This window comes from Nonomuraea sp. SBT364 (assembly GCF_001083785.1).
Taxonomy (GTDB): domain Bacteria; phylum Actinomycetota; class Actinomycetes; order Streptosporangiales; family Streptosporangiaceae; genus Nonomuraea.
This window is the reverse complement of record NZ_LAVL01000009.1, coordinates 1-56,524: the sequence shown is the minus strand read 5'-3', so window position 1 is coordinate 56,524 and position 56,524 is coordinate 1. Positions and strand designations below refer to the sequence as shown.

The window sequence follows — 56,524 nt, the reverse complement described above, 5'->3', positions numbered from 1 at the left end:
ACGTGGAACGAGGCGGTCTACGGCTACCGCTTCGGCTCGCCCGACACGCGCAACGACAAGGACTCCGCCCGCTACGTGCCGCGGTCGGTGGTGATCAACCCGTTCTTCGGCTGGGGCCACGACCGGCCGCCCGCCACGCCGTACCACGACACGGTGATCTACGAGGCGCACGTGCGGGGGCTGACGATCGGCCATCCCAAGATCCCCAAGCACCTGCGCGGCACCTACGCGGCGCTCGGGCATCCGGAGATCCTCGACCACCTGACCAAGCTCGGCGTGACGGCGCTGGAACTGATGCCGGTGCACCAGTTCGTCACCGACCACATCCTGGAGCAGCGCGGGCTGGCCAACTACTGGGGCTACAACTCGATCGGCTTCTTCGCCCCGCACAACCGCTACTCCAGCCAGGGACAGCGGGGCGGCCAGGTGCTGGAGTTCAAGGCCATGGTGCGGGCGCTGCACGAGGCGGGCATCGAGGTCATCCTGGACGTCGTCTACAACCACACGGCCGAGGGCAACCACCTGGGGCCGACGCTCAGCTTCAAGGGGATCGACAACCCCGACTACTACCGGCTGGTGCCGACGGACAAGCGCTACTACATGGACACCACCGGCACCGGCAACAGCCTGCTGATGCGCTCGCCGCACGTGCTGCAGATGATCATGGATTCGCTGCGCTACTGGGTGATCGAGATGCACGTCGACGGGTTCCGCTTCGACCTGGCCTCGACGCTGGCCCGTGAGCTGCACGAGGTCGACCGGCTGAGCGCGTTCTTCGACCTGGTCCAGCAGGACCCGGTGCTGTCGCAGGTCAAGCTCATCGCCGAGCCGTGGGACGTGGGGCCGGGCGGCTATCAGGTGGGCAACTTCCCGTCGCGCTGGACCGAGTGGAACGGCCGCTACCGCGACACGATCCGCGACCTGTGGCGCGGGCAGCCGGCCACGATGCCGGAGTTCGGCTACCGCTTCACCGGGTCGAGCGACCTCTACCAGGCCGACACCCGCCGCCCGGCCGCCTCGATCAACTTCGTCACCTGCCACGACGGCTTCACCCTCCAGGACCTCGTCTCGTACAACGGCAAGCACAACGAGGCCAACAAGGAGAGCAACCGCGACGGCACCGACGACAACCGGTCCTGGAACTGCGGCGAGGAAGGCCCGGCGGGCTGGGCCGTCGAGTCGCTGCGCGAGCAGCAGAAACGCAACTTCCTGACCACGCTGTTCCTGTCCCAGGGCGTGCCGATGCTCTCCCACGGCGACGAACTGGGCCGCACCCAGCAGGGCAACAACAACGGCTACTGCCAGGACAACGAGATCACCTGGGTCGACTGGTCGGACGTCAGGGAGAACTGGCTGCTGCTGGAGTTCACGCAGAGCCTGGCGGCGCTGCGCAAGAAGCATCCGGTCTTCCGGCGCAGGAGGTTCTTCTACGGCAAGCCGGTGCGCGGTCTGAGCGACATCGCCTGGCTCACCCCCTCCGGGGAGGAGATGGCCGACAGCGACTGGAATGTCGGCTACGCCAAGTCGCTGGCCGTCTTCCTCAACGGCGAGGCCATCACCGAGCCCGACCGGCGGGGCCGGCCCATCAGGGACGACTCGTTCCTGCTGCTGTTCAACGCGCACCACGACACGATCAGGTTCACGATCCCCAAGGACTACGGAGAGATGTGGCAGACCGAGATCGACACCGCCATGCCGATCAGGCTGGACGTCCGGATGAGCCGGGCGGGCGAGGGAGTGGCCGTGCCGGGACGCAGCGTGCGGGTGTTGCGCCGTGTCTAGGCCGGTCTCGACCTACCGGCTGCAGCTGACGCCCGACTTCGGCTTCGCGCAGGTCGCGGAGATCGCCGGCTACCTGCGCGACCTCGGCGTCAGCCACGTCTACCTGTCGCCGGTCCTCCAGGCGGTCCCCGGCTCCCGGCACGGCTACGACGTCACCGACCACTCCCGCATCCGGGAGGAGTTCGGCGGCACCAAGGGCTTCAGGGAGATGGCCCAGCGGCTGGCCGCGTACGACCTGGGCATCGTCCTCGACCTGGTGCCCAACCACATGAACACCGAGAACGAGCTGTTCCGGGCCGTGCTGCGCGACGGGCCGGCCTCGCCGTACGCCCGCTGGTTCGACATCGAGTGGGACGGCGGGAAGGTGGCGCTGCCGGTCCTGGGCGACGACACCGAGCCGGTCGTGGACGGCGACGTGCTGCGCTACCACGAGCACGAGTTCCCCCACCCGGGCCACTACCGGCTGGTCGACTGGCGTGAGGGCCCCGGCTACCGGCGCTTCTTCGACGTCTCGACGCTGATCGGGCTGCGGGCCGAGGACCCGGAAGTGCTCTTCGGCACGCACGAGGTGATCTTCTGGCTGCTCGACGAGGGGCTGGTCGACGGGCTGCGGATCGACCACCCCGACGGCCTGGCCGATCCGCGCGGCTACCTGGAGGCGCTGCGGGCCAGGTCCGGCGGCGTATGGACGGTGGTGGAGAAGATCCTCATCGGCGCCGAACGGCTGCCCCGCGACTGGGCGTGCGACGGCACCACCGGCTACGAGGCGCTCAACCGCGTCAACGGCCTGTTCGTCGACCCCGAGGGCAAGGCGCCGCTGGTCGAGCTGTTCACCCGGCTGACCGGCGAGCCCGAGGACTACCGGGCGGTCATGACGCGGGCCAAGCACGAGGTCATCGACCTGTTCTTCGGCCCGGAGGTGCGGCGGCTGGCCCGCGCGGTCTCCTGCACCCCTGCGGCCGCCGCGGAACTGCTGGCCGCCATGCCCGTCTATCGCGCCTACGTGGTGCCCGGCGAGCCGCCGCCGCGCGAGTCCGTGGAGATCGTCGAACAGGCCGCCGCGACCTGCTCGCCCGCCGTGCGGCCGCTCGTCCAGCAGGCCCTGTACGGCTCGCCCGAGGCGATCATTCGCTTCCAGCAGGCGTGCGGGCCGGTGATGGCCAAGGGGGTCGAGGACACCGCGCTCTACCGGTGGTTCCCGCTGTCGTGCCTGAACGAGGTCGGGGGCGAGCCCGACCTGTTCGGGCTGTCGGCGGAGGAGTTCCACGAGTTCTGCGCCGGCATGCCGCCGCACTCGATGACCACGCTGTCCACCCACGACACCAAACGCTCCGAGGACGTACGGGCCAGGCTGGCGGTGCTGTCGGAGATGCCCGAGGAGTGGGCCGAGGCGGTGTCGCGCTGGTCGGCGGAGGTCAGCTTCGACCGGCACCTCGACTACCTGGCCTGGCAGAACCTCATGGCCGCCTGGCCCATCTCCGCCGAGCGGTTCACCGGCTACCTGCTCAAGGCCGCACGCGAGGCCAAGACCGCGATCTCGTGGATGCGCCCCGACCCCGGCTACGAGCAGCGGCTGCGCGCCTTCGCCGAGGCCGCCGTGCGGCTGGACGTGGGCCGGTTCACCGAGCGGATCGACGCTCACGCGATGTCCAACTCGCTCGGGGCCAAACTCGTGCAGCTCATGATGCCCGGCGTCCCGGACGTCTACCAGGGCAACGAGACGACCGACTTCTCCCTGGTCGACCCGGACAACCGGCGGCCCGTCAGCTTCCCGCGCGAGCCCGCCACCGAGTGGGACTCGGCCAAGCTCCTCGTCACCTCCCAGGCGCTGCGGTTGCGCCGCCGGCTCGAACCCGCCGCGCCGTACACGCCCCTGCACGCCGAAGGCGACGCGGCCGAGCACGTGATCGCCTTCGCCCGCGGCGCCCGGCCGCACGCCGTCGCCGTGGCCACCCGGCTGCCGGTGCGCCTGGCCAGGCGCGGGTGGGGGGCCACCACGCTGGCGCTGCCGGCCGGGCACTGGCGCGACCTGCTCGCCGGCGGCCTGCACACCGGCCGCATCCCGCTGGCCCACCTGCTCGGTACGTATCCCGTCGCACTCCTGGAGAGACATGATCTTTGAGGTGTGGGCACCCAGAGCAACGGCCGTCGACGTGGACGTGGACGGCGGACGGCATCCCCTCAACCCCGCCGCCGGCGGCTGGTGGTCGGCCGAGGTGGCCGGGGCGGGGCACGGCAGCCGCTACGGGTTCGTGCTCGACGGCGACGGGCCGTACCCCGACCCGCGCTCACGCCGCCAGCCCGAAGGCGTCTTCGGGCCCAGCGCCGTCTACGACCACGCCCGCTTCACCTGGGCCGACCACGACTGGAAGGGCCGCGACCTGCGCGGCAGCGTCATCTACGAGCTGCACATCGGCACGTTCACCCCCGAGGGGACGTTCGAGGCGGCCGCGGACAAGCTTCAGCACCTGGTGGAGCTCTGCGTCGACCTGGTGGAGATCATGCCGGTCGCGCCGGTGCCCGGCACCCGCAACTGGGGCTACGACGGCGTCGACCTCTACGCCGTCAACGAGACCTACGGCGGCCCCGACGGCCTCAAGACCTTCGTCGACGCCTGCCACCGGGCCGGGCTCGGCGTCATCCTCGACGTCGTCTACAACCACCTGGGGCCCTCGGGCAACTTCCTGCACCCGTTCGGACCGTACTTCTCCGGCTTCGCCGGTAGCTACTGGGGCGAAGCGGTCAACCTCGACGGGCCCGGTTCCGACGTGGTGCGGCGCTACTTCATCGACAACGCGCTGCAGTGGCTGCGCGACTACCACGTCGACGGGCTCCGGCTGGACGCCGTGCACGCGCTGCACGACCGGCGCGCCACGCACCTGCTCGCCGAACTGGCCGACGAGGTCGACGTGCTGGCCTGCTCGCTCGGCCGGCCGCTGTCGCTCATCGCCGAGTCCGACCTCAACGACCCGCGCACGGTACGGTCCCGCGACGCCGGCGGGATGGGCATGACCGCCCAGTGGGACGACGACGTGCACCACGCCCTGCACACGGCGGTCAGCGGCGAGAGCCACGGCTACTACGGCGACTTCACCGGCCTGCCGGCCCTGGTCAAGGTGCTGACCTCGGGCGTCCTGCACGACGGCGGCTACTCCAGCTTCCGCGAACGCGCCCACGGCGCCTCCTTCGCCGGGGTGCCCGGCCACCGGCTGGTCGCCTGCCTGCAGAACCACGACCAGATCGGCAACCGCCCCGCCGGTGACCGGCTGCCGATGCCCGCGCTCAAGCTCGGCGCCGGGCTGCTGCTCACCTCGCCGTTCACGCCGATGCTGTTCATGGGGGAGGAGTGGGGGGCCGGGACGCCGTTCCTGTTCTTCTCCGACCACGTCGAACCACAGTTGCGGGAGAGCGAGGGCGGGCGCAGGCAGAAGGAGTTCGAGGGGTTCGGCTACGCGTGGGAGGCGCCCGACCCGTCGGACGAGGAGACGTTCCTGCGCTGCAAAATCGACTGGGACGAGCTCAAGGACGAAGGGCACTGGTCGCTGCTGTGCTGGTACCGCGACCTCATCGCGCTGCGCAAGGCCCTGCCGGAGCTGTCGGACCCGCGCCTGGACCGGGTGCGGGTCGAGGCGGACCCGGCGGGTCACTGGCTGGTGATGCGGCGCGGCACGCTGTCGGTGAGCGTCAACCTGAGCACAGAGACCCGCACGCTGCCGGGCAGCCTCGGCACGGTCCTGCTGGCCTCGGACGAGCCGATCGCGCCAGGTGACGAGGGCGTACGCCTTCCGGGGCAGTCGATGGTGATCCACCGTCCACAGGCTTGACGGGCGCCGACCCTCGTCGTCCACAGAACGCCGTTCTCCTCCGCGGGCCCGGGGCCCTCTGGCCGATCCTGGCTGCCTCGCCACGTCCCCGGAGGCTCCCATGCAGATCGCCCTCGCCCTGCCCGCCCTGCTGACCTCACTGTTCGTCGTCACGGCCGAGCGGCTGCCGTTCGACCTGCCGGCGCTGCCGTGGCGCGTCGGCGCCCCCTACCGGCGGGCGGCCATCGCCGGGGCGGGCAGTCCGTCCCTGCTCCTCACCCACCATCCATCCCCCTGGAGACCGGCCGGCGTCACCCTCACCGACGCCGAACGACGTCTCCTGCGCCGCTGCGGGGAGCACGTCGTCATCTCCGCCACCGTCCCGCCCGTCGCGCTCCCGGCCGGCGCCCAGCTCGCCCGCGCCGTCGCCCGCACCCTGGCCCACGAGTGCGGCGGCCTCCTCGCCGACCCCCTCACCGCCGCCACCCTCCGGGCCGCCGCCCTGCCGGGCGACCTTGTGGGGCAGCCTGTAGGTCGACCCGTGGGTCAACCCGTGGGGCAGCCCGCAGGCCGGCCTTCGGGGGAGCCCGGCGCCTTCCGCCTCGGCGACGGGTGGCTCGGCTGGGACGTCCGCGTCCACGACGACGCCACCTGCCCACCGTGGGACCCTGCCGACACCGGCGCCTGCCACGCCCTGAGCGTCACCTCGCGGGGGCTGAGCCGCTTCGCCCTGCCGGAGATCACCCTGGACGGCGCCGCCTGCGCCCACCGGCTGTGCGCCACCGGCCTCCTGCGTACGGTCGCGCACCGCCTCGTCGCCGACCAGCTCGCCTTCCTCGCCACCCGGCCGGACACCCGCCTCCGCCTCATCGACGACCACCTGCGCATCGAGCCCCCGTCCCCGGAGGCGCCGCTGAGCGTCCGCCTCACCCCCTGCGAGACCGGCCCCGCCGAGCCGGGCCGCACGGGCAGCATCAGACGCCTCAAGATCGCCCCCGCGACCGGCGGCGGCCGGGTCAGCTGCCTGCGCGTCGGCCCGCCCTCCGGCTTCACCGGCTCCGTCAACGACTGGCTCTGCGCACCCCGCCCGGCCTGTCCCACCCCGGCTCTGGCGGCCTGACATGCCCACGCCACCACCCTCCGGAACTTCACCTCGAAGCCCGTTCGTCCACCCTGACATGGACCCCTTCGAAGACCTTGACCGCCGCCTGCGGGAGTCGCGCGAAGCCGTTCGCAGGTTCGACCACCTCGCCGCCCGCCGCTCGACCGTCGCCACCCAGCTCAGGGAGGTCGCCGAGGCCGTCGCCCGGCTCGAAGCCGAACTCGCCGAGGAGCGGCGCGACGTGACCCGGCTGGAAGGCGGCTTCACGGGCTTCCTGGCGGGTCTCACCGGCGGCAGACAGGAGCGCCTCACCCGCGAGCGAGCCGAAGCCGAAGCCGCCGCCGAACGCCTCGACGGCCAACGCCGCCGCCTCGCCGACCTCACCGCCGACCTTCAACACACCGACCGGGAGCTGTCACAGCTGGCTGGCGCCGGCGAAACCCACGACCACGTGCTGGCCGAGAAGGAGCGCCTCCTCGTCCGCCTGGCCGACCCCCGGGCACAACGCCTCACCGAACTGACCACCGAGCTGGCCGACACCGAGGCCGGCCTCCGCGAGCACGAAGAAGCCGTGCGGGCGGGCGCCACGGCCGGCCGGGCGGTCACCGAGATGCTGACCCTCCTGGACCGGGCCCGCCAAGCCTCGACCTGGGACCTGCTCGGCGGCGGCGCCCACGCCGACGCGGTCGAACGCCACCACCTCAAAGCGGCCGACCAGGTCGCCTGGCACGCCCAGCGCGCGCTCGACGTCTACGCCCGCGAACTGGCCGACGTCGGCTGGACGGCCACCCCGCGACTCCCCACGGTGGACACCCGCTGGTTCGCCGACACCTTCTTCGACAACATCATCACCGACGCCCTCAAACACCAGCGCATCAACCGCACCCGCGACGCCGTCACCGCCATGTCCCAGTGGATCGACACCTCCCTGCACACCCTCTCCCAGCGCAAGGACGACCTCGCCCACCGCCGCACCCGACTCCACCACGAGCGCGAGCACCTCCTGACGCCCTAGCCCCGGCCAGCGACCCCGCCACGACCCGCCCGGAGGTGATCAGCCACCCCCGGCCGCCTCCCGGGCGGACAGCTCGTCACAGACGAGGTGAACCGCCCAGCCGGGCTTGCTGCAGTCACCACCGTCATCACGGGAGGTCCAAGGCCGTGCCGTACAGGCGGGACACCTTGATCTTGATGATCACGCGCCGTTCCCGGGCCTGCTGCTCCAGGAAGGCGGCGGCATCCGGCTGATCGCCCGCGAAGGCCAGGAGCTCTTCGGCAGCGTCGGATACCTCGGCGTCGCCTTCGGCGACGGCGAACGACCAGACGTCGGGGCCGTGCACGTGCAGGGCGACGCGCGGATTGTTGCCCACCTGGCGCGCCTTGAGCCGGTCGGCCGTCGTGGAAACCCTGATGATCCGCTCGGCCGGATCCCACCGGTACAGCACGTTGGACATGGCGGGATGGCCGCTGCGCTTGACGGTCGCCAGCACACCGAACTGCTGTCCGCCGAGCAACTTCAGCAGTTCATCCTCGTTCAGCGACCGAGGGGCCGGGCCCGACTGGTTCTCGTCCATGTTCTCTCCCACCAGATGTCGTACGACTCAGTAAGCAGAACCGTAGCAGATAGTTTCGTTGCAGACAATATTGCCCGAGGGTCGCCAGGACTTATTCCTTGACACGAATATTCTCCATGGTGAATAGTTGCCTCCATGGACGCACTCCTCGTCGCACTGGCGGACCCCGCGCGCTGGCGGCTCGTGAGCCTGCTGGCCGAGCGGCCCCGGCCGGTCGGGGTCCTCGCGCGGCTCGCCGAGGCACGGCAGCCGCAGACGACCAAGCACCTGCAGACCCTTGAGCGCGCCGGCGTCGTCACGTCCCAGCGCACCGGGCAGCGCCGCGTCTACGCCCTCCGGCCCGGCCCGCTGCGGGACCTGGCGGCTGCGCTCAGCGGGCTCGCCGACGCCGCGGACCGGGCCGGTGGCGCACGCGAGACCTATGACCGCTACGGGCTCAGCGTGAACGCGGAACGGCTCGCCGCGAAGGAGCCGGGGTGGGCCGACGGCCGCTCCTTCCGGTTCCTGCGGTCGCTGGCGGAGCGCCCGGAGGTGGTCTGGCAACACCTGACCGAGGCGTCCCTGCTCGCCCACTGGTGGACGCCCGACGACCTGCGCGTCTCCGAGCTCGTGTTCGAGGCGCGTCCGGGCGGCCGGATCATCCACGAGTACCGCGACGCCGAGGACGCCGACGGCTCCGACCCGGTCGCCGGGCGCGCGGAGGGAGTCGTCGACGACGTACGCCCCGGTGAGCGCCTCGCCTACCGGCTCACGCCATTGCTTCCCGGCGGCGGCGGCCCCGCCTTCACCGCCCACCTCGACCTCGACCTCCGGCCCACTGGCACCGGCACCGGCACGGACCTCGACGTCCAGTTCCGGATCACCGACAGCACGGTCGACTCCGCCGACTTCATCGCGGGCATCGAGATCGGCTTCGGCCAGAGCCTCGACAAGCTCGTGGCAACCCTCGCCGCCCCGATCACCGACCCCCACCGCAACACCGATGCAAGGAGTACGAAATGACCAGCTCCACCGGCCGCATGGTGACCGCGAACCTGAGCCTCACCCTCGACGGGCGTTACAACGGGCCCGGTGGGCCTGGCGACTTCTCGGCGTTTGCCCCGTATGTGACCAGTGAGGTCGCGCGGAACCACATGACCCGCATGTGGGAGAGCGCGACGACGGCGCTGCTCGGCCGGGCCAACGCCGAAGGGTTCATGGGCTACTGGTCGCCGGTCGCCGAGGACGACAACGCCGATCCGCGTGATCGCGGATACGCGAAGTGGCTGCTGAACGCGGAGAAGGTGGTCCTGTCCAGGACCTTGACCGAAGCGCCGTGGGCGCGCACCCGCGTGGTGAACGCCCCCGCCGCGGACGTCGTCGCCGAGCTCAAGGCCGGGGGTGAGGGCGACATCCTCGTCAACAGCAGTGCGAGCGTCATCAAGCCGCTCCTCGCGGCGGACCTGCTCGACCGGCTGTATCTCATGATCTTCCCGGAGATCGCCGGCGGCGGGCAGCGGTTGTTCGACGACGGCCTGCCCGCTTCGAAGTGGACGCTCACCCACCAGGAGGCCGGCGCCCTCGGCGAACTCGCCCTGACCTACGACCGCGCCCGCTAACCACCCACCCAGAGCACCCGCTCAGGGCCCCTCCCGCTCGGGGTGGGCGTGGGCGTGGGCGTGGAGAAGGTCCCAGGTGGAAGTGGGGACCCGTTCGGCTAGCGTCCCCGGTCGGTGGCTCGGGTGATGCCCTTGTGGACGCGGGCCGTACGGTCGACGAGTTCGCGCAGGGCGGTCTCGTCGACGTCGTCGAGGCGTTTCAGGTAGAGGCAGCCCTTGCCGGTCGTGTGCGGTCCGAGCCGGGCGAGCACGGACGCGTGCCGCTCCTCGAAGCCGCCCACCAGGTAGACCACCAGATACTGCTTACGCGGCGAGAAGCCCGCCAGGGGCCAGTCACCCGTGCGCCCGCTCGCGTAGGTGTAGTGGTAGCTGCCGAAGCCGACGATGCTCGGCCCCCACATCACGGCGGGCTCGCCGGTCACCTCGGACAGGATCGTGCGGAGGCGCTCCGCGTCGGCCCGCCGCCGCTCGCCGGGGACCGCGGCCAGGAAGTCGTCCACGCTCGCGCCGGTGGGGACGGTCACAGCCTGCTTCGAGGTCGCCATGAAGGCATGCTCCCACGCCGGTACGACAAACGGCCGGGCCCGGCCGGCTAGCCCACTGGAGCGCCAGGCCGGCCGGCCCGCTGGGCGACGAGGGCACGGAACGCGTCCAAGTCGCCGACGACCTCCTCGACCGGATCCCGCCGCTGGTGCATGCGGTAATAGCGAGCGCCGATGGCGTCGGGATCGGCCTCACCGCCGCCGGGGACGATACCGGAGGCGATCGTCACCGTACCCACATGGATGCCTTCCGGTGCGAGCTCGGCGTGCAGGGCGTGCGCCCAGTTGCGCAGGCCGGCCATGGCGGCTCCGACGTTGGCCAGGAACGGCGCGGGGATCGTCGAGGAGACGCCGGTGGTCAGCAGGACCGTGCCGCCACCCCGGGCGCGCATGTCCGGGAGCACCTGGCCGACCGCGCTGATCGCGCCCAGCACGTTCAGCTCGAACTGCGCGGTGGCGGATTCGACCGTCGTCCGGGCGGCGCCGGTGATCGGCCCAGTGGGACTGGGGCTGTATTCGAGGACGTCGACCGGCCCCAGGGTGCGCCTCGCCGCTGCCAGGGCGCCGGTGAGCGCGTCACGGTCGCGGATGTCGGCGGGGAACGCGGCGGCGTCGACACCGAGCCCGGCCAGTTCGCCGACCAGGGCGTCCAGCTTCTCCCTGGTGCGGGCGATCAGCCCGACGCGGAAGCCGTGGCGGCCGAACGCGCGGGCGACCCCCATCCCCAGCCCCGGCCCCGCACCGACGATCACAAGCGTACTTACTCTTTGTACGTAGCAGCATGACTTGTTCCTGCTAAGTCGATCAAGAAGGCACATTCATGTCAGTGACGCACACGGAGGTAACCGATGACGACGCGGAGGCCTGCCGGCAGATCCTCCAGATTCTCGCGCTGATCGGCGACAAGTGGAGCATTCTGGTCATCGGCCATTTGAGTGACCGCACGCTGCGCTTCGGTGAGCTGCATCGCGCCGTCACCGGCATCTCCCAGCGCATGCTCACCCGGACCCTGCGGCAGCTCGAACGTGACGGCCTGGTGACGCGCACCGTCCACCCCAGCGTCCCCCCGCACGTCGATTACGCACTCACCGAACTCGGCGCGACCCTGCTGGACTCCGTCGTCCGCCTCGGCGAATGGGCCGCGGCGCACCGGCACGAGATCGATGGCAACCGGCGCCGCTACGACGCCGCCCATCCGGCGTGAACCCGGTCAGGTGAGGGCGCGGGCCGCTTCGAGGGCCTCGGCGACGGCCGCGGGGATGTCCTGCACGGGGAAGACGACATGCCGGACCACCCGCAGCCGGTCCACGACCAGGATGAGGCGCTTGAGGCGCGTCGTCCCGCCGGCGCGGAAGGTGGGCAGCCGCAGGGCGGCCGCCAGGCGCAGGTCCACGTCCGAGAGCAACGGGAACGGGATCCCCTCGGTCTCGGCGAAGGCGCGCTGCTCGTCGGCCGGTTGGGTGCTCACGCCGTGCACGGCGACGCCCGCGGCGGTGAACTCGGCCAGCCGATCCCGGAAGAGGCGGTTCTCCAGCGTGCACCCCATCGCCCCGGGAACGCTCCGCCAGGCAGGCGACACCGCCGGCGACACGGTTGGCGACACGGTTGGCGACACGGTTGGCGACACGGTTGGCGACACGGTTGGCGACACCGCCGGCGACATCGTCCCCGTCGTCGGGTAGGTGAACAGCACCGTGGCGCCGGTCTCCGCCACGACGTCCGCCGAGCCGCCACCCGTCCCGGACGCGGCCGTGCCCGGGGAGAGGCCGGTGCCCGGCAGGGGGAGCGGGCCGGGCACGCGGGTGCCCAGCAGGTCGTGGACGCGGGCCGCCTCTGTGCTGTCCGCTGCCGGCATCCCGGTGAGTGCGCCGTCGCCCAGGAGCCAGTGGTCCGCCCAGTCCTGCATGGCGATGAGCGTGGGCGCCAGCGCCCAGCCGGCGTCCGTCAGGACGTACTCGTGCCGTGCCGGTTCCGGGTACGGGGTGCGGGCCAGGACACGGTGGTCGACCAGGTGGTCGAGGCGTTCGGTGAGCACCTCGCGGGAGATGGCGAGCTCGCCGGTCAGGTCCTCGAAGCGGCGGTGACCACGGGCGACCTCCCGCACGATGAGCAGGCTCCACCAGTCGCCGATGACGGCGGCCGCCTGGGCGATGGAGCATCCGGCGTCCTGGGAGCGGAGATTCCTGGGCATGCGCCGAGTCTAACCTTGTCAGTTTTCGATAGGAACTTACCGGCTCAGTATCCTCCTCAGGACCTGTTCGAGGGCGGCCGCCGGGTCGCCGGCGGGGCCCGCCGAGCGCCAGGCGACGTAGCCGTCCGGCCTGACCAGCACGGCGCCGCCCCTGCTCACGCCGTACCGCTCCTGCCAGCATCCCTCGACGTCCATGAGCTCCTCGTCCACCAGGATCCGGGCGAGCCGTACGCCGAGGCGCTCCGCCACGAGCCGGCCCGCCTCCGCCCAGGGACGGCCGCCGCGCTGGTGGGCCAGCAGGACGAAGCCCGACCCGTACAGGTCGATGGTGGAGATCGGCTGCCCGTCCCAGTCGAGCAGCAGGTGCGGGGCGCGGCTGCCGGGGCGGCCCGTGGGGTGGCGCGGGTCCTCCAGCAGGGAGCCGTCGTCGCCGGGCTCGGGGATGACGGCCGTCGAGTGGTAGCGGTAGCCGAGGATCGCGCTCATGGGGTCGTCGAGCGGCTCCGGGTAGCCGATGCGGGCCGCCGGCGGCATCCGTACGCCCAGGTTGGCCAGCTGGGCGTCGGCGGTGAGCGCGCCGATGGGGCGGCGTTCGGCGTCGTAGGTGTCGAGGAAGCCCGGTCCGGCCTGGCCGGTGATCACCAGCCACAGGCGCCAGGCGAGGTCGCAGCCGTCCTGGAGTGCGGTGCTGCCGCCCTGGCCGCCGGTCGGCGGCATGGTGTGGGCGGCGTCGCCGGCCAGGAACACCCGGCCGTCACGGTAACGCTCGGCCAGCACGTGGGCCATCGGGAACGTGGTGGTGTCGAGGACGGCCACGTCCAGGCCGGGCACGCCGACCGCCACCCGCACCAGCTCGGCGCAGCGCTCCGGGGTGAAGTCGGCGGCGCTCTGGCCGGGGCCGTGGTTGACCCCCAGCACGTGCGCGCCGACGCCGGTGCCGGTCACGATCACGCCGGTGAACATGTCGTTCCGCAGGTACCAGAGGGTGACCTCGCGGTCGCGTACGAGTCCCGTCAGGTCGGCGTCGAACATGATCGAGCACATCTGTCCCAGTTCGCCCTTGCCGCCGGTGGGGATGCCGAGGCTGTGACGCAGCGGGCTGCGGTAGCCGTCGGCGGCCACGACGTAGTCGGCCCGCACGACGCTCTCCGCGCCGCCGGAGCGGAGCACGGCGAGCACGCCGTCGTCGTCCTGCTCGATCGAGACGAGCTCGGTGGAGAAGCGCAGGTCGGCGCCGAGTTCCTCGGCCTTGGCGCGCAGCACCCGCTCCACCTCGGCCTGCGGGGCGCCGACCTGGGCGGCGGGCGTCGCGTCGGCGAGGAAGGCGAACTCCTCCTTCTCGTCAGCGATGATCATCTGCGGGTCCGGGTCGCTCAGGCTGGTGCCGACGGCGATGCGCATGTTGTCGCCGATGCCGGCCCACACGTCGGCCAGCGCCTGTTCGACGCCGGGGACCGGGCGCATCAGCTCCACGGCCCTCGGGCCGACCCCGAACGCCTTGGGCTGGATGGACGTGCCCGGGTGCCGTTCGACGAGCATGACGGGGACCTCCCGCCAGGCCAGCATCATCGCGGTGCTCAGCCCCGCGTAGCCGCCGCCGACGACGAGAACGGGGACTCGCCGGTGCTCCATGGCCCACCTCCGAAACGCGTAATATCGTGTCGTGTGCGAGCGACACGATATGTCGCGACTGCCGACAGGTCAAGACATATCGCGTTTGGGGAGGGGGCGGTGTCAGGAAAGGTGGCGTTCGAGCGACTCCAGTTTGCTGGTCATGCCGTCGGTGACCCCGGCGCGGAGATCGGCCTTGAGGACCAGGCTGACACGCGGGGCGACCTCGGCGACCGCGTCGACCGCCTGCTTGATCACGCCCATCACCTCGTCCCACTCGCCCTCGACGGTGGTGAACATCGCGTCCGTCCGGTTCGGCAGGCCGCTGTCGCGGACCACCTGGACGGCCCGGGCGACGGGCTCGGCGACGCCTTCGCCGACGCCCAGCGGGGTGATGGAGAATGCCACGATCACGGTGTGCCCTCCTCGGGCTCCCGGCGCGGGCCTGCCGCGCCGACGAACTCGGCCGGGAGCTCCGCTGCCGGAGTGGCGAAGACGACGGCGCTCACCGGCCCCTGAAGATCTTCGATCCTAGTGAGTGCCCGCCGGCGGTTCACCGGCCGGGCCCTGGGGCCGGCCGGTGACGCGGATCGTCGCGAGGAGGTGCGCGACCCTTCCGGCCACGCTGCCACGCTGCTACGCGTGGATGTGGTCCTCGTCGTCCTCGTCCTCGCTGGGGCCCTCGGAGGGCTCGACGCCCAGGACGGCCTCGCGCGGCTCGATCTCCTCGATGTGCTCGACGAGCTGCAGCACGTGCTCGGGCTCGATGAGCCACTGCAGGGCGGAGGCGCCGGTCTCGTCGGAGGAGACGAGCTCGGCCTGCTCGGTGCGCTCCTCGTCGGTCAGCTCGGCGTCGGGGTGGCGGATCTCGGCCATCGCGGCGGCCTGGAGGGCGTCAACGTCGAGCACCTCGACGGTCAGCTCGACCGTCAGGCGTAGGAACTTCTGTGCATCACTCATGGAGCGAGCCTAGGGCAGCTTCCACTCCACAGGGGATGCGCCTTGCTGGACGAGCAGCTCATTGGCGCGGCTGAACGGCCGGGACCCGAAGAAGCCGTTGCGCGCCGACAGCGGCGACGGGTGGGCCGACTCGATGCGCGGCACCCCGCCGAGCATCGGCGCCAGGTTGCGCGCGTCGCGCCCCCACAGGATCGCCACCATGGGCTTGTCGCGCGCGACGAGGGCGCGGATGGCCTGCTCGGTGACCTCTTCCCAGCCCTTGCCTCGGTGCGAGGCGGGCTTGCCCGGCATGACCGTGAGCACCCTGTTGAGCAGCAGGACGCCCTGCTCGGCCCACGGGGTGAGGTCGCCGTTGGCGGGCCTGGGCAGGCCCAGGTCGCTCTCCATCTCCTTGTAGATGTTGAGCAGGCTGCCCGGCAGCGGCCGCACGTCGGCGGCGACGGAGAACGACAGGCCGATCGGGTGGCCAGGCGTCGGGTAGGGGTCCTGGCCTACGATCAGCACCTTGACCTCGTCGAAGGGCTGACTGAAGGCGCGCAGCACGTGCGCGCCGGCGGGGAGGTACTGCCTGCCCTCGGCGATCTCCTTGCGGAGGAACTCACCCATGAGGGAGATGCGCTCGGACACGGGCTCAAGAGCTTGGGCCCATCCGGCTTCGACGACTTCGTTCAGGGGACGACCGGCCATGGCCGATCAGCTTAGTCAGGTCCGGTACGGCATGCGTACCGAACCGGGAGAAATGATCACGGGCGCCCGGTCCCGCCGGACGCCCGTGATCGGGGGGAGCTACTTGACCGAACCGGCCATCATGCCCTGGACGAAGTAACGCTGGAAGGCGAAGAACAGGATCAGCGGGATGATCAGCGACAGGAAGGCCCCGGAGGAGAGGATGTCGATGTTCGTCCCGAACTGCCGCATCTGCGACTGCAGCGCCTTGGTCATCGGCTGGTTCTCCGGATTGGCGAACACCAGCGCGATGAGCATGTCGTTCCACACCCACAGGAACTGGAAGATGCCCAGCGACGCGATAGCCGGCTTGCCCAGCGGGAACACGACCGAGACGAAGATCTTCCACTCCGGCGCGCCGTCCATCCGCGCGGCCTCCAGCAACGACGCCGGGATGCCGACGAAGAAGTTGCGCAGCAGGAAGATCGCGAACGGCAGGCCGAACGCCACGTGGAACAGCACCACGCCGGGGATCGAGCCGAAGATGCCCATGCCGCCGTACAGCGCGGCCACCGGGATCAGCGCGATCTGGATCGGCACGATGAGCAGCCCGACCACCACCAGGAACAGCAGGTCCCGGCCCGGGAACTCCATCCAGGCGAAGGCGTAGGCGGCCATCGCGGCGATGCCGATCACCAGGATGGTGGTCGGCACGGTGATCGCCACCGTGTTCCAGAACGACGCGGTGAAGCCGCTGGCCAGCAGGCTGCTGTAGCCCTCGATGGTGAGCTCGGCGGGCTTGGTGAAGATCGTCCACCAGCCCTCGGCGGCGTTGACCTCCCCGGTGCGCAGCGAGACCACGAGCAGGCCGAGCGTGGGCACCAGCCAGAACAGGCCGAGGAGAATCATCACGACCTGGACGGCGCCGCCGCCCAGCCGGTCGACGATGCGGCCGATCGCGCTGCGGCGCGGGGCTCCCGCGTGCGCCCCGGAGGGCGCTGTCGCCGTCGCGGTGGTCATGAGTCTCCCCTCCTGAACCTGCGGATGTTCATGACCATGAAGGGCAGCACCAGGATGAGCAGGAAGATCGCCAGCGCGCTGCCGAGCCCCTGGTTGTTCCCGCCGCCGAACGACACGCGCCACATCTCCAGCGCGACCACGTTCGCATCGGGCTGGACCGAGGCCGGCGCGATGATGAACACCAGGTCGAACACCTTCAGAGTATTGATGATCATCGTCACGAAGACGACGAGCAGCACCGGTGACAGCAGCGGCACGGTGATCTTCCTGAACACCTGCCACTCCGAGGCGCCGTCGATGCGGGCGGCCTCCAGTGCGTCACGCGGGATGGCCGCCAGCCCCGCCGCGATGAGCACCATGGCGAAACCTGCCCACACCCACACGAACGCGCCGATGATCGCCGGTGTGATGAGTGTCGGCCCGAGCCAGGCCAGCCCGTTGTAGGCGCCCTCGAAGTTCGACTGCGGCAGCCGTACGACATAGGAGCCGGCGGGCAGGCCCTCGAAGCGGAACGAGCCGTCCTCGGCCGTCGTGGCGGTGCCGGCCACCTGGCCGTTGCTGACCGCCTCGACGGTCATGCCGGGCAGGCCCTTCTCGGTGCCGTCGACCTGGCCGTTGACGCCGCTCCCGCCGGGGGTGAAGTCGAACCAGACCGTGCCGGACAGCCCGTCGCCGCCGGTGGCGGCCTTGGCGGGGGCGGCGTCGGAGGGCATGACCTCCGGCTTGACGCCCACGATCGGGATCAGCACCGGCTGGCCGGCCTGGACCGGCTGCTTGGTGACGACGCCGCCGCCCTCGGCCACGACGGGCGACTGCTCGCCCTCGCGCGGCCTGGCCTCCGGATAACCCTGGGAGGAGGAGAACGTGTCGTGCACGGTGGTCAGGATGGCGTTGGCCACGCCCTTGTCCGGGTCACCGTCGTACACCAGCCGGAAGATCACGCCCGCGGCCATCAGCGAGACGGCCATCGGCATGAACACGATCAGCTTGAACGCGGTCGACCAGCGGATGCGCTCGGTCAGCACCGCGAAGATCAGGCCCAGTGTGGTGACCACCAGCGGCGCGACGATCACCCAGATGAGGTTGTTGCGGATGGTCCGCAGCATCCCGCCGTCACTGAAGATCGTGACGTAGTTGTCGAGCCCGACGAACCCGTTGCCCGAGGCGTCGAACAGACTGCGGAAGATGGAGTAGACGATCGGGTAGACCACCCAGACGCCCAGCAGCAGAGCCGCCGGGAGCAGGAAGGTGATCGCCAGCGCCGGCGAGGGGCCGAGGCGTAGCTTTCGGGGGGTATCAGCCGGTCCGGAGGCAGGCCCGCCCGAGGGGTTCTCGGGCGGGACCTTCGGGCCGTCCAACCTTTCGGTCACGGCCATTCCTCTTTACTTCCAGGCCTTCTTGGCCTCGGCTTCGAGCGCCTCCTGGGCGCCCTTGATGTCGGACGGGTCGCGCAGGAAGTCCTGGAGGATCTTCCACTCGCCCTTGCCGTCGGTCCCGCCGAACGCGCTCGGCGCGAGGTCCGACATGTCATAACGGACGCTCTCGCCGGCCGAGATGATCGTCTTGCCCAGTTCCTGCGTCAGCGGGTCCGGGTAGTTGTCGGGCGAGACGTTGCGGTTGGGGGACAGGTAGCCGGGCAGCTTGGCCCAGATCTCGCCGCCCTCCTTGGAGGCCAGGAACTGCAGCAGCGCCATCGCGCCGGGGGAGTCCTTCATGGCCACCGCGACGTCGCCGCCGAGCACGACCGGGGCGGTCTCGCCGACCTTCGGGAACGGGACGTACTTGGCCTCCTCGCCGACCTTGGCGCCGGACTCGACGGCCGTGACCGCCACGAAGTCGGCCTCGATCACCATGGCCGCCTTGTCCTGGCCGTAGACCTTGGTGACACAGGTCGGGAAGTCGGTCTGCATCGTGTTGGACCGGCCGTCGACCAGGAACTCGTCCTTGCTCACGAGCTGCTGGATCTTCTCCAGGGCAGTGGTGACGCTGGCGTCGGTCCACGGGATCTCGTGCTTGGCGAGCTGGTCGTACTTCTCGGGACCGGCCGAGGAGAGGTAGACGTTCTCGAACAGGTCGGTGAGGGTCCAGCCGGAGGCGCCGCAGAGGGACAGCGGCGCGGTGCCGGAGTCGGCGATCGTCTGGGAGGACTTGACCATCTCGTCCCAGGTGGTGGGCGGCTGCACGCCGGCCTCCTCAAGCGCCTGGCTCCGGTACCAGACCAGCGACTTGTGGGCCGCCTTGATCAGCACACCGTAGACCTGGCCGTCGGCGGAGCCGAGCTCCTTCCAGTACGGCGTGTAGTTGGCGTCGATCTCCTTGCTGACGTCGGCCGAGAGCGGCTTGAGCGCCTTCTGGTCGGCGTACTGCTGGACCAGGCCGGGCTGCGGCAGGATCGCGATGTCGGGCGGGCTGCCGCCCTGGATGCGCGGGCCCAGGTAGGCGCCGGTGTCCTCACCCGTGGAGGCGTAGGTGACCTTGGCGCCGGTCTTCTCGGAGAAGGCCTTGAGCACCTGCTCGAAGTTCTTCTGCTCCTCGCCGGTCCACTTGGCGGCGACCTCGAGGGTGACGCCTTCGAGCGTCTTGGCGCCGCTCGTCGCCTCGCCCGAGGCCGGGGCCGAAGCCGCGGGCTCGTTGGTGGTCGGGGCGTTGCCGCAGGCGGCGACGGCTACGGCCAGTCCGGCCAGGATCGCTGCTGCTCTGCCTTTTCGCATGGCTGCCTCACTGGGTTCTGATGATCTCTTCGAGTTCGGCTTTCAAGGACACCGCGACGTCGTCGGCCGTGTCCTTGAACGGGGGGTTGAGCGCCTTGGCGACCGAGCTGGCGATCACCAGGCTGAGCTGGTTGTAGTTGGCGCTGGCCGCCCGCGGCTTCGCGGCGAGGATGCTCTCCTTGAGCACGGGCAGATAGGGGAAGCGCTTGATCAGCTCAGGGTCGTCATAGAGCTCGGCCCACACCGGGGGGAAGGATCCCTCGGTGAGGACACGGCGCTCGTTCTCCAGGCTCGTGAAGTAACGGATGAACTCACGAGCGGTGTGCTGGTGCTTGGAATAGGCGCTGATGGCCAGATTGCTGCCGCCCAGCGAGCTGGATCCGGGCCCGTCGAGCCCGGGCAGCCTGGTCACCGCCATCTTCTCGCCGAGCCTGCTCCTGGCCGGGCCGTACGCGTGCGGCCAGTTGCGGGCGAAGGCGAGCCGGCCCTCCTGGAAGGCCAGGCGGGACTCCTCCTCCTTGTAGTTGAGCGACTCCTCCGGGATCCAGCCCTCGCGCAGGCCCTGCTGGAGGAAGCCCAGCGCGGTGGCGGCCTTGGCGGTGTCGAGGGTGACCTCGTCGCCGTCGGTGCTGAGGATCTGGCCGCCCGCGGACTGCACGGCCTCGGAGAAGTTGACGGTCAGTCCCTCGTAGGCGAGGAATTGCCCGGCATAGCCCTCAATATCGTGCTTTTTCGTGATCTCCTGGGCTTGTTCGCGAAGTTCCGCCCAGGTTCGGGGCGGCTTCTTCACGAGATCGGTCCGGTAGTACAGCAGCCCGGCGTTGCTCGTATAGGGCACGGCCCAGAGCTTGTCCTTGTAGACCGCGGTGTCCACGACGGGCGGCAGGAACTTGTCGAGCGGGAAGAACCCGCGCTCCAAGGGGATGATCCAGCCGTTCTCCGCGAACTCCGCGGTCAGCACCACGTCAAGGCCGAGTACGTCGTAGCGGTTGCTGCGGGCCTGGAGGTTGGCCACCATCTGAGCGCGTTGCTCGTCGGCGGCCTCGGGCAGTTCGAGCAGCGTCACCTTCTCGGCCGGATGGGCCTGGTTCCAGCGATCCAGCAGGGGTTGCAGGTACGCCGTGGTGTCGCGCCCGGTGGCGAAGGTGATCGGGCCAGTGCCGCCCGTCCCCGGCTCGCCGCCGCCGGTGTCGCCCGTCGCCGCGCAGCCGGCCGCCACAAAAACGGCCAGAGTCACAGCAAGTGGACGAAACACCTCGATTTCCTCCAGTTATTGAGGGGGCTACATTCGTGTTAGGTAGATGCATGCATGTTATCCATACATGTAATCTGAAGGTCAACTGCTGGCCATGTAACGCATCCGTAACGCGCGGGGAGGTGAGGTGTGCGGCTTCACCTGCTGGCGCTCTTGGCCAAGGAGCCTGCCCACGGTTATGAGCTCAAACAGGCCCTTGAGCAGACGTTCGGCGGCGCCTATCCCTCGCCCAACATCGGCCAGATCTATGTGACGCTGGGCCGCCTGGAGAAGGACGGCCTGGTGCGGGCGGTCGACGTCGAGCAGTCCAACCGCCCCAACAAGAAGGTCTACTACTGCACCGCCAAGGGGCGTGACGTGCTCACCCTCTGGGCGGACGAGCCCACCGAGGGGCCCCGGGTGCGCGACGAGTTCTTCATGAAGCTCGTGCTGGCCCCGCTCACCGGCATCGCCGACCGGATGGCGCTGATCAACCGCCAGCGCCGCCACTACCTGTCGCTCATGGGCGACCTCAACGACCTGCAGGCCCGCACCGCGCCCGACGACCGGGTCGCGCTGCTGCTGATCGAGGGTGCCATGCTGCATCTGCAAGCCGATCTCGACTGGCTCGAACGTTGTCAGGAGGACCTGGCATGAGTGATCCCGCGCTCAAAGCGGTCAACCTGGTGAAGGTCTACTCCGGGGGCGCCGTGCCCGTGCACGCCGTACGCGGGGTGGATCTGCAGGTCGAGCCGGGTGAGTTCGTCGCCGTCATGGGCCCGTCCGGGTCGGGCAAGTCTACGCTCGTGCACATGCTCGGCGGCCTCGACACCCGCACCAGCGGCGAGATCTGGGTCGGCGGCACCCGGGCCGACACGCTCTCGGAGAGCGCCTGGGCTCTGCTGCGCCGCAAGAAGATCGGCTTCGTCTTCCAGTTCTTCAACCTGGTCGCCAGCATGACCGTGGCCGACAACGTCGAGTTGCCCGCCCTGCTGGGCGGCGCCTCGCCGCGCGAGGCCCGCGAGCGCAGGGAGCACCTGCTCGGCGCCCTCAACCTGACCGACCGCGCCGATGCCTCGCCCGCCCGGCTGTCCGGCGGCGAGCAGCAGCGCGTCGCGCTGGCCAGGGCGCTGGCCAACAAGCCGAGCGTGCTGCTGGCCGACGAGCCCACCGGCAACCTCGACAGCCGCAACACCCGCGACGTGCTGCGCCTGCTCGGCGAGGTGCACCGCGACGGCCAGACCATCGTCATGGTCACCCACGACGCCCGCGTCGCCGGGCTGGCCGACCGGGTCGTCGCCCTGTTCGACGGCGAGGTCGTGGACGACGGCCGGATCACCCGGCGCCGCACCGGCACCGCGGGCGCGGTGATCGACCTCCGATGAGCACCACCCGGGCGGGCATCCGCTGGATCCGGGCGGACCTGCGGGCCAGGAAGGGCCAGGCGACGCTCACCGTGCTCGTCGTGGCCGGCATCGTGGCCGCGCTGATCGCCGCCGTCACGCTGCTGGAGGACGGCACCAACCCGTGGCGCGGCCTGTTCGCCCAGACCGAGGGCGCGCACGTGTGGTTCTACACCAAGGACAACACCGCCCAGCTCGTCGCCACCGGCCAGATCGACGGCGTCACCAGCGTCGCCGGCCCCTACCGCTCGGCGCCCGTCACCGTGGTCCAGGACGGCAAGAAGGAGCCCGCCGCGCTGCGCGCCCTGCCGGCCGCGCCGCCCCGGGTCGCCCACCCGGTCGTCACCGAGGGCCGCTGGCTCGACACCGCCGAGCCCGGCGGCGTGGTCGTCGAGCGCTCCTACGCCCGCGCCCTGCGCCTGCGCATCGGCGCGCCGTTCACGATCATCGCGCTCAGCGGCGAGCGCCACAGCCTGTACGTGCGCGGCATCGCCGACTCCGCCGAGCAGGGCTTCTACCCGGAATGGACCCCGGGCCTGGCCTGGGTGCTGCCCGAGACGCTGGACCGGGTCGAGCCGATGCTCGGCCGCAGCCAGTGGGTGACCGGGCTGCGCCTGACCGACGCCGAGTCCGCCCAGGTCGTCTCGCAGCGGGTCGTCGTCATGCTCGACGACGAGCTCCAGCGCCTCTACACCTGGCGTGAGATCCGAGCCGCGATGGAGCTGGACAACCGGCTGCTCGGCACACTTCTGGCGCTGTTCGGCGTCGTCGGGCTGATCGCCGCCGCGCTCGCGCTGGCCAACGCGGCCGGCGGCCGGGTGCTCGGCCAGCTCCGCGACCTGGCCACGCTCAAGTCCATGGGCTTCACCAAGGGCCAGATCGCGCTGCTGCTCCTGGTCGAGCACGGCGCCCTCGGCCTGCTCGGCATCGCCCTGGGCACCCTGGCCGGCTGGGGCGGCACGGTCGCGGTGCTCGGCACCACCTCCGTCGCCCCGATGCCGGTGCTCGCCATCCTCGCGGGCACCGCCCTGGTGGTGCTCGCGGCCGTGGGGCTGCCCGCCTGGCGCGGCGGCCGTACGCCGCCGATCCCGGCCGCGCCCGCCCTGCCGCCGCGCGGCCACCTGTCCCGGCTGGCCCGGCTCGCCCTGCTGGTACGCCTGCCGCCCGCGCTCGTGCTGGGCACCCGCGACGCCTTCACCCGGCGGGTGCCGGCGTTCCTGACGGCGTTCGGGCTGGCCGTGCCGATGATGATGATCACGATCGGGCTGGGCGTGTGGGCCACGCTGGACAACTTCGCCGGACATCCCGAACAGGTCGGCCAGCACGCCGCCCTGCACGTCGGGCCGGGCAAGCTGACGGCCGCCGAGGCCGAGCGGCACATCCGCGCCGACCGTGACGTGCGGGCCTTCTACCCCGGCACCGACGTGAACGCGCTGGCCCCGGGAGAGGGGCGTTCGGTGCGGGTGCGGGCCATCGGCGGGTCCGCCGAGCCCTACCCGTTCCCCGTCGTGGAAGGCCGCCAGTACGCCGAGCCCGGTGAGGCGGTCGCCGGGCAGGGGCTGCTCGACCTGCTGGGCGTCAAGATCGGTGACCGGGTGCGGCTGACCGTGGGCGGCTCGCCGCTGATCGTGCGGATCGTCGGCCGGGCCATCGAGCCCGACTCCGACGGCGAGGTGCTCTCCGTCGGGCTGGACAGCTTGGCCGCCAAGGACACCGTGCCGCCCGAGTTCTACGCGCTCGCCCTCAAACCGGGCGCCGACCCTGCGGAGGTGGCCGCCCGGCTGCTCACCGAGTCGGGGGAGAGCCTGGACGTGCAGATCGTGGTCAACCCGGCCGACCGGCTGGCCGTCATCCGGGTGGTGATCGTGGCGCTGATCGCCGTGCTCACACTGATCGGGCTGGCCAACCTGCTCACCGCCAGCGCGCTCGGCCTGCGCGACCACGCCGTCGACCTGGCCGTGCTCAAGGCGATGGGGCTGACGCCGCGCCAGGTCATGGCCACGCTGGTGACCGGCACCGGGTTGCTCGTGGTGCTGGGCGTCGCCGCGGGCACGGCGGCCGGGGCGTCGGTCGTGACCGGGCTGATCGATCTGCAGGGTCACACCAGCGGGGTGGGCGCCGGGATCGCCCGCCCGCCCTCGGCCATGACGCTGGCCGTCGCCGTGCTGGTCGCCGTGGGCACGGCGCTCGCCGTCGCGCTGATTCCCGCGCGGCGGGCGGCCCGTGCCCAGGTGCCCGTCACCTCACGCTGAAGGCAGCTTCTTCAGCGCGAACCAGTAGAAGCCGTGCCCCGGCAGCGTGAGCAGGTAGGGCAGCTCGCCGACGACGGGGAAGTGCACGCCACCGCGCGCCTCCACCGGCGTCATGCCCTCGAACCTGCGCAGGTCCAGCTCCACCGGCTGCGGGAACTTCGACAGGTTGTTCACGCACAGCATGATGTCGTCGCCGTGCTCCCTGACGTAGGTCAGGACGGCCGGGTTCGACGACCACATCTCGGTGTAGGCGCCGATGCCGAACACCGGGTGGTTGTGCCGGATCTGCAGCATCCGCCGGGTGAAGTGCAGCAGCGAGTTCTCGTTGCGCTGCTGCGACTCGACGTTGACCGCGTGGAAGCCGTAGATCGGATCCATGACGGCCGGCAGGTAGAGCCGCCCCGGGTCGGCCGTGGAGAAACCGGCGTTGCGGTCGGGACTCCACTGCATCGGCGTGCGGACCGCGTCACGGTCCTCCAGCCAGATGTTGTCGCCCATGCCGATCTCGTCGCCGTAGTACATGACCGGCGAGCCCGGCAGGCTCAGCAGCAGGGCCGTGAACAGCTCGATCCGGTCCCTGTCGTTGTCGAGCAGCGGCGCCAGGCGACGGCGGATGCCCAGGTAGGCCCGCATGCGCGGGTCCTTGGCATACTCGTTGTGCATGTAGTCGCGCTCTTCCTCGGTCACCGTCTCGAGCGTGAGCTCGTCGTGGTTGCGGAGGAAGATGCCCCATTGGGCGCAGTCGGGCAGCTTGGGAGTGCGCGACATGATCTCCGAGATCGGCTCCCGCGTCTCCTTCCTGACCGCCATGTAGATGCGCGGCATCAGCGGGAAGTGGAAGGCCATGTGGCACTCGTCGCCGCCGGTGGTGGGGTCGCCGAAGTACTCGACGACGTCCTCCGGCCAGCCGTTGGCCTCGGCCAGCAGCACCCGGTCCGGGTAGAGCCGGTCGACCTCGGCGCGGATCTTCTTCAGGTACGCGTGCGTCTCCGGCAGGCCGGAGCAGGCGGTGCCCTCCCGCTCGAACAGGTACGGCACCGCGTCCAGCCGGAAGCCGTCGATGCCCAGGTCCAGCCAGAAGCGCAGGACCTCCAGCATGGCCTCCTGGACGGCCGGGTTGTCGTAGTTGAGGTCCGGCTGGTGGTGGAAGAACCGGTGCCAGTAGTACTGCTTGCGCACCGGGTCGTAGGTCCAGTTGGACTCCTCGGCGCCGATGAAGATGATGGGCGCGTCGGGGTAGGCGGTGGGCTCGTCCGCCCACACGTAGAAGTCGCCGTACGGCCCCTCGGGGTCGTGCCGGGATGCCTGGAACCAGGGATGACGGTCGCTGGTGTGATTCATCACCAGGTCCGTGATGATCCGCAGGCCGCGCTCGTGCGCCGACTCGATCAGCTGGATGAAGTCCGCAAGATCCCCGAAGTCGGGCAAGATCTTCATATAGTCGGAAATGTCATAACCGCCGTCACGCAGCGGCGACTCGTACAGCGGGAGCAGCCAGAGGCAGTCCACGCCGAGCCATTCGAGGTAGTCCAGCTTCTCCACGAGGCCGCGGAGGTCGCCGGTGCCGTCGCCGTTGGAGTCCTTGAACCCCCGGACGAGCACCTCGTAGAACACCGCCCGCTTGTACCAGGACGGGTCTTCCGAAATGAAGGTCTCGGCGACCGGTTCCGGCGATGGGGATGCGTTGATCATATGTCGCTCACAGAAGGAGATGTGGGCAGGACGAAGTCACCGGTTTCCCCGGCGTTGTTATCTGGTGACCGCGCCGCCTGGGTCGTCATCCCTGCGAACCCATGCCCTCGACAGGACCGGATTTGTGATCCGGTGCCCGCTTGTGCGGCGCTTACGGGCCGAACACTACCAGCCCGTTGGCTTTCCGGAACCCGCTTGTGCTGTGCGAGCTGTAATACCCAAGAGATCGCTGTGTAATCGTGATGTTACCGACCGTTCTTCTCCCTGTAACTAGAAGGGGGCAGACAGGTCGTCCAGCTCGCTTTCGAAGTCGCTCAGCCAGAGCCCGAACAGAACGAGTCCACGCACCCAGAACCGGTCGTTCCAGCCGTTGAACCGCGTCAGCGCGTCGGGCCCGCCCGCCACCACCTCGTGCAGTTCGTCCGACAGCAGGCCCGGGACCCTGGTCGCGACCACGTCGAGCATCCGGTGCGAGTAGGCGCGCGCGGGCGCGGCCGTGGAGCGCAGCGGCACCCGCCGCAGCGGCTGCTTGACCACGTTCGTCGAGGGCAGCGCCGCCACGCGCGGATTGGCCGCGTGCAGCACCTCGCGGTAGAAGCGGCCCTGCGCCTTGCGCGCCACGCCGACCGAAAGGGCGGCGTCGAAGAAATCCGGATGGATGAACGGCGCCGCGAACGACGCCTCGGGCCCCACCAGGTTGACCGCCGAGCGGGCGATGCCCCGCACGGTGCGCGTGTGCAGCACCGACAGCGGCAGCTCGGCCCGGTGGCCGTGGAGCATCGAGGTGGCCGCCGCGAACTGCTCCTGCACCGCCTCGGCCATCCACTGCGCCGCCGCCTTCGACAGGAACGGCTGCGACGGCGCGCCCAGGCTCAGCGACCCCAGCACCGCCGCCGACCGCTCGGCCTGCGTGGTGGCCTCCAGCGCGGCGCCGCTGACCATGAAGTTCTTCAGCAGCGGCCCGCCCGCCAGCCCGTCGACCAGCACCCGGCCCGCCTGGTGCACCTCCTTGGCGAACGGGGCGTACCAGGCGTGGTGCGGCGTCAGGTATTCGAGCCTGCGCGCCACCTCCATGGCGTCGTCCGGGTAGGCGGCCGCGTCCTGGTCGATCACCCGGTGCGGGATGCCCAGCTCGCGCGTGATGGCCCGGGCGAAGGCGATGTCGGTGTCGGTGCCGTCGTCGGGGCTGGTCGTCCACGACTCCACGTCGAAGCCGCGCGCCTTGGCCACGCTGCCCAGCAGCCGCGAGTCGTAGCCGCCGCTGATCGGCACCAGCAGCTTGCGCCCGTCGTAGTCCTTGTAGACCTCGTGCAGCAGCTCCAGGATCTCACCGGCGCTGGTCCACGTCTCGTACGGCTCGGTGCGCAGCCAGCGCGGCAGCCTGCGCTCGGTGGACAGCCTGCCCTGGTCGAACACCAGCGCGCCGGACCCCGGCAGCCGGCTGATCCCCCGGTAGGGCGTCGCCTCGCCCAGCGGGAACGTCACCTGGAGGATCGAGGCCCACGCCGCCCAGTCGATCTCGACCGGCGCCAGCGACAGCAGCGGCTGGATCAGGGACGAGAAATAGACCGCCTCGCCCACCCGTACGTAATAGACGTCGACCAGCCCCAGCGCGCCCGCGTGCAGCGTGGTGCGCGGGCCGTCGCCGATCAGGCCCGGGGCCTCGTACGTCTCCGCGACCGTCATCCAGTCGCTCTCGCCGGCGGGCCTGCGCTCGCCCCAGGCGAACGCGAACGCCTCGCCCGAGCGCCGGTAGGGCGGCAGCGGCGCGGAGCTGAACAGGGCCGCCTCGGCCGTCTGGAGAGCGGGGCGGACCCTCGGGCCCGCGGCCGACAGCTTGCCGAGCAGCGCGGTGTCGATCCGGCCGAGACCGCCGCAGACGTAGGGCCGTACGTTGAACTGCACCGGATCTCATCCCTTCGAGGCGCTTCCCGCAAAAGAGTATCCTTTGCCGGGCTGAGAGACGGAGGTCCTGTTGTCTACCGAGCTGGAAAGCACGCGCAGGGCGTTGCGTGAGGCGGTCGCGCAGGCCGAGCACGCGGCGGAGCTGGCCAGGCTGCTGGACGCCGCCCAGGGCAGGCTGGCCGAGGCCGAGAGCCGCGCCGAGGAGGTCAAGGCGCTCGCCGACCGGCTGAGCGAGGCCGAGGAGCGCCTGGAGGACGAGCGCGCCGCCGCCGACAAGCTCCGCAAGGAGCTCGCCGAGCAGCGCTACCAGGCCGAGGTGGCCAACTGGAAGCTGTCCTCGATCAAGGTCGCCCGGTGGAACCGGCTCGGCGACGCCATCAAGACCGGCAAGAGCAATCCGGTCCGCCTGGCCAGGGAGCTCAAGGGCGCCGCCCGGCCGGTCAAGCGGCCCACCGCGCCCAAGCGCAAGCCCGTGGCCACCGCCAAGGCCCAGGACGAGCGGCCGGGCGCCGCCTTCCAGGCCACCGCCACCACCCGCACGCTCGGCGGCGCCTCCTTCAAGCTCAAGCCGTACCGGGTGCCGACCGGCCCCAACACCCGCCCGCACATCACCGCGGCGGTCATCGCCGAGCCGCACGCCGAGGCGCTGCTGCGCTACGAGTGGCGGCAGACCACCGGCTTCACGCCCCGCGACTTCGCCCGGGTGCTGCCGCAGGAGGTCCCGCACCTGCTCCTCGTCGAGTCCGTCACGCAGGGGCCGTGGGCCGGGGAGCTGACCGGCGAGCCCGGCGACGGGCTGCGGGCGCTGCTGGCCTGGTGCGCCGAGCGGGGCATCCGCACCGTGTTCTGGCACACGCACGGCGACCTGGCCGCCTTCGCGGCCGCCGCCGAGCTGTTCGAGCACCGCTTCACCACCGACGCGGCCGCCGGGTGGCCCCGGCTGCCGTTCGGCGTGCAGCCGCGCGTGCACAACCCGCTGCCGCTGGCCGGTGGGCGCATCGACCGGGTGCTCAGCCTCGACCAGCTCCTGCCCGGCCACCTGACCTACCCGGACGTGCTCACCTCCTACCGCTGGCCGGCCGCCGTCACCTGCCCGCCCGGCACCCCGCAGTGGCGGCTGGCCGAGCTCGCCGCCTGCGGCACGCCCATCGGCGACGACCCCGACAGCCGCCGGGCGCACGCCGCCCTGCGCCGCGCCTACGCCTTCGGCACCATGACCGAGCACGTCGACGCGCTCCTGGAGACGATCGGGCTGCCCGGCGCCCGCGCCACGCTCGACGTGTCGGTGCTGCTCGCCATCCCCGACGCGTCCCGCATGGAGCACGCGCTGGCCCAGGTCGGCAGGCAGAGCGGCATCACCCAGCTCATCGTCATCGGCCCGCCGGAGGCCGAGCGGCGCGCCCGCGACACGCTGCCCGGCGCCGAGGTCATCCACCGGCCCCTGCATCCCGGGATGACCGTCGGGGCGATGCTCGGCCGCGGGCTCGACCTGTGCGAGGCCGACCTGGTCGCGGTCATGGACCCGCGCGACGTCTACGGCTCGCACTACCTGACCGACCTGCGCAGGGCGTTCCTGTTCAGCACCGCCGACATCGTCGGCAAGGCCGCCTTCTACGCGCACCTGCGCAAGCCGCAGGCCACGCTGCTCAAGCAGCCCGCCGCCGAGTACACCTACCTGCCGGAGATCGCCGGGGGCACGCTGCTCGGCCGCCGCAACGCGCTGCGCGAGCTCGGTTTCGCCGACCTCACCGACGGCTGGGACGAGGTGCTCATGCGCCAGTGCCGGGAGGACGGGGTCAAGGTCTTCTCCGCCGACCGGTTCGGCTACGTGCGCGTCCGCGACGAGGACCGCTGGCTGCTGGGCGCCGCCCACCTGGTCGAGTACGGCTCCGCCGAGCCGCACGCGCTCATCTGAGCCCGTGACGCCCGGGCGGCTGGCCGGGGTGCTCGGCGAGCCGCCGGTGCCCGACGGCACGTGGGAGCGGGAGGCCGCCTACGTGTCGGCCGCCGCCCTGCGCCGCCGCGTCCCGCCGGCCGAGCTCGCCGAGCGCGTGCGGGCGCTGCCCGGCGCCGGGCCGGTCGAGGTGCGGGGCAACGGGTTCCTGCGCGTCGTGGTGCCCGTCCCTGGGGAGCTGGTGGCCGAGATCGAGCCGCTGGGGCTGGGCGATCCGGGCTGGCCGGACTTTCCGCGTACGTGGGACAACCCCGGCTTCGTTGTGCGTTACGGGCACGCCAGGGCGGTGGCCGTGCAGCGGTGGGCGCGGGAGCTGGGGGTGCCGGAGGAGTTCCGGCCCGAGCTGCTCGACGGCCCCTGGGACCGGGCGGTGCTGCGGGTCCTGGCCGAGGTGCCCGGACGGCTGGTGAGCCGGGACCCGGGGTGGCAGGCTTTCCTGGTGCGGCTGGCGCTGGCCTACCACGACGCGCACGAGCACGCCCCGGCCGTGCCGGCCGGCGACACGCCTCCCGGTCCGCTGCACGGGGCCCGGGTACGGCTGGCGCGGGCCGTACGGGATGTGCTGGTGGGGCCGGATCGCATCTGAGGGCTCACAAAATATCCGGCCAAACGGCGATAAATCGTAAAATATTCGCGTTTGTACGGTGATCGCGTCTCGATACGTGGGCAGCCGGTCCGGGGCGAACACCGCTTCCGATAGCCTCGATCGGGTGAGTCGATTCGCCCATCCTGCCGGGGACCGGCACGCCGAGACGCCGCCCCACGAGCGCCCCCCGCTGGCGCCCGACGACCTCAACCGGATCAATCCCGCGATCTGGCCCCGAACGTCGAGCCGGACCGATGGCGCGCTCACGATCGGCGGCGCCGACGTCCGCGACCTGGCCCGCGAGCACGGCACCCCCCTCTACGTGCTCGACGAGGAGGACGTCCGCTCGCGCATGCGCGACTACACCGGCGCCTTCCAGGGCTCCGACGTGCACTACGCCGGCAAGGCGTTCCTGTGCAAGGAGATCGTCCGCTGGCTGGAGGCCGAAGGGCTCGGCCTCGACGTGGCCAGCGGCGGCGAGCTCGCCGTCGCGCTCAGCGTCGGCTTCCCCGCCGAGCGCATCACCCTGCACGGCAACAACAAGTCCGCCGCCGAGCTCACCCGGGCGCTCGAAGCCGGTGTCGGGCACATCGTCGTCGACTCCTTCGAGGAGATCGCCCGCCTGGGCTACCTCGCCGAGCAGCGCGGCCTGCGGCCCAAGGTGATGATCCGCGTCACCACCGGCGTCGAGGCGCACACCCACGAGTTCATCGCCACCGCGCACGACGACCAGAAGTTCGGCCTGTCGCTCAACGCCGGCGCCGCCGCCGAGGCCGTCCGCCGCATCCTGCAACTGCCGTCGCTGGAGCTCGTCGGCCTCCACTCGCACATCGGCTCCCAGATCGTCGACACCGCCGGGTTCGAGGTCGCCGCCCGCCGCCTGGCCACCCTGCTCGTCCAGATCAAGGGCGAGCACGGCGTCGTCCTGCCCGAGCTCGACCTCGGCGGCGGCTACGGCATCGCCTACCTCGACGGCGACGAGACCTTCGACGTCAAGCGCATCGCCGACGGCCTGCGCGAGATCGTGCAGAAGGTCTGCACCGACGCCGGCCTGCCCGTGCCCCGCCTCACCGTCGAGCCCGGCCGCGCCATCGCCGGCCCCGGCGGCATCACCCTGTACGAGGTCGGCACGGTCAAGAACGTCGAAGGGCTGCGCACGTACGTGAGCATCGACGGCGGCATGAGCGACAACGTGCGCACCGCCCTCTACGGCGCCGAATACACCGCCGTGCTCGCCAGCCGCGAGAGCACCGCCGAGCCCATGCTCAGCCGCATCGTCGGCAAGCACTGCGAGAGCGGCGACATCATCGTGCGCGACTGCTACCTGCCCGCCGACCTGGCGCCCGGCGACCTGATCGCGATCGCCGCCACCGGCGCCTACTGCCGGTCGCTGGCCAGCAACTACAACTACCTGCCCAAGCCCGCCGTGGTCGCCGTCAGCGGCGGCCAGAACCGGGTCATCGTGCGTGGCGAGACCGAGGACGACCTGCTGAGGGGGCAACTATGAGCAAACCGTTGAAGGTGGCCCTCCTGGGCTGCGGCGTCGTGGGTTCCCAGGTCATCAGGCTCATTCACGAGCAGCACCACGACCTGGCCGCCCGCATCGGCGCGCCCCTGGAGCTGGCCGGCGTCGCCGTACGCCGCCTCGGCCGCAAACGCGACGTCGAGATCGACGCCGCCCTGCTCACCACCGACGCCGAAGCCCTCGTCACGCGCGACGACGTCGACATCGTCATCGAGGTCATCGGCGGCATCGAGCCCGCCCGCACCCTCATCACCGCCGCCCTGTCCCGGGGCAAATCCGTCGTCACCGCCAACAAGGCGCTGCTCGCCGAGGACGGCGCCGCCCTCCACGAGGCCGCCCGCACCGGCAAGGGCGACCTCTACTTCGAGGCCAGCGTCGCCGGCGCCATCCCGCTGCTGCGCCCGCTGCGCGAGTCGCTCGCCGGCGACCACGTCAACCGGGTCCTCGGCATCGTCAACGGCACCACCAACTACATCCTCGACAAGATGGACTCCACCGGCGCGTCCTTCACCGACGCCCTGGAAGAGGCCCAGACCCTCGGCTACGCCGAGGCCGACCCCACCGCCGACGTCGAGGGCTTCGACGCCGCCGCCAAGGCCGCCATCCTCGCCGGGCTCGCCTTCCACAGCCGCGTCACCGCCGAGCAGGTGCACCGCGAAGGCATCACCGAGATCACCGCCACCGACGTCGCCTCCGCCAAGGCCATGGGCTACGTCATCAAGCTGCTGGCCATCTGCGCCCGCTCCGACGACGGCCGCTCCATCGGCGTCCGCGTCCACCCGGCGATGATCCCCAGGTCCCACCCGCTCGCCGGCGTCCGGGAGGCGTACAACGCGGTCTTCGTCGAGGCCGAGTCGGCCGGGCAGCTCATGTTCTACGGCAAGGGCGCCGGCGGCGCACCCACCGCCTCCGCCGTCCTCGGCGACCTGGTCGCCGTCGCCCGCAACCGCCTCGCCGGCACCCGCGGCCCGGAGGAGTCCACCTACGCCTCGCTGGCCGTCCACCCCATGGGGGAGACCGTCACCCGCTGCCACGTGGCCCTGGACGTGGCCGACAAGCCCGGTGTCCTGGCCCGGGTGGCGGAGCTGTTCGCCAAGCACGACGTGTCCATCCAGACGGTCAGGCAGGAGGGGCACGGCGACGACGCCCAGCTCGTCATCGTCACCCACCGCGCCACCGACGCCGCCCTGACGGCGACCATGGAGGGGTTGCGTGAGCTCGACATCGTCCGGGCGATCGCCAGCGTGATGCGCGTCGAGGGCGACGAGTAACCGGGGATTTGTCCCGGTTCGTTCATCCCGCCTGATCGCATGGCCCTCGCCTGTCAGGCGTTTCGCGCCCCGCGGGCTCGGGCTGTGTTCATCGGGGGAGCCCACCTCCCCGGTGCCCCCTTGCCGTGAGTGGGGCGGGTTCCGTGGGGGTGAGGCAGGGAGGTCGTTGGCGCCGGAGGGTCAGGAGAAGACGTCGTCGATGGGGTCGATGACCGCCGCCCGCCCGATCCACGTCGTCAGTGTGGAGAGGTCGGCGCAGTTCCGGATTCGTTCACCTGCCTGCTCGGGGGATGAGAACCCACGGGCGTCAAGGAGTAGCAGCAGGGCTCTTGTCAGGCCCCTCACATAGCCTCGTACGAAACCTTCCGCGACATGTTCTGCGGAGCTTTCCGGCATGCCCTTCGCCAGGGCTATCGCTCTGCCTTCCGCTCGAATCTCGGCCAGGAGGCTTGGGGGGTATTCGCCCTGGTAGAGGTGGTTTTCGGTGGTCATCGGGCGCTCCGTTTGCTTCTGCGTGCCCTCGGATCGACGGCACGGCGAGGTACCCCGCGGCTGCGGGGTGTGCTGGATTCAGTGATGAGGGGGAGCGTCCCTGGCGAGGGTGTTCCGAAGGGTGCGGGTCAGGCGAAGAGGTCGTCGATGGTGTCGATGAGGGCCGCTCGCTTGATCCAGGTCTGCAGCATGGGGATGTCGGTGCAGGCGCTGATGCGTTCGCGGGCCTGCTCGGGGACCGGGATCTCTCTGGCTTCCAGGACCAGCAGCAGCGCTTTCGCCTCTCCTTTCGCCACCAGGCTTCGGGCGTACTCGCCCTGGTAGAGGTAGGTCTCGGTGGCCATCAGGCGTTCGTTCCTTTTGGGCTGCCGGGTCGGCGGCATGGTGATGCACCCCGCGACTGTGGGCATGCTCGACCCTGAGGGTGGACTGATCGTTGAGGGGTGAGTCCGCCCGGTAAGGGTGTTCCCAAGGATGCCGGGTCAGGCGAAGAGGTCGTCGAGGGTGTCGATGAGGGCCGCTCGCTTGATCCAGGTCTGCAGCGTGGGGACGTCGGTGCAGGCGCTGATGCGTTCGCGGGCCTGCTCGGGGACCGGGATCCCTCTGGCTTCCAGGACCAGCAGCACCATTTTCGCCCCCTCTTCGGCTCTGCCGCGCTTCAGGAGGCTTTGGGCGTATTCGCCCTGGTAGAGGTAGGTCTCGGTGGCCATCAGGCGCTCCATTTCCTTCTGTGCACTGCCGGTCAACGCCACGGTGACATATTCAGCGTACCGATGGGCCAGCTTGGGGTCGATGTCGTCCAGGGCCTTGCTGAGGGTGGCGAGGATGGTGTGGATCTCGGGGTGGTCGTTGTGGGTGATGGCCGAGATGGCGGCCAGGCCGATGTCGCCGACGGCCCGGGCGACGTCGGTGATGACAGGGGTGTTGTCGGGGCCGATCACGAGCGGGCGCAGGACGAATCCCGGATGGCCCGTGTCGATGGGCTCGGCCGCCCAGACCGCGGTGGAGCGATCGGGGCAGATCACGACGAGGGTGGCCTTGCAGCGGTCGCGGGCGCGCATGGTGGAGAGGTAGACGGGCCAGGTCCAGCGTTTGGCCGGGTCCCGTTTGAGCTGGACCTCGGTGATGACGCCGAGCTTCTCCTGTTCGCCGTACAGGAGGGCGGCGTCGGCGTGGTAGCTGGCGGGGACGCACTCCGACAGGTCCGGGGAGATGACCCGGGCGGCCGAGCCCTGGGGCAGCGGCAGGTTGAACAGGGAGCGGAGCATGTGCCCGGTCCGTGCGGTGTCGAGGGTGGCGATGCTGATGAGACCCTCGTGCAGGGGGGTTACCATGAGCCGGACATTACTGAGAGCATTCGATAACGAACGCAGGGTCAACGATTTGGAGTGGCTGAGATATGCCGCCGGGATGTGAATCTTCCTCCGACGTATAAGATCTTCGGCTGCCCGGATATGCAGGGAAATGGGCGGATAAATCATTCTCTGAATGATCATGGCGCCGGGTGTGTCAGGTCGTGAAGTCAAGTTTCGGTCCGGTAAAGGACCGCCGGAGGTTCACCGACGTCAGTCGGCCACTGCCGCGAGGATCCGGCCGAAGGCGGGGGTGAACTCGGTGGCCGTGGAGGTGTCGGCGTTGACCCAGTAGGCGATGATCGCCCGGTCCCCGCCGCCGGTCAGTCCCTCCCCGACCGAGCCGTCGCGGTCGCACACCTGCGCGCCGGACGTGTCGCGGACGGTGCCCCCGTTCTCGGTGCAGGTGTCGGTGAAGCCCTTCCTGACGGTGGCGGCGTCCGCGCCCTCGACCAGGTCGAGCCGCATCGTCAGCGGATCGGAGCCTTGCTGCGGGGCGTCGGCCGCCGTGTAGAGGCAGACCGTCGCCTTGATCGACTCCATGGTCTCCAGCGGGTGGTCGTCGCGCCTGTCCAGGTCCCACCGCAGGGAGGTCGCTTCGCCGAGGGCCTGGGGCGTGAGAGGGCACCCCGCCGGTGCGGCGGCCGCCTCGATGCCGGGCGATCCGCACCCGGCGACCAGGCCGGTGAGCAGGCCCGCGAGCAGGCCGGTGAGCAGGGTCGCGACCGGGGCGGGGACGGATGCCCCGGTCGTCGCGGGTGAAACTGACGAGGCCATGAGTACTCCCTCTTCTTGAGCTGGGGCTAGCCGCGGTCGACGGCCTGGGCGGTGACCAGGCAGGCGAACGCCGCGACGGCGAGTGCCGTCCGCGCGAGGTGCAGGTTGAGCCATCGGTGACGGATCTCGTGCCAGCCGGCGGGCAGCTGGTCCGGATCCCAGGCGTCCGCGACGCGGTTGAGCGGCTCCAGGCCCGCCAGGGTGAGGGCGACCGTGAGGATCACCAGGATCAGGGCCACCGAACTGAGGCCGAGGACGAGCCCGCCGCGGGGCCACGACAGGGCTGACGCGACGACCGTCGCCGCGATGCCGGCCAGCAGGAGCGGCGGCATCGTTCGGCCGTAGTCGACGTTGAGCGCCTGCCAGTAGCGGACGTACGCGGGCCCGGGCAGGCCGCCCACGGACGGGGCGAGCACCACGAACAGGACCCCGCCCGCGTACAGGCCGACCAGCGACAGCGCGACCATCCTGGACGCGGTGAGAACCACGGACACCGTACGCCTCCCGACGACGAAGCCTTGAATAGAACCGCACCTTTTCATTAGAAGCGCCTCTAGTCAATGTATTCTGGAACCATGGTCCCCGATGACTGAGCAGAGGAAGCGGCGCCGCTACTCCAGTGCCCTGCGCCAGGAGCACGCCCGGGCCACGCGGCAGAAGATCGCGACGGCGGCGGGAAGGTTGATGGTCGCCAAGGGCTACGCCGACACCACCATGGCCGAAGTGGCACGCGAGGCGGGCGTGGCGGTGCAGACGCTCTATTCGTCCTGCCCCGGCGGCAAGCCCTCACTGGCCAAGCTGGTCTACGACATCACCCTGGCCGGGGACGCCAGGCCGTTGCCGCAGAGCGACCGGCCCGCGATCCAGGCGATCGTGGACGAGCCGGATCCGGTGCGCAAGCTGGCTCTGTACGCCGCCATGGCCACCGCGATCCTGCGGCGGATCAAGCCCGTGCACGGCGTCCTGCGAGCCGCCGCCGCCGCGTCCCCGGCCGACGCGGGGCTGCAGGACGTGCTGGCCGGCATCGAACGGGAAAGGCTCACCGGCAGCCGAGGGCCGGCCGAGCATCTTCACGCCCTCGGAGCGTTGCGCCGCGGACTGGCTCCGGGCCGGGCGGCCGAGCAGATCTACGTCCTCACCGCGACGGAGAACTTCGAGAAGCTGACCGAGGTGTGCGGGTGGAGCGAGGCCGAGTACGAGGAGTGGCTGGCCGCCATGCTCGCCGCGGCCCTGCTCGAACAGCCCGGCGGCGCCGGCGCTCGCTGACGCGGGGACCGGTTACGGCTACTTCGGGAAGGCGATTCTGCGCACCCGCCGGACCGCGCGCCTGATGACCGTGCGGTCACGTTCGCGGTCGCGGTCACGGGTCAGGCGGACCGCCTCGCGCCGCCATTCCTCGGCCTTCTCACGCCATCTGGCGGCGTCCCGGCCGTTCTTGCCCGCCTCGCGCCGCAGTTGCGCCAGTTCGGCGCGCAGCGCGGCGGTGCGCTTGCGGTAGAGCGCGAGCTCCTTCTCACGCTGGGCGGCGAGCCGGTCGGCCTCGGAGAGCGGACGGCGGCGCGGCGGATACACCTCGGGGCGGCGCGCGAACCCCCACGATTCGCCGTCCGCCCACTCCAGGCCGAAGACCTCGTCCAGCACGTCGTCCGGGTGCTCGCCGGGCGCGGCCACCAGGGCGGTGCGGGACAGGGCCGCGGTGCGGTCGAGACGGGCGACCGTGACGCCGTCGGCGGTCTCGTCCAGCGCCACGCACAGAGCGCCCCCGTCATGCTCCTCCAGATGGGCGACCAGCCGTTCCACGGTGTCCTCGCCAGGCATCCAGCCGGGCGGGACGACCAGCCTGAACGGCGCGGGCGACGGCCCGCCCGGGGCGTCGGCCAGGTGGACGCGCGGGTCGTGCTCGAAGGTGGCGTGGATGAGACGCAGGTCGAGGTCCGGGTCGCCGAGCGGAGAGCGGCGATCGGCGGTCAGCGATTCCCACGGGCCGGGAATGGTGACCCGGACGTCCGGGAGGGAGCCGCCCAGCAGGGCGTCGACGGTGGCCCGTACGTCCTCGAAGCCCGCCGCGGGGACGATCGCGTCCACGTACGGGACCAGCCACTGACGGCCCCGTTCGGTGCGCAGGTAGCGGCGGTAGGGGACGCGGTCGGCGACGAAGGGGTCGTTGTAGCGCTTGAGCGCGGCGAAGTCGCGCATCGCGGTCGGCAGGCCGAGGTGCCAGGCCCGGGACTCCGGATCCGGTACGTAGACCGCGCCGGCCTGGGTGAGGCGGTAGCCCAGCTCGGTGTCCTCGGCCAGCACGAGCGCGGTGTCCATGCCGCCGATCGAGCGCAGCAGCTCTGCCGGGTAGGAGACGGTGGCGCCCACGTGGATGCGGGTGGCCAGGGAGTTCGGCGCGGTGCGGAGGCCGTCGTGGTCGTGGATGATCTTCTCGGCCCAGTCGTGACGCAGCGCGGACAGCGGGAACAGGTCGTCCTCGCGGCCCGCCTCCAGCGCCTCACGGACGCTCTCGGGGGCGGGCAGGTCGCCGGTGGCCGAGGTGAAGTCGATCCAGCCGAGAGCGACCACGTACGGGGCCAGGTGGTGCCAGCGGAGCTGGGCCTCGACGTGGTGGCGGTGCGGGACCATGTCGGCGTCCAGCACGAAGATCACCTCGCCGCCGGCGGCGTCGATGCCCGCCTGCACCGCCCAGGCGCGGCCCCAGCCGCCCGGCGGGCTGCTGATCAGCTTGGTGCGGCCGGGCGCGAGCGGCGGCAGGCGCAGCGGGACGGCGCTGCCGTCGTCCACCACGATGACGTCCATCAGCTCGGCCGGGTACGACTGGGCGGCGAGCGCCGCCAGCGTGAGGTCCAGCGTGGCCTGGCGGTCGTACGCCGGGATGACGACGGTGACTGTCAGGGTGGGATCCCACGTGCCCAGGTCGGGCGGGGTGAGGACGCCGTAGTCGTTGCGGCGGATGCGGGGAGTCATGGACGCGGGCTCCCGTCGAGCTCCATGAGGGCGCTCGGCCGGAAACCGCGCCACTGCTGCCGGTTGCGCTGCAGGAACGTGCCGATCGGCTCCCGCCACGTGTGGTTGGCCGCGGGGCCGCGGCGCAGGATGTAGCCGAGGCCGTGGGTGCGGTAGATCTGGCCGCCCGCCGCCTGCAGCGCCTCCTGGAACTGGGTGTCGACCGAGCGCCGCAGCGGCCGGAACCCGCCCACCGCCTGGAACGCCGAGCGCTCCACCAGGATGGTGCCGCCCGCGACGAAGCTGGTGATCTGCTCGGTGAACTGCTTGCGGTGCACGGTGACGTCGATCGACGACAGGTAGACGAACTCCGGCACCGTCCCCACGACCTGCGCCCCCGAGTACGAGTGCGCCAGCAGCAGATCCGACAGGAAGTCCGGGCCGTACCAGTCGTCGTCGTCCATCTTCAGCAGGAACGACCCCGACGCCCTGGTCGCGGCCTCGTTCAGCACCTCGCCGAACACCGCCTGCGCGTCGGCCTCGAACACGGTCAGCGGCCCGTCGTAGGCCGCCACAGCGGCGGCCACGTCCGGATGGCCCGGCGGGACGCCGTGCAGCGCCAGGACGACTTCCAGCCGGGCCTCGCGCTGGCGGGCGATCTGGCCGAGCGCGAAGCCGACCATGTCGGTGCGCCGGGTCGCGAGCAGGACCGAGGTCAGCGGGGGAGCGGGCGCCGGGGCGCCGAGCTGCTCCCAGCGGGCGGCCACGCCGTGCGTGCGCAGCGCGGCGCGGCGCAGCCGGATGCTGTGCTCCTCGCGCCGCAGGTCGTCGTCCAGGTCGGGGGGCGACTCGACGAGCGCGACGAGGTCGTCGCCGAGCGCGCCCGCCCAGCGGGGCACCGGGCCGCCGAAGAGCGGCACGCCGGCGGCGGCCAGCCCGGCGAGCACCCGCACGGCGGCGAGCGGGCCGCTGTGCGCGTGGTGCCAGTCGATCTCGACGGCGCGGATCTGGCGCAGCCTGGACACGTCGGCGTCGGTCACGCCGCCCGACTCGGCGAACGTCGTGACCGGTCTGCCGTCCAGCAGCACCGTCCAGCGGCCGTCGCGTTCGGCCAGCGCGGCCGTGCCCCGGGTGGGAGTGGTGACGAAGCCCTGCGGGTTCACCAGGCGCTCGTCCACCGGGGGGATCATGGACGGCTCGGCGAGCACGTCAGGGTCGGCCAGCGACAGTTCCGCGCCTCCCGGCCGGCCCAGCCGTTCCCAGCTCGCCGCCTTGAGCGTGGGCCGCTCGACGGGGGTCTCCGCGCCGTCCCAGGCCCGGGGGGAGTCGACGACCGCGAGGGGCGCGGGCTCCGCGTCCAGCGTGCGCAGGACCAGGTCGCTGCCCGGCGCCCCGACGCGTTCCGGGACGGGCCCGGTGACGTCGGCGGGGGTGGCGTTGGGGTCGCCGGGCCGCCAGTCGGCGGCGCCGACGCCGGCGATCGCGGCGGCCGGCGCGGCGATCACGTCGAGCCGGTGCCCGGCGAAGGCGCGGGCCGTCGCCGTCACGGTACGGCCGGCGGGCGTGGGCGCGGAGAAGCGGGCGTCCACCACCCACACCCGGTCCTTGGGACGGTGGACGCGCAGGTCGGCCAGGGCGCGCCAGCGGTGCGCGGGCGTCGGCGTGGGCACCGGCGCGGGATGGGCGGCCGGGGTGTCCAGCACGGCCACGACCACCCGCCGGGCGTCCGGCAAAAGCTTGTGCAGGGTCGCGGCCCGCCGCAGGTCGGCCGGGGTGCGGGCGATCACCAGCACCTCCGTGGCCGTCTCGGCGGCGGTGCCCGGCTCCAGCAGGTCGCGGTCCAGGTCGACGCCCGGCACGCTCAGGTCGTCGATCCCCGTGCGGAACACCCGGGCCTTGGGCATCTCGGCCAGCAGCCGGTCGATCATCCGGCGCTCCGCAGGTGTCTCATCAGGGACGACAGCGGCCCCTTGACGTCCTCGTCGCCCGGCGGCGCCGACAGGCGTTCGACCTCGGCGGACAGCCGGTCGATCTCGGCCCTGGCCGCCTTCAGCTCCGCGGCCCGCCCGGCCGCGAGGCCCCGCCACTTGGCCGTGTCGCCGGTCAGCGGCTCCGCCTCGTCCACGGGGGTGAAGCCGTGCTCCTCGCCGGCCACCCACAGCGATCCGAACATCTCGTCCACCAGGTCGTCCGGCGTCCCGGGGAAACGCGCCGCGCGCGCGAAGGCCGCCGTGCGCTCCAGCCTGGCCGCCACGACCCCGCCCTCGGTCTCCGACAGCACCGCGCTGACCAGGCCGAGCGTGTCCTGTTCCGCCAGCCGTACCAGGGAGGAGAGCGTGTCGGCGCCGAGCGCCCAGCCGGTGGGGACGCTCACGGAGAAGGGGGTGGGCGCGACGGACGCGGGCGCGCTCTCGGCGAACGCCACGCGCGGCTCGTGCGCGTACAGGTTGCCCAGCAGCCGCAGGTCCAGCAGCGGCTCGTCGAGGCTGGCGCGGCGCTCGCCGGTCAGCTCGCCCCACGGGCCGACGATCGTGACGGCCGCGTCGACGAGGGTGCCGGCCAGCGCGGAGTCGACCGTGGCGCGCGTCTCCTCGTAGGTGGTGGCCGTCACGACGACCCGCACGTACGGCACCAGCCAGATCCGGCGCGGATGGCGGCGCAGCCAGCGCAGGTCGGGGATGTGGTCGCCGAGGTAGGACCAGTTGTGCCGGTGCACCTCCTTCTCCCGCAGCATCACGGTGGACGGGCCGACGTGCTTGCCGACGGCCTGCGGGTCGGGGATGAACACCGCGCCCGCCTGGGCCAGCCGGTAGCCGAGCTCGGTGTCCTCCGCCATGTTCAGCGCGGTGTCGACGCCGCCCGCCGCCCGCAGCAGCTCGGCCCGGACCGAGCTGGACGCGCCGGTGTGCAGCAGGTACGCGCTCGCGCCGGCGTCCCGCAGCCTCCGGGTCGACTCCAACGTCTTGAGGGTGTACGGGGTGGGCGCGCCCTCTTCGTCAGGCGTGTCCACGAATCTCGTCTCGCCGATCACCACGGCGTGGTCGATGAGGTGGTGCCAGCGCAGGTGCGCCTCCAGGTGGCCCGGGTTCAGCACCATGTCGGCGTCGAGCCAGTGGATGACGTCACCGGTGGCCGCGAGCTGCCCGGCCTGACGGGCGGCGCCCCGGCCCCAGCCCCGCTCCACCCGTACGACGCGGGCGCCCGGCAGGTGGATCGGCGGGTCGCTGCCGTCGTCGGCGACGACGCCGTCGACCAGGCCGGCGGGGTAGGTCTGGGCGGCCAGCGAGGCCACGGTGCGCTCCAGCGCCTCCTGGCAGTCGTAGGCCGGGATGACCACGGACACGGTGAGCCGGGGCTGCCACGAGCCGAGCGCGGGCGGGCTCAGCACGCCGTAGTCGTTGTGCCGGACGCGGGTCATACCCGGTCCTTGGAGAGCGCGCGGACCTCCTCGCGAAGCTCCTCCACCTCTCGGGCACGGGCCATGGCGTTGACCCGGTCCTCGCCGAGCGAGGCCAGGATGGCGCCGATGTCGTCGCCGCGCCGTGCTCCCGACTCCTCGACGGACCGGACGAGCTTGTCCAGCCGCGAGTCGATCTGCCGCAGCGCGGTGGTGGTCCTGGCCAGTTCGGCCTCGTACTTCTTGACCCGCAGGTCGATCCGGTGCGCCTTGCCGTCGATCCGGCGTACGGCGAGGACCAGGAAGGCGAGCGCGGCGAGCGAGATCACGAATCCGCCGGCCGCCGCGGCCTCCCCGAACGAGATCAGGCCCGCGAGCACCAGCAGCACGAGCACGGCCAGGGCCAGGGCTCCGAGAGCGGCGGCGGTGGCTGCCGGCCGGCTGGGCGCAAGCATCCGCTCAAACCTTTCGTTATGACTTATCCGGGCGTTAGGGCATTAATGACACCTTATTCAACAACAGTCACCACCGTGCCAGAGTTAGCTGTGTACACACTGTGAATCTGCTTCGCAGCCTCATGCCGGAAGTGAGCCCCACCGCTACGCGCGAGTAAAAACCGGCGTAAGGTAGGCGCCGATCAAGTGCGACCCGCTAGGAGCAGCTGCGCATGTCCCTCACCCCGGCCGGCTTCGCCCGCACGGCGGAGAAGGGGCTGGCGTGCCTGCGCTGGCGTGACGGCGCCTGGGTGGCGCCCGACCCCGCGGAACTTCGGCTCCTGCGCGGGCTGGAGATCGACTGGCCCGCCGCCGAGGTGCCGCTCGACGGGATCATGGAGCTCGCCGCCGCCGGGGTGCCGCTGACCGCCGCGCACGCGCCCGCCTGGGTCCCCGCCGGCCTCGCCACGCTGCTCACCGACCGCGACTGGCTCGCCCACGAGCCCGGCGGCGGCCTGCGCTGCCTGGCCGACCTGCGGAGGGAGGAGCACAGCGTACGGCTGCGCCGCCTGGCCCGCCCGGCCACGACGCCCAAGGTGAGCGTCGTCATGGCGACAAAGCGCCCGGCCCGGGTCGGCGAGGCCCTGGAGCGGATGGCCCGCCAGCGCGGCGTCGAGGTGGAGGTCGTGCTCGGCCTGCACGGGGTCACCCACGACGAGGTGCGCCCGGCGATCGAGTCCTGCCCGCTGCCCGTGGCCTGGGTGGAGGCCGGGACCGCGGTGCCGTTCGGCGAGGTGCTCAACCGGGCGGCGGCGCTGGCCGGCGGCGACCACCTGGCCAAGTGGGACGACGACGACTGGTACGGCCCCGACCACCTGGCCGACCTGGTCATGGCGGCCGCCTACTCCGGGGCCGACGTGGTGGGCACCGCGGGCGAGTTCTTCTACCTGGAGCCGCTCGACACCACGATCAGGCGCACCACGTTCGCCACCGGGGCGGCCTACCCGAGCGAGGTGTGGTCCGACCACGTGGCGGGCGGCACGATCACCGTTCCCCGGGCGACATTTCATGACCTGGGGGGCTTTCCCGCGCTGCCCCGGGCCGTGGACCGGGAGTTCCTCAAGGCCGCCCACGAGTCCGGCGCCCGCATCTACCGCACCCACGGCCTGGGCTACGTGCTGCGCCGCGGCCTCGGCGGCGGGCACACCTGGCAGCTTCCCCTCGGCCACTTCCTCAAGGTCGCCGCCAACCAGTGGCACGGCTTCCGCCCGAGCCTGCTCATGGAAGCCGCATGAGACTGCGCGGCAACGACTACCGCCCGCTGCGACCGCCCGCCGGCTACACACCCGAGCTGCGCGTCAGCGTGATCGTGCCCGCCTACGGCGGCCAGGACAAGCTCGACCTGACGCTCGCCGGGCTCGCCAGGCAGACCTACCCGGCCGAGCTGACCGAGGTCATCGTCGTCGACAACGGCACCACGCCGCCGCTGCGGCTGCCCGCCGAACGCCCGGCCGGCACCCGGCTCGTCCGCTGCGAGACCCCCGGCCGGGCCTGCGCCCGCAACGCCGGTCTCGCCGAGGCGACCGGCGACGTCATCCACTGGATCGACTCCGACGTGGTGCTCACCGCCGGCGCGCTCACCGCCCACATGCGCTGGCACCACGCCGCCCCCTACCTGGTGGTCTACGGCTACCTGCGCTTCAGCGAGGCCGCGCTGCCCGCTTCGCTGCCGGCCGACCCGGAGGCGTACTTCGAGCCCGCCGAGCCGCACGCCTGGATCGTCGACCTGGTCGAGCGCACCAACGGGCTGACCGACAACTCGCCGCGCCCGTTCAGCGTGCACGTGGGCGGCAACACCTCGGTCGGCGCCCGGCTGGTCGAGGCCGCCGGCCCGATGGACGACGAGCTGATCCTCGGCCAGGACACCGAGCTGGGCTACCGCCTGGCGCAGGCCGGCGCGGTGTTCGTGCCCGAGCCCGAGGCCCGCGGCTACCACCTCGGCCCCACCATGCGGATGCGCGACAAACCGCGCATCGACCGCGTCAGCCACGCGTTCGTGGCCGACCGCATCCCCGCCTACCGCTGGCTGCGCTCGCACCCGGGCCGCCAGTGGCTGGTCCCCGGGGTCGTGGCCGTGGTCGACGGCACCGCGCCGTACGAGGACGTGCGCGCCACCGTCGACGCGCTGCTCGCCGGCACCGTGAACGACGTGCGCGTGCACGTCGTGGGCCCGTGGGACGACCTGGAGCGCGACCGCCGGGCCCCGCTGAAGGACCCGCGCCTGGACCTGGTGCTGGTGCACGGCCACTACGAGCACGAGGGCCGGGTCGGCCTCGTCACCACCGGCGAGCCCGACCCCCGCGTGCCGTACGTGCTGCGCCTGCCGCCCGGCTGGGCGCCCGGCGAGGACTCCCTGGCCCGGCTCCTGGACGTGGCGCGTGAGGAGGAGTTCGGGCTGGTCAACGTGCTGCTCGCGGAGTCGGCCACGGGGATCGAGGCCGCCCGGCTGGAGCGCGTCGCGTACTTCTCCCGGGCCCGCCTGCTCGCCCGGCCGGGGGAGCGGCTCGACGACGTGGTCGACGAGGTGTCGGGCGTGGCGTGGGTCGAGGGCGAGGCGTACGGCTTCACCAGGGAGCCGCCCAAGCCTGCCGGGCGGCGTGCCGCCTACAACGCGAGGGTGGCGGCCGAGGCCGAGAGCGCACGGCTGGCCGCCGAGGCCGAGCGGCTGCGCGCCCAGATGACCAGGTGGCGTGAGGAGGCGGGCCGCTGGCGCAAGAGCGCCGTCGAACTGCGCCGCGAGGTCGGCACGCTGCGCCGCGAGAGCGGCGAGCTGCGCCGCCGGCTCGCCGCCGCCGCCCGCGCCCAGGAGAGCCTGCGCACGCTGCTGACGACCACGGTCAAACGCGCCCTGGGCAAGACCCCACGCCCCTGACCCACCGCCTCCGCCCGGAAGTGGCGGCGGCGCGTGGCGGACGGGCGTGGGTATCAGTTGGGGCGCAGGGCCGATTTCAGGCGGCCCAGCAGTGACTGCTCGGCGGCGTCCGGCGCGGCGGGGATGGTCACCGGGGCCGGTGGCCGTTCCGACGCCTGGGGCCAGTAACGCTCCGGGGAGACGTGCGCGATCCCGTGGGTCTCGCGGATGACCTCGTCGGGGTCGTCACCCGGCGCGGTGAGCAGCGCCGCGCGGGCCAGCGCCGAGGTGCGCTCCAGGCGGGCCGTGCGGCCGCCGGGCAGGTCCACGACCAGGACGCCCGTCAGGTCCTTCTGCGCCGTCTCGACCATCCGGTCCAGCGTCGCCCGGTGCAGCGGCACGTCCACCGGCCCGCGATAGCGGAAGGGCACCGGCGCGGGCGTCGGCGCCGCCTCGTCGATGAGCCTGACCCGTTCGTCGTGCGCGAACAGGTCGCGCATCAGCCGCAGCTCGAAGCACGGGTCGCCGAGCACCGGCCGCCGCCCGCCACCCAGCCGCGACCATGGGCCGACCAGCGTGACGACCACGTCCTGCAGCTTGCCGTCGAGCGCCGCCGACACCGCCCGCCGCACCACCGGCTCGGAGGTGTCGGTGACGTCCAGGACGATCTCCACGTACGGCACCAGCCAACGGCGGCCCCGGTCCTTGCGCAGGTCGCGGCGGAGCGGGACGCGGTGCGCCAGGTAGGGCTCGACGGCCCGTACGGCGCGCTCGCGGTCGCGGTGCTGGGCGGGCAGCCCCAGGTGCACCGCCCGCGCCTCCGGGTCGGGCACGAACACCACGCCCTGCATGGCCAGCCGGTAGGCGAACTCGGTGTCCTCGCCGCGCAGCACGTGGGGATCCAGGCCGCCGGCCGCGTGGAAGACGTCCCTGGGCAGGGCGAACGTCGGGCCGGTGCAGACATGGTAGGGATTGCGGCTCTTGCGCAGGCCGTCGGTCTTGGCGATCGTCGCCTCGGTGGAGCTCGGCACCGCCTGGTCCAGGTCGAACAGCTCGCCCAGATGGGCGGCCTTCATCACCTCACGGGCGCTCAGCGCCGGTGCCTCGACGAACTGCTTCATGCCGATCGTCACCAGGTAGTCGGTCACGTGATGCCAGCGGGCCAGCGCCTCGATGTGCTCGCGGCAGGTCACCATGTCGGCGTCGAGCCGCTGGATGATCTCGCCGTCGGCGGCGTTGGCGCCGGTGTTGACGGCGTTGGAGATGCCCCAGCCGGTGCGCGGGCGGACGATCCGCGTGTTGTCCGGGCGGATCTCCGGCAGGCTGATCGGCGGATCGCTGCCGTCGTCCACGACCAGGACCTCCATGAGGTGGCCGGGATAGGTCTGCGCCGCCAGCGCCGCGAGCGTCAGGTCCAGGTGCGGCCCGCCGTGCGCCGGTATCACCACGCTCACGGAAAGGGCGGGCGACCAGGCGCCGAGCTCCGGTGGCGTCAAGGCTGAATAGTCGTTCTGCGGCAAAGCAGGACGCGCGTTCATGGATGTGAACCCCCTGCTCCGACCCTAGCGGGGCATGCTGAGAATTTCCTGAATAATGGCGATGTCAGGCCCCGCGTCCACACGCTGGACGCGCCTCGGCCTCCACCCCGCGGACCCCGTACACTCGGTGGCCAACAGCGCAGGTAGGGAGAGACCAATGAGCAGGTCGTGGCGTGGCCTCATCGAGGAGTACCGAGAGCGTCTTCCGGTCACCACGAAGACGCCCGTCATCACGCTGCTCGAAGGCGGCACGCCGCTGGTGCCCGCGCACCGCGTCTCCGCCCTCACCGGCTGCGACGTCTTCCTCAAGGTCGAAGGCGCCAACCCGACGGGCAGCTTCAAGGACCGCGGCATGACCATGGCGATCAGCAAGGCCGTGGAAGAGGGCGCCAAGGCGGTCATCTGCGCCTCCACCGGCAACACCTCCGCCTCGGCCGCCGCTTACGCGGTGCGCGCCGGCCTCACGTGCGCCGTGCTGGTGCCGCGCGGCAAGATCGCGATGGGCAAGCTGGCCCAGGCGCTCGTCCACGGCGCCACGCTGCTGCAGGTCGAGGGGTCCTTCGACGACTGCCTGGAGATGACCCGCAAGCTGTCGTCCAACTACCCGATCGCCCTGGTCAACTCGGTCAACCCGTTCCGGCTCCAGGGCCAGAAGACCGCGGCGTTCGAGATCGTCGACACGCTCGGCGACGCGCCCGACATCCACTGCATCCCGGTGGGCAACGCGGGCAACATCTCCGCGTACTGGATGGGCTACCAGGAGTACGCCACCGACGGCGTGTCCACCAAGCGCCCCCGCATGTTCGGCTTCCAGGCCAGCGGCTCGGCGCCCATCGTCGACGGCGCGCCCGTCAGCCACCCGCACACCATCGCCACGGCCATCCGCATCGGCAACCCCGCCTCCTGGCAGCTCGCCACCGCGGCCCGTGACGAGTCCGGCGGAGCCATCCAGTCGGTCACCGACCGCCAGATCGCCGCCGCCTACAAGCTCCTGGCCCAGGAGGAGGGCGTCTTCGTCGAGCTCGCCTCGGCGGCCAGCGTCGCCGGTCTCCTCCAGGCCCACGCCCAGGGCCTCGTCGCCCCCGGCCAGCGGATCGTCTGCACGGTCACCGGCAACGGCCTCAAGGACCCCGACTGGGCCATCTCCGGTGCCCCCTCGCCGGTCACCATCCCCATCGACGTCCACGCCGCCGCCGCGGCCCTCGGCCTCGCCTGACCGTGCACCCACTCGCCCCGTCGACCCGACGGGGCCCGTGGCGTGCCTCAGGACGCCGGGCCGAGGCGAAACGACCGATTACCACAAAGGCCCCCCGAGCTCGCCGTGTGCGCGGGGGGCGATTGTGAGTGGCGGGGGCGTGCGAAAACCATGTCCGGAGAAGGAAGGCCGATGAATGAGGACCGTTGACATCCGCGTGCCGGCCACGTCGGCCAACCTGGGCCCCGGGTTCGACTCCCTGGGCCTGGCCCTGAGCCTGTACGACGACGTACAGGTCACCCTGGCCGGCGACGGGGCGCAGGTGACCGTCGAGGGCGAGGGCGCCGGTGAGGTCGACACCGGGGAGGGCCACCTGGTCGTCAGGGCGATGCGCAGGACGTTCGACCGGATGGGCGTGGCGCAGCCGGCCGGGATCCGCATGCGGTGCCGCAACAGCATCCCGCACGCCCGGGGCCTGGGCAGCTCGTCGGCGGCCGTGTGCGCGGGCATCCTCGCGGCCCGCGCCCTGGCGACGGGCGGGCAGGGCGGCGGGGCGCTGAGCGACGACGGCGTGCTGGCGCTGGCCACCGAGATGGAAGGGCACCCGGACAACGTCGCTCCGTGCCTGGCCGGGGGCCTGACCATCGCCTGGAGCGAGCACGGCGGCGCACCGCGTATGGTGAAGCTGGTTCCCGACGCGGGCGTCCGTCCTGTCGTGCTCGTTCCGGCGACGCGGCTGTCGACGGAGACCGCCCGGGGGCTGCTGCCGAAGGACGTGCCCCACAAGGACGCCTCCTTCAACGCCGGCCGGGCCGCGCTGCTGATCGCCGCGCTGACCCGGAGGCCCGAACGGGCGCTGCTGCTCGCCGCCACCGAAGACCGGCTCCACCAGCACTACCGCGCGCCTGCGATGCGGGAGAGCGCGGATCTGGTAGAACGTCTGCGTGCAGTGGGCGTGCCCGCGGTCGTTTCGGGAGCGGGTCCCACGGTCCTTGCGTTTTCGACCTCGGATTCGCAGGATTTGATCGCGCCAGAAGTGGGTAATGACTGGCACATCCAGCTAATGGACGTCGACCCCGGTGGTGCGACCGTTCAGTTCCCCGAGACACGCTGATGCCTCTTTAGACCTTCAGGGAATAGCCGTGTGCGCTGGTGATGTTAGGCTGGTAGCCGCACCAGATGCCCCCTTGTTGGGTGCGTGCTTGTCAGCCGTACATCGCTGCATCATGCTTCACGTCGCGAGGCGTGAGCAGCGCGGCTGTCTCCCCGGAATCCGTTGCCTCCGGTTGGCCCACACCCGGTTGGCCCGACGTGAGGTAGTGACGACGGGGAGCTGCGCGTTCGAATCACCTCGACATCTGGCTGGCGGTAGCAATCTCGGGGGTGTCATCCACGCGTCACGGCTATGTGACTGTGCGGAAGAACCCCTGGCCAAGAGTGGCGACCGTCCCCAGCGGCGGCCGAAGATCGCAAAGTGCACCCCGACCCGGTCTGTCCCGCCGGATCGCAAGCACCTCCGGGACGCCCGGCTGAACGAAACCGGCGCCCGACCCCTGGGAAGGACCTTTTAGTTGAGCGACACCACCGAACTCCTCTCCGACGCACCAGGCACATCTGCGGCGTCCGGCGACACCCCCACCCGCGCCGCGGCCAAGCCGCGTGCGCGTCGCTCCGGCACCGGCCTGTCCGCCAAGGTGCTGCCCGAGCTGCAGAAGATGGCCGCCGAACTGGGCATCAGCGGGACCGGGCGCATGCGGAAGAGCCAGCTCATCGCGGCCATCCAGGAGAAGCAGGGTGGCACGGGAGACGGCGCCCCCGCCCCGGCGGCCGAGGCGCCCGCCGCGGCTGACGCGGCCCCGGCCGCCGAGCGGCCCACCAGGACGCGCCGGGAACGTTCCCGTGCGAAGACTGCGGACGAGCCTGCCGTGCAGGCCCCCGAGCCGGCGGCCGCGGCCCCGGCCGCCGAGCCCGTCGCGGCTACGGCCGAGCCGATCACCGAGCAGCCCGTACAGCCCGTGCAGCCCGCCGAGGCGCCTCAGGGCGACTCGCGTGGCGAGCGCGGCGAGAGCCGTCGTGAGCGCCGCAGCCGCGGCGAGCGCCGTGACCGCGGTGACCGCTCCGGCAACGACCGCGGTGAGGGCGGCCGTGACGGTGGCCGCGACGGCGGCCGCGACACCCGTGACATCCGCGACACCCGCGACACCCGTGACGGACGCGATGGCGGCCGTGACGGTGGCCGTGACGGTCGTGACGGCGGTCGCGATGGTCGCGATGGCCGTGACGGGCGCGCCGACCAGCGTGTCGCCGACGCCGGCCGGGGTGACCAGCGTGACCAGCGCGGCGACCAGCGCGGTGGTGGCGACGACGACGAGCGCGGCCGTGGCCGGCGTGGCCGGTTCAGGGAGCGCAACCGTGGCCGTGGCCGCGACCGCTTCGACAGCAGCGAGCCCGTGATCGGCGACGACGACGTCCTGATCCCGATCGCCGGCATCCTCGACATCCTCGACAACTACGCGTTCGTCAGGACGAGCGGCTACCTGCCGGGCAGCAACGACGTCTACGTCTCGCTGGCCCAGATCCGCCGCAACGGCCTGCGCAAGGGCGACGTCATCACCGGCGCCGTCCGGCAGCCGCGTGAGGGCGAGCGGCGCGAGAAGTTCAACGCCCTGGTCCGCCTCGACACCGTCAACGGCATGGACCCGGAGCAGGCCCGCAACCGGCCCGACTTCAACAAGCTCACGCCTCTCTACCCGCAGGAGCGCCTGCGGCTGGAGACCGAGCACAACATCCTCACCACGCGGATCATCGACCTCGTGTCGCCGATCGGCAAGGGCCAGCGCGGCCTCATCGTCTCGCCGCCCAAGGCCGGCAAGACGATGGTGCTGCAGTCGATCGCCAACGCGATCACCCGCAACAACCCCGAGTGCCACCTGATGGTCGTGCTCGTGGACGAGCGGCCCGAAGAGGTCACCGACATGCAGCGGTCGGTCAAGGGCGAGGTCATCCACTCGACCTTCGACCGTCCGGCCGAGGACCACACCACGGTCGCCGAGCTCGCCATCGAGCGCGCCAAGCGCCTGGTGGAGCTGGGTCACGACGTGGTCGTCCTGCTCGACTCGATCACCCGGCTCGGCCGCGCCTACAACCTGGCGGCCCCGGCCTCCGGGCGCATCCTGTCGGGTGGTGTCGACTCCACGGCCCTCTACCCGCCCAAGCGCTTCTTCGGCGCCGCCCGCAACATCGAGAACGGCGGCTCGCTGACGATCCTCGCCACGGCCCTGGTCGAGACCGGGTCCAAGATGGACGAGGTCATCTTCGAGGAGTTCAAGGGCACCGGCAACATGGAGCTCAAGCTCAACCGCTCCCTGGCCGACAAGCGCATCTTCCCCGCGGTGGACGTCGACGCGTCCGGCACCCGTAAGGAAGAGATCCTCATGGGCAAGGACGAGCTCCAGATCGTCTGGAAGCTGCGCCGGGTGCTGCACGCGCTCGACATGCAGCAGGCGCTGGAGCTGCTCCTGGAGAAGATGAAGGAGACCAAGTCCAACGCGGAGTTCCTGCTCCAGGTCCAGAAGACGACCGTGAGCAACGACCGCGACTAGGCACGTACGACAGAAGCGGCGGGAGGTCCTCCCGCCGCTTCTTCGCGTTCTAGCGGACGTCCACGAGCCGCTGTGGTGACAGCGCCGCGCGGGTGCCGGCGGTGCCGAGCGACCGGACGCGGTAGTAGCCGTCCTTCCTGGCCCTGAAGGTGCGGGTGTACTTGCCCGAGGAGTTCGTCGTGGCGTACGCGACGAGCTTGTACGTCTTGGTGCCCTTGACCTTGAAGTAGATCCGCAGCTTCTTGCCCTTGTACGGCTTGGCCCCCCGGTACGCCTTGCCGTACACCCTGAAGCTCTTGCCCCGCTTGACCTTCTTGGCGGTGCCGATCGTGACCCGGGCCGTGGCCTTCTTGCTGACGCCGGCCGCCGGAGCCTCGACCGTGAACGGGACGACGCCCTTGAGCGCCTCGCCGCCGCGGGTGGCGTACACCTCCAGCGTCCACGCGCCGGGCGCGGTGTCGTCGCTGAAGTACGTGGAGCCGCGGTGATAGCCGTCGGGCTCCAGGGCCATGACGCCGAGGTCGTAGAACTTCCTGGTGCCGTCGCTGCGCAGTTTGGCCGTCACCGTGCCCGAGCCCTTGACCGCGGCCTCGACCTTGACCTCCACGTCCTTGCCCTTGACGAGCCTGACGGGGTCCGGGGTGACGTTCGCGTCCGTGATGCGCTGCTTGCCGGCGACCCTGACGGTGAACGCGTTGTCGCGGGGCGCGTCGCGCGTGACGGTGACGTTCAGCTTCCAGTCGCCCGGCGGGTCGTTCGTGCCGATGGCCCAGCGGCCGGTGACGACGGTCGCGCCGGGCTTGAGGTCGAACGTGACGGGCCGTTCGGCCTTGCCCGGCGCCGTGATGCCCCCCGTCACGCGCTTGACCGTCTCCGGGTCCCTGAGCTTCAGCGTCGCGGTGACTCCCGTCTCCCCCTGGAGCGGGACGTACGCGCCGGCCCAGGCGGCTCCCGTGAAGTCCGGCTGCTTGGTGTCCTGGGCGGTGGCGGCCGGACCCCCGAACAGAATGGCGGCCCCCGTGGCGGTCGCGATCAGCGACCGCACCGTGCTTCTCATCCGATGAGTGACCCTTCGGTGGTAAAAGTGATGGTTTGTGCGGGGGAGCCTAATGTGGCCCCTGCGGCGCTGCCATAAGGATCGGGGAATGGCCGGTGGCCCGGGCTGGTTGAACCATCTGGCACACTGGTAGCCGACCGATTTTCGCGGTACCGGTTCCCGCCATGAGTTCACTGGCGACCCGGCGACCGCACCCCGAAAGGACAGCCATGAAGTCCGAGATCCACCCCGACTATCACGTGACCCAGGTCACCTGCACCTGCGGTAACACGTTCACCACCCGCAGCACCGCCAAGAACGGCGTCATCCACGCCGACGTGTGCTCCGCCTGCCACCCGTTCTACACGGGCAAGCAGAAGATCCTCGACACGGGCGGCCGCGTGGCGCGCTTCGAGAAGCGCTTCGGCAAGAAGGCCTCGGGCAAGTAGCTTCAGCGACGCCGGCTCCGACGCACCGCGTGCGCCGGGCCGGCGTTTCTTGGTGCACGGCCCGCCCACCCGCACGACGAAGGACCCACGGTGAATCTCGACGAGTTGCTCAAGGAGTATTCCGAGCTGGAGATGCAGCTCGCCGACCCCGCCGTGCACGCCGACCAGGGCAGGGCCCGCACGCTCGGCAAGCGTTACGCGCAGCTCACCCCGATCGTCGGCACCTACCGCGAGCTGGAGACGGCCCGCGACGACCTGACGGCCGCCAAGGAGCTGGCCCGCGAGGACGAGGCGTTCGCCGACGAGGCGACCGAGATCGAGGCGCGCATCCCCCAGCTGGAGGAGCGGCTCAAACACCTGCTGATCCCGCGTGATCCCAACGATGACAAGGACATCATCATGGAGATCAAGGCGGGCGAGGGCGGTGAGGAGTCCGCGCTGTTCGCCGGCGACCTGCTGCGCATGTACCTGCGCTACGCCGAGCGGATCGGCTGGAAGGCCGAGATCATCGACAGCCAGCCGTCCGACCTGGGCGGCTACAAGGACGTCACCGTCGCGATCAAGGCCAAGGGCGACGACGGCGTGTGGTCCAGGCTCAAGTTCGAGGGCGGGGTGCACCGCGTGCAGCGGGTGCCCGTCACCGAGTCGCAGGGCCGCATCCACACCAGCGCCGCGGGCGTGCTGATCTACCCCGAGGCCGAGGACGTCGAGATCCAGGTCGACCCCAACGACCTGCGCATCGACGTCTACCGGTCCAGCGGCCCCGGCGGCCAGAGCGTCAACACGACCGACTCCGCCGTGCGCATCACCCACCTGCCCACCGGCGTGGTCGTCTCCTGCCAGAACGAGAAGAGCCAGCTGCAGAACAAGGAGTCGGCGATGCGCATCCTGCGCGCCCGGCTGCTGGCCATCGCCCAGGAGGAGGCCGACGCCGCCGCGCAGGCCGAGCGCAAGTCGCAGGTGCGCACCGTCGACCGCTCCGAGCGGATCCGCACCTACAACTTCCCGGAAAACCGCATCTCCGACCACCGCGTCGGCTTCAAGGCGTATAACCTCGACCAGGTTCTCGACGGAGAGCTGAACGCCGTCACCCAGGCCCTCATCGACGCCGAAATGGCGGAGAAGCTCGCACAACACTCATGACATTCCTGCTGGACGAGATCGCCCTCGCCACCGCGCGGCTGGCAGAGGCGGGTGTGCCGTCCCCGCGCACCGACGCGGAGGAGATCGCGGCGTTCGTCCACGGCGTGCGCAGGAGCGAGCTGCACACCGTCAAGGACGCCGACTTCGACGCGCTGTTCTGGGAGGGCGTCGCCCGGCGTGAGGCCCGTGAGCCGCTCCAGCACATCACCGGCCACGCCTACTTCCGCTACCTGGAGCTCGACGTCGGCCCCGGCGTGTTCGTACCGAGGCCCGAGACCGAGGTCATGGCCGGGTGGGCGATCGAGACGCTGCGCGCCATGGACGTCACCGCCCCGCTCGTCGTCGACCTCGGCACCGGCTCGGGCGCCATCGCGCTGTCCATCGCCCAGGAGGTCGCCCTGGCCGAGGTGCACGCCGTCGAGGTCGACCCGCGGGCCTACAGCTGGGCCAAGCGCAACATCACCGAGCACGGGCAGGGCCGCACCCACCTGCACCCGGACGACCTCGCCGAAGCGCTGCCCGAGCTCAACGGCAAGGTGGACCTGGTCATCTCCAACCCGCCCTACATCCCGCCCGGCGCCATCCCGCGCGACCCCGAGGTGCGCGACTACGACCCCGCCCGCGCCCTCTACGGCACCGGCGACGACGGCCTCGGCGAGGTGCGGGCCGTCGAGCGCACCGCCCGGCGGCTGCTGCGCCCCGGCGGCTGGGTCGCCGTCGAGCACGCCGACGAGCAGGGGCGGTCGGTCTACCTCACGTTCCCCGAGGACAACGGCTGGCGCGACGTACGACTGCGCCAGGACCTGACTCGCAGGGACCGCTTCGTCACCGCCCGACTCGGCCAGGACTAGGATGCACGCCGTGGGAAGACGCTTTGACTGCACCGACGCCGACCAGCGGGCCGAGGGCCTGCGGGAGGCCGCCGCCGCCGTCGGCCGCGGCGAGCTCGTCGTGCTGCCGACCGACACGGTCTACGGCATCGGCGCCGACGCCTTCACGGCCGCGGCCGTCACCGCGCTGCTCGACGCCAAGGGGCGCGGGCGCGACATGCCGCCGCCCGTCCTCGTCGGCACCGTACGGGCCGCCAGCGCGCTCGTCGAGGACCTCGGCCCCTACGGCCAGGACCTGATCGACGCGTTCTGGCCGGGGCCGCTGACGCTCGTCTGCAAGGCCAACCGGTCCCTGTCGTGGGACCTCGGCGACACCAAGGGCACCGTCGCGGTGCGCATGCCGCTCCACCCGGTGGCGCTCGACCTGCTCAAGGAGACCGGCCCGATGGCCGTCTCCTCCGCCAACCGCTCCGGCTCCCCGGCCGCCGTCACGGCGGCGGAGGCCGAGGAGCAGCTCGGCGAATCGGTCGCGGTCTACCTCGACGGCGGCAAGACCACCGACAGCACCGCCTCCACCATCCTCGACCTCACCACCGCCGTCCCCCGCCTCCTGCGCCGCGGCACCATCCCGGTCGAGAAGCTGCGGGGCATCATCGGGTACGTCGCCACCGACGACTGAGGTATACCGTCTGGCTATCCCGGCTGCGCCGGGCGGTGCCGCATGCCTACGGTGAAGCCCGGAGCTGCGACGTCCGGGAGTGACCCATGGGCAAGTTCGACGGCATGGATCCCAAGCTGGTCCGTGACCTGCTGGCCGAGACGGAGCGGGCCACGGCCGAGCTGCGCCGCGTCGAGGCCCGGGTCACGCAGATCATGTCGACGGCCGGGCTCTCCACGCAGACCACCCACCGCCCCGTCCAGGTCGCCGACGCCGCCGACCGGATGGTCAAGGACGTCAAGGCCCGGCTGGTGGTGCTGGAGAAGCGCATCGACGCGCCCAAGTCCTCCCTCCCGGCCGTGGACGATCCCCCCAAACC

At 71.4% G+C, this 56,524-nt stretch carries 51 protein-coding genes (1 of these 51 cut by a window edge); 26 read left to right on the top strand and 25 right to left on the bottom strand.

What is annotated here, in order from left to right; genetic code table 11:
* The 5 genes from glgX to ADY59_RS06925 all read left to right on the top strand — a co-directional run.
* Nucleotides 1-1,782 carry the 3' portion of a glycogen debranching protein GlgX gene (glgX, locus tag ADY59_RS06945; protein ID WP_049559131.1) on the top strand. 312 nt of this gene lie to the left of the window's left edge, so only the last 1,782 of its 2,094 coding nucleotides appear in the window; its start codon lies beyond the left edge, outside the window; its stop codon occupies nucleotides 1,780-1,782.
* A complete protein-coding gene (gene treY, locus ADY59_RS06940) occupies nucleotides 1,775-3,904 on the top strand; it encodes a malto-oligosyltrehalose synthase (protein ID WP_049559128.1) in 2,130 nt (709 codons plus the stop codon). Before glgX ends, treY begins: the two co-directional genes overlap by 8 nt.
* On the top strand, nucleotides 3,894-5,606 hold the full coding sequence (gene treZ, locus ADY59_RS06935) for a malto-oligosyltrehalose trehalohydrolase (RefSeq protein ID WP_049559126.1): 1,713 nt from the start codon (nucleotides 3,894-3,896) through the stop codon (nucleotides 5,604-5,606). Before treY ends, treZ begins: the two co-directional genes overlap by 11 nt.
* A 100-nt stretch (nucleotides 5,607-5,706) precedes the next feature.
* Entirely contained in the window at nucleotides 5,707-6,705 is a 999-nt protein-coding gene (locus ADY59_RS06930) for a hypothetical protein (protein WP_049559123.1), read from the top strand.
* A gap of 58 nt (nucleotides 6,706-6,763) precedes the next feature.
* Nucleotides 6,764-7,702: a hypothetical protein gene (locus tag ADY59_RS06925; protein WP_049559121.1), complete on the top strand. Its 939-nt coding sequence runs from the start codon at nucleotides 6,764-6,766 to the stop codon at nucleotides 7,700-7,702.
* Nucleotides 7,703-7,829: 127 nt separating this feature from the next.
* On the opposite strand, the gene ADY59_RS06920 is transcribed toward ADY59_RS06925, so the two are convergent.
* A complete protein-coding gene (locus ADY59_RS06920) occupies nucleotides 7,830-8,261 on the bottom strand; it encodes a pyridoxamine 5'-phosphate oxidase family protein (protein ID WP_049559119.1) in 432 nt (143 codons plus the stop codon).
* Nucleotides 8,262-8,396: 135 nt separating this feature from the next.
* On the opposite strand from ADY59_RS06920, the gene ADY59_RS06915 reads away from it, so the two are divergent.
* Together ADY59_RS06915 and ADY59_RS06910 are read left to right on the top strand one after the other, a co-directional pair.
* The gene (locus tag ADY59_RS06915) at nucleotides 8,397-9,263 is read left to right on the top strand and encodes a metalloregulator ArsR/SmtB family transcription factor (RefSeq protein WP_049559116.1); all 867 of its coding nucleotides are present in this window, start codon (nucleotides 8,397-8,399) and stop codon (nucleotides 9,261-9,263) included.
* A complete protein-coding gene (locus ADY59_RS06910; protein WP_049559114.1) occupies nucleotides 9,260-9,859 on the top strand; it encodes a dihydrofolate reductase family protein in 600 nt (199 codons plus the stop codon). The genes ADY59_RS06915 and ADY59_RS06910 overlap by 4 nt, the downstream gene beginning before the upstream one ends.
* Nucleotides 9,860-9,957: 98 nt before the next feature.
* Here the strand turns inward: ADY59_RS06910 and ADY59_RS06905 are convergent, their stop codons facing one another.
* Nucleotides 9,958-10,404, bottom strand: a complete 447-nt coding sequence (locus ADY59_RS06905) for a DUF1801 domain-containing protein (protein WP_049559111.1) — start codon at nucleotides 10,402-10,404, stop codon at nucleotides 9,958-9,960.
* Nucleotides 10,405-10,451: 47 nt separating this feature from the next.
* Nucleotides 10,452-11,153, bottom strand: coding sequence for an SDR family NAD(P)-dependent oxidoreductase (locus ADY59_RS06900; RefSeq protein ID WP_197093480.1), 702 nt, complete (start codon nucleotides 11,151-11,153; stop codon nucleotides 10,452-10,454).
* A gap of 68 nt (nucleotides 11,154-11,221) precedes the next feature.
* Here ADY59_RS06900 and ADY59_RS06895 point away from each other — a divergent pair, with 68 nt between their 5' ends.
* The gene (locus tag ADY59_RS06895) at nucleotides 11,222-11,605 is read left to right on the top strand and encodes a winged helix-turn-helix transcriptional regulator (RefSeq protein ID WP_049559107.1); all 384 of its coding nucleotides are present in this window, start codon (nucleotides 11,222-11,224) and stop codon (nucleotides 11,603-11,605) included.
* A 6-nt stretch (nucleotides 11,606-11,611) separates the two neighbouring features.
* Here the strand turns inward: ADY59_RS06895 and ADY59_RS06890 are convergent, their stop codons facing one another.
* The 9 genes from ADY59_RS06890 to ADY59_RS06850 form a co-directional block, all read right to left on the bottom strand.
* Nucleotides 11,612-12,592 carry a winged helix-turn-helix transcriptional regulator gene (locus ADY59_RS06890; RefSeq protein ID WP_049559105.1) on the bottom strand — a complete coding sequence of 327 codons (981 nt, stop codon included), beginning with the start codon at nucleotides 12,590-12,592 and terminating at the stop codon, nucleotides 11,612-11,614.
* 36 nt (nucleotides 12,593-12,628) lie between these two features.
* Nucleotides 12,629-14,224 (bottom strand): FAD-dependent monooxygenase, encoded by a 1,596-nt coding sequence (locus ADY59_RS06885; protein ID WP_053174507.1) that lies wholly within the window; start codon nucleotides 14,222-14,224, stop codon nucleotides 12,629-12,631.
* Nucleotides 14,225-14,326: 102 nt separating this feature from the next.
* Entirely contained in the window at nucleotides 14,327-14,617 is a 291-nt protein-coding gene (locus ADY59_RS06880; RefSeq protein ID WP_049559104.1) for an MTH1187 family thiamine-binding protein, read from the bottom strand.
* A 222-nt stretch (nucleotides 14,618-14,839) separates the two neighbouring features.
* Nucleotides 14,840-15,163, bottom strand: a complete 324-nt coding sequence (locus ADY59_RS06875) for a hypothetical protein (RefSeq protein WP_049559103.1) — start codon at nucleotides 15,161-15,163, stop codon at nucleotides 14,840-14,842.
* Nucleotides 15,164-15,172: 9 nt separating this feature from the next.
* Nucleotides 15,173-15,850, bottom strand: a complete 678-nt coding sequence (locus tag ADY59_RS06870) for a uracil-DNA glycosylase (RefSeq protein ID WP_049559100.1) — start codon at nucleotides 15,848-15,850, stop codon at nucleotides 15,173-15,175.
* Nucleotides 15,851-15,949: 99 nt separating this feature from the next.
* The gene (locus ADY59_RS06865) at nucleotides 15,950-16,849 is read right to left on the bottom strand and encodes a carbohydrate ABC transporter permease (RefSeq protein ID WP_049559099.1); all 900 of its coding nucleotides are present in this window, start codon (nucleotides 16,847-16,849) and stop codon (nucleotides 15,950-15,952) included.
* Nucleotides 16,846-18,225: an ABC transporter permease gene (locus ADY59_RS06860; protein WP_049559097.1), complete on the bottom strand. Its 1,380-nt coding sequence runs from the start codon at nucleotides 18,223-18,225 to the stop codon at nucleotides 16,846-16,848. The genes ADY59_RS06865 and ADY59_RS06860 overlap by 4 nt, the downstream gene beginning before the upstream one ends.
* 6 nt (nucleotides 18,226-18,231) lie before the next feature.
* Nucleotides 18,232-19,560 (bottom strand): ABC transporter substrate-binding protein, encoded by a 1,329-nt coding sequence (locus ADY59_RS06855; protein ID WP_049559095.1) that lies wholly within the window; start codon nucleotides 19,558-19,560, stop codon nucleotides 18,232-18,234.
* 7 nt (nucleotides 19,561-19,567) lie between these two features.
* Entirely contained in the window at nucleotides 19,568-20,797 is a 1,230-nt protein-coding gene (locus ADY59_RS06850) for an ABC transporter substrate-binding protein (protein WP_231618580.1), read from the bottom strand.
* 147 nt (nucleotides 20,798-20,944) lie between these two features.
* On the opposite strand from ADY59_RS06850, the gene ADY59_RS06845 reads away from it, so the two are divergent.
* The 3 genes from ADY59_RS06845 to ADY59_RS06835 are packed head-to-tail and all read left to right on the top strand — an operon-like array spanning nucleotide 20,945 to nucleotide 24,449.
* Complete coding sequence (locus tag ADY59_RS06845) at nucleotides 20,945-21,451, top strand: PadR family transcriptional regulator (RefSeq protein WP_049559092.1); 507 nt, start codon at nucleotides 20,945-20,947, stop codon at nucleotides 21,449-21,451.
* Nucleotides 21,448-22,179, top strand: a complete 732-nt coding sequence (locus ADY59_RS06840; protein WP_049559089.1) for an ABC transporter ATP-binding protein — start codon at nucleotides 21,448-21,450, stop codon at nucleotides 22,177-22,179. Before ADY59_RS06845 ends, ADY59_RS06840 begins: the two co-directional genes overlap by 4 nt.
* The gene (locus ADY59_RS06835) at nucleotides 22,176-24,449 is read left to right on the top strand and encodes an ABC transporter permease (RefSeq protein WP_049559086.1); all 2,274 of its coding nucleotides are present in this window, start codon (nucleotides 22,176-22,178) and stop codon (nucleotides 24,447-24,449) included. Before ADY59_RS06840 ends, ADY59_RS06835 begins: the two co-directional genes overlap by 4 nt.
* Here the strand turns inward: ADY59_RS06835 and treS are convergent.
* Together treS and ADY59_RS06825 are read right to left on the bottom strand one after the other, a co-directional pair.
* The gene (treS, locus tag ADY59_RS06830) at nucleotides 24,441-26,141 is read right to left on the bottom strand and encodes a maltose alpha-D-glucosyltransferase (protein WP_049559083.1); all 1,701 of its coding nucleotides are present in this window, start codon (nucleotides 26,139-26,141) and stop codon (nucleotides 24,441-24,443) included. The genes ADY59_RS06835 and treS overlap by 9 nt on opposite strands.
* 270 nt (nucleotides 26,142-26,411) lie before the next feature.
* Nucleotides 26,412-28,046 (bottom strand): hypothetical protein, encoded by a 1,635-nt coding sequence (locus tag ADY59_RS06825; RefSeq protein ID WP_049559081.1) that lies wholly within the window; start codon nucleotides 28,044-28,046, stop codon nucleotides 26,412-26,414.
* A gap of 70 nt (nucleotides 28,047-28,116) precedes the next feature.
* Here ADY59_RS06825 and ADY59_RS06820 point away from each other — a divergent pair, with 70 nt between their 5' ends.
* The 4 genes from ADY59_RS06820 (at nucleotide 28,117) to ADY59_RS06805 (ending at nucleotide 33,382) form a co-directional block, all read left to right on the top strand.
* Nucleotides 28,117-29,961 carry a hypothetical protein gene (locus ADY59_RS06820; RefSeq protein WP_049559079.1) on the top strand — a complete coding sequence of 615 codons (1,845 nt, stop codon included), beginning with the start codon at nucleotides 28,117-28,119 and terminating at the stop codon, nucleotides 29,959-29,961.
* Between the two features lie 4 nt (nucleotides 29,962-29,965).
* Nucleotides 29,966-30,586 carry an anticodon-binding protein gene (locus tag ADY59_RS06815; RefSeq protein WP_049559076.1) on the top strand — a complete coding sequence of 207 codons (621 nt, stop codon included), beginning with the start codon at nucleotides 29,966-29,968 and terminating at the stop codon, nucleotides 30,584-30,586.
* 124 nt (nucleotides 30,587-30,710) lie between these two features.
* Entirely contained in the window at nucleotides 30,711-32,093 is a 1,383-nt protein-coding gene (gene lysA, locus ADY59_RS06810) for a diaminopimelate decarboxylase (protein ID WP_049559073.1), read from the top strand.
* Entirely contained in the window at nucleotides 32,090-33,382 is a 1,293-nt protein-coding gene (locus ADY59_RS06805; protein WP_049559071.1) for a homoserine dehydrogenase, read from the top strand. The genes lysA and ADY59_RS06805 overlap by 4 nt, the downstream gene beginning before the upstream one ends.
* 180 nt (nucleotides 33,383-33,562) lie before the next feature.
* On the opposite strand, the gene ADY59_RS06800 is transcribed toward ADY59_RS06805, so the two are convergent.
* The 5 genes from ADY59_RS06800 to ADY59_RS06780 form a co-directional block, all read right to left on the bottom strand.
* Nucleotides 33,563-33,874, bottom strand: a complete 312-nt coding sequence (locus tag ADY59_RS06800) for a hypothetical protein (protein WP_049559068.1) — start codon at nucleotides 33,872-33,874, stop codon at nucleotides 33,563-33,565.
* 128 nt (nucleotides 33,875-34,002) lie between these two features.
* Nucleotides 34,003-34,284 carry a hypothetical protein gene (locus ADY59_RS06795; protein WP_156325348.1) on the bottom strand — a complete coding sequence of 94 codons (282 nt, stop codon included), beginning with the start codon at nucleotides 34,282-34,284 and terminating at the stop codon, nucleotides 34,003-34,005.
* A 72-nt stretch (nucleotides 34,285-34,356) separates the two neighbouring features.
* Nucleotides 34,357-35,208 carry a hypothetical protein gene (locus ADY59_RS06790; RefSeq protein WP_049559063.1) on the bottom strand — a complete coding sequence of 284 codons (852 nt, stop codon included), beginning with the start codon at nucleotides 35,206-35,208 and terminating at the stop codon, nucleotides 34,357-34,359.
* 231 nt (nucleotides 35,209-35,439) lie between these two features.
* Complete coding sequence (locus ADY59_RS06785; RefSeq protein ID WP_049559060.1) at nucleotides 35,440-36,003, bottom strand: hypothetical protein; 564 nt, start codon at nucleotides 36,001-36,003, stop codon at nucleotides 35,440-35,442.
* Nucleotides 36,004-36,029: 26 nt separating this feature from the next.
* A complete protein-coding gene (locus tag ADY59_RS06780) occupies nucleotides 36,030-36,497 on the bottom strand; it encodes a DUF1772 domain-containing protein (protein WP_231618579.1) in 468 nt (155 codons plus the stop codon).
* A 91-nt stretch (nucleotides 36,498-36,588) separates the two neighbouring features.
* Here ADY59_RS06780 and ADY59_RS06775 point away from each other — a divergent pair, with 91 nt between their 5' ends.
* Nucleotides 36,589-37,269 (top strand): TetR/AcrR family transcriptional regulator, encoded by a 681-nt coding sequence (locus tag ADY59_RS06775; protein WP_049559057.1) that lies wholly within the window; start codon nucleotides 36,589-36,591, stop codon nucleotides 37,267-37,269.
* 18 nt (nucleotides 37,270-37,287) lie between these two features.
* On the opposite strand, the gene ADY59_RS06770 is transcribed toward ADY59_RS06775, so the two are convergent.
* From ADY59_RS06770 to ADY59_RS06755, 4 genes are read right to left on the bottom strand one after another with little or no spacing between them, the layout of a single operon-like run.
* Nucleotides 37,288-38,973, bottom strand: a complete 1,686-nt coding sequence (locus ADY59_RS06770) for a glycosyltransferase family 2 protein (protein WP_049559054.1) — start codon at nucleotides 38,971-38,973, stop codon at nucleotides 37,288-37,290.
* Complete coding sequence (locus tag ADY59_RS06765; protein ID WP_049559052.1) at nucleotides 38,970-40,880, bottom strand: glycosyltransferase; 1,911 nt, start codon at nucleotides 40,878-40,880, stop codon at nucleotides 38,970-38,972. Before ADY59_RS06765 ends, ADY59_RS06770 begins: the two co-directional genes overlap by 4 nt.
* Nucleotides 40,877-42,370, bottom strand: coding sequence for a glycosyltransferase (locus ADY59_RS06760; protein ID WP_049559049.1), 1,494 nt, complete (start codon nucleotides 42,368-42,370; stop codon nucleotides 40,877-40,879). The genes ADY59_RS06765 and ADY59_RS06760 overlap by 4 nt, the downstream gene beginning before the upstream one ends.
* On the bottom strand, nucleotides 42,367-42,804 hold the full coding sequence (locus ADY59_RS06755; RefSeq protein WP_049559047.1) for a hypothetical protein: 438 nt from the start codon (nucleotides 42,802-42,804) through the stop codon (nucleotides 42,367-42,369). Before ADY59_RS06755 ends, ADY59_RS06760 begins: the two co-directional genes overlap by 4 nt.
* A gap of 212 nt (nucleotides 42,805-43,016) precedes the next feature.
* On the opposite strand from ADY59_RS06755, the gene ADY59_RS06750 reads away from it, so the two are divergent.
* Nucleotides 43,017-44,078: a glycosyltransferase family 2 protein gene (locus ADY59_RS06750; RefSeq protein WP_049559044.1), complete on the top strand. Its 1,062-nt coding sequence runs from the start codon at nucleotides 43,017-43,019 to the stop codon at nucleotides 44,076-44,078.
* Nucleotides 44,075-45,715, top strand: a complete 1,641-nt coding sequence (locus ADY59_RS06745) for a glycosyltransferase family 2 protein (protein WP_049559042.1) — start codon at nucleotides 44,075-44,077, stop codon at nucleotides 45,713-45,715. The genes ADY59_RS06750 and ADY59_RS06745 overlap by 4 nt, the downstream gene beginning before the upstream one ends.
* 53 nt (nucleotides 45,716-45,768) lie before the next feature.
* Here the strand turns inward: ADY59_RS06745 and ADY59_RS06740 are convergent, their stop codons facing one another.
* Nucleotides 45,769-47,190 carry a glycosyltransferase gene (locus tag ADY59_RS06740; protein WP_231618578.1) on the bottom strand — a complete coding sequence of 474 codons (1,422 nt, stop codon included), beginning with the start codon at nucleotides 47,188-47,190 and terminating at the stop codon, nucleotides 45,769-45,771.
* 199 nt (nucleotides 47,191-47,389) lie between these two features.
* On the opposite strand from ADY59_RS06740, the gene thrC reads away from it, so the two are divergent.
* The 3 genes from thrC (at nucleotide 47,390) to rho (ending at nucleotide 52,029) form a co-directional block, all read left to right on the top strand.
* Nucleotides 47,390-48,448 (top strand): threonine synthase, encoded by a 1,059-nt coding sequence (gene thrC, locus ADY59_RS06735; protein WP_049559037.1) that lies wholly within the window; start codon nucleotides 47,390-47,392, stop codon nucleotides 48,446-48,448.
* Between the two features lie 175 nt (nucleotides 48,449-48,623).
* Nucleotides 48,624-49,541: a homoserine kinase gene (gene thrB, locus ADY59_RS06730; RefSeq protein ID WP_049559034.1), complete on the top strand. Its 918-nt coding sequence runs from the start codon at nucleotides 48,624-48,626 to the stop codon at nucleotides 49,539-49,541.
* Nucleotides 49,542-49,998: 457 nt separating this feature from the next.
* Nucleotides 49,999-52,029 carry a transcription termination factor Rho gene (gene rho, locus ADY59_RS06725; protein ID WP_049559032.1) on the top strand — a complete coding sequence of 677 codons (2,031 nt, stop codon included), beginning with the start codon at nucleotides 49,999-50,001 and terminating at the stop codon, nucleotides 52,027-52,029.
* A gap of 49 nt (nucleotides 52,030-52,078) precedes the next feature.
* Here the strand turns inward: rho and ADY59_RS06720 are convergent, their stop codons facing one another.
* A complete protein-coding gene (locus ADY59_RS06720) occupies nucleotides 52,079-53,086 on the bottom strand; it encodes a hypothetical protein (RefSeq protein WP_156325347.1) in 1,008 nt (335 codons plus the stop codon).
* A gap of 209 nt (nucleotides 53,087-53,295) precedes the next feature.
* Between ADY59_RS06720 and rpmE the strand changes: the two genes are divergently transcribed.
* From rpmE to ADY59_RS06695, 5 genes are all read left to right on the top strand, one after another.
* The gene (gene rpmE / locus ADY59_RS06715; RefSeq protein WP_049559027.1) at nucleotides 53,296-53,514 is read left to right on the top strand and encodes a 50S ribosomal protein L31; all 219 of its coding nucleotides are present in this window, start codon (nucleotides 53,296-53,298) and stop codon (nucleotides 53,512-53,514) included.
* Between the two features lie 90 nt (nucleotides 53,515-53,604).
* Nucleotides 53,605-54,657 (top strand): peptide chain release factor 1, encoded by a 1,053-nt coding sequence (gene prfA, locus ADY59_RS06710; protein WP_063780585.1) that lies wholly within the window; start codon nucleotides 53,605-53,607, stop codon nucleotides 54,655-54,657.
* Nucleotides 54,654-55,508 carry a peptide chain release factor N(5)-glutamine methyltransferase gene (gene prmC, locus ADY59_RS06705; RefSeq protein WP_049559024.1) on the top strand — a complete coding sequence of 285 codons (855 nt, stop codon included), beginning with the start codon at nucleotides 54,654-54,656 and terminating at the stop codon, nucleotides 55,506-55,508. Before prfA ends, prmC begins: the two co-directional genes overlap by 4 nt.
* A 10-nt stretch (nucleotides 55,509-55,518) precedes the next feature.
* Entirely contained in the window at nucleotides 55,519-56,166 is a 648-nt protein-coding gene (locus ADY59_RS06700) for an L-threonylcarbamoyladenylate synthase (protein WP_049559251.1), read from the top strand.
* 86 nt (nucleotides 56,167-56,252) lie between these two features.
* The coding region (locus ADY59_RS06695) for a hypothetical protein (RefSeq protein WP_049559021.1) at nucleotides 56,253-56,524 on the top strand (272 nt) is incomplete at its 3' end.

Excerpts from the sequence above, each read along its gene's own strand:
- ADY59_RS06920 (WP_049559119.1), bottom strand. The coding sequence starts at position 8,261 with ATGGACGAGAACCAGTCGGGCCCGGCCCCTCGGTCGCTGAACGAGGAT.
- thrC (WP_049559037.1), top strand. The coding sequence starts at position 47,390 with ATGAGCAGGTCGTGGCGTGGCCTCATCGAGGAGTACCGAGAGCGTCTT.
- ADY59_RS06745 (WP_049559042.1), top strand. The coding sequence starts at position 44,075 with ATGAGACTGCGCGGCAACGACTACCGCCCGCTGCGACCGCCCGCCGGC.
- ADY59_RS06790 (WP_049559063.1), bottom strand. The coding sequence starts at position 35,208 with ATGGTAACCCCCCTGCACGAGGGTCTCATCAGCATCGCCACCCTCGAC.
- ADY59_RS06925 (WP_049559121.1), top strand. The coding sequence starts at position 6,764 with ATGGACCCCTTCGAAGACCTTGACCGCCGCCTGCGGGAGTCGCGCGAA.
- ADY59_RS06775 (WP_049559057.1), top strand. The coding sequence starts at position 36,589 with ATGACTGAGCAGAGGAAGCGGCGCCGCTACTCCAGTGCCCTGCGCCAG.
- ADY59_RS06805 (WP_049559071.1), top strand. The coding sequence starts at position 32,090 with ATGAGCAAACCGTTGAAGGTGGCCCTCCTGGGCTGCGGCGTCGTGGGT.
- treZ (WP_049559126.1), top strand. The coding sequence starts at position 3,894 with ATGATCTTTGAGGTGTGGGCACCCAGAGCAACGGCCGTCGACGTGGAC.
- ADY59_RS06860 (WP_049559097.1), bottom strand. The coding sequence starts at position 18,225 with ATGGCCGTGACCGAAAGGTTGGACGGCCCGAAGGTCCCGCCCGAGAAC.
- prmC (WP_049559024.1), top strand. The coding sequence starts at position 54,654 with ATGACATTCCTGCTGGACGAGATCGCCCTCGCCACCGCGCGGCTGGCA.
- ADY59_RS06720 (WP_156325347.1), bottom strand. The coding sequence starts at position 53,086 with ATGAGAAGCACGGTGCGGTCGCTGATCGCGACCGCCACGGGGGCCGCC.
- ADY59_RS06770 (WP_049559054.1), bottom strand. The coding sequence starts at position 38,973 with ATGACTCCCCGCATCCGCCGCAACGACTACGGCGTCCTCACCCCGCCC.
- ADY59_RS06795 (WP_156325348.1), bottom strand. The coding sequence starts at position 34,284 with ATGCCCACAGTCGCGGGGTGCATCACCATGCCGCCGACCCGGCAGCCC.
- ADY59_RS06910 (WP_049559114.1), top strand. The coding sequence starts at position 9,260 with ATGACCAGCTCCACCGGCCGCATGGTGACCGCGAACCTGAGCCTCACC.
- thrB (WP_049559034.1), top strand. The coding sequence starts at position 48,624 with ATGAGGACCGTTGACATCCGCGTGCCGGCCACGTCGGCCAACCTGGGC.
- treS (WP_049559083.1), bottom strand. The coding sequence starts at position 26,141 with ATGATCAACGCATCCCCATCGCCGGAACCGGTCGCCGAGACCTTCATT.
- rpmE (WP_049559027.1), top strand. The coding sequence starts at position 53,296 with ATGAAGTCCGAGATCCACCCCGACTATCACGTGACCCAGGTCACCTGC.
- ADY59_RS06890 (WP_049559105.1), bottom strand. The coding sequence starts at position 12,592 with ATGCCCAGGAATCTCCGCTCCCAGGACGCCGGATGCTCCATCGCCCAG.
- ADY59_RS06885 (WP_053174507.1), bottom strand. The coding sequence starts at position 14,224 with ATGGAGCACCGGCGAGTCCCCGTTCTCGTCGTCGGCGGCGGCTACGCG.
- ADY59_RS06840 (WP_049559089.1), top strand. The coding sequence starts at position 21,448 with ATGAGTGATCCCGCGCTCAAAGCGGTCAACCTGGTGAAGGTCTACTCC.
- ADY59_RS06895 (WP_049559107.1), top strand. The coding sequence starts at position 11,222 with ATGTCAGTGACGCACACGGAGGTAACCGATGACGACGCGGAGGCCTGC.
- ADY59_RS06835 (WP_049559086.1), top strand. The coding sequence starts at position 22,176 with ATGAGCACCACCCGGGCGGGCATCCGCTGGATCCGGGCGGACCTGCGG.
- ADY59_RS06865 (WP_049559099.1), bottom strand. The coding sequence starts at position 16,849 with ATGACCACCGCGACGGCGACAGCGCCCTCCGGGGCGCACGCGGGAGCC.
- ADY59_RS06750 (WP_049559044.1), top strand. The coding sequence starts at position 43,017 with ATGTCCCTCACCCCGGCCGGCTTCGCCCGCACGGCGGAGAAGGGGCTG.
- ADY59_RS06875 (WP_049559103.1), bottom strand. The coding sequence starts at position 15,163 with ATGAGTGATGCACAGAAGTTCCTACGCCTGACGGTCGAGCTGACCGTC.
- ADY59_RS06755 (WP_049559047.1), bottom strand. The coding sequence starts at position 42,804 with ATGCTTGCGCCCAGCCGGCCGGCAGCCACCGCCGCCGCTCTCGGAGCC.
- ADY59_RS06760 (WP_049559049.1), bottom strand. The coding sequence starts at position 42,370 with ATGACCCGCGTCCGGCACAACGACTACGGCGTGCTGAGCCCGCCCGCG.
- ADY59_RS06785 (WP_049559060.1), bottom strand. The coding sequence starts at position 36,003 with ATGGCCTCGTCAGTTTCACCCGCGACGACCGGGGCATCCGTCCCCGCC.
- ADY59_RS06855 (WP_049559095.1), bottom strand. The coding sequence starts at position 19,560 with ATGCGAAAAGGCAGAGCAGCAGCGATCCTGGCCGGACTGGCCGTAGCC.
- ADY59_RS06800 (WP_049559068.1), bottom strand. The coding sequence starts at position 33,874 with ATGACCACCGAAAACCACCTCTACCAGGGCGAATACCCCCCAAGCCTC.
- ADY59_RS06870 (WP_049559100.1), bottom strand. The coding sequence starts at position 15,850 with ATGGCCGGTCGTCCCCTGAACGAAGTCGTCGAAGCCGGATGGGCCCAA.
- ADY59_RS06905 (WP_049559111.1), bottom strand. The coding sequence starts at position 10,404 with ATGGCGACCTCGAAGCAGGCTGTGACCGTCCCCACCGGCGCGAGCGTG.
- ADY59_RS06765 (WP_049559052.1), bottom strand. The coding sequence starts at position 40,880 with ATGATCGACCGGCTGCTGGCCGAGATGCCCAAGGCCCGGGTGTTCCGC.
- ADY59_RS06915 (WP_049559116.1), top strand. The coding sequence starts at position 8,397 with ATGGACGCACTCCTCGTCGCACTGGCGGACCCCGCGCGCTGGCGGCTC.
- ADY59_RS06930 (WP_049559123.1), top strand. The coding sequence starts at position 5,707 with ATGCAGATCGCCCTCGCCCTGCCCGCCCTGCTGACCTCACTGTTCGTC.